Raw genomic sequence first — 57,671 nt, forward strand, 5'->3', positions numbered from 1 at the left:
CGTCGCTCTGCGGAAGCAGCGGCTCAACCCGCGACCACGCAGCGTCCGTTATCTCTCCTCGCCCCACCACAAGATCAATTATGAGACACGGCCTAGGGCGTTTCTTTCCGATCATCGGATCGTTGGTCTGGTCGTGCCGTTGACTGACGTGCAGTGGGCGCGGATAGAGCCGTTGTTGCCGGACCGGACGCCGAGGCGGGGTGGGCGGTGGCGTGATCACCGGGAGGTGATCGACGCGATCGCGTGGAAGTTCCAGACCGGCTCGCAGTGGGTGCACCTGCCCGAGAAGTACGGCTCGTGGAAGGGCGTCTACACCCGGCTGCGGAACTGGGCGATCGACGGCACCTGGGAACGGGTCTTCACCGCCCTGATCGCCCAGGCCGACGCCGAGGGCGACCTGGACTGGGTCGTGGCGGTCGACTCCACGATTGTGCGTGCCCATCAGAATGCGGCCGGGGCCCGTCAAAAGGGGCCCCGGCCGACGAACCCGCCCACCATGCGATCGGACGTTCCCGCGGCGGGCTGACCACCAAGATCCACCTCGCCGCGGACAGCCGCTGCCGCCCGCTGTGCTTCCACCTCACACCCGGCCAGGCCGGCGACGCACCAGCGTTCGAGCACGTCATGGCCACCCTGCGCGTTCCCAGGCCGATCGGGCGGCCGCGCACCCGGCCCCTCGTGGTTCTGGCGGACCGTGCCTACTCGTCGCGGGCCATCCGCGACCACCTGCGCCGGCGCGGGATCCGGGCGGTGATCCCGCAGCCCGTCGACCAGATCGCCAACCGCAAGCGCAAGGGCCGGCAAGGCGGTCGCCCGCCGGCCTTCGACCGCGAGGCCTACAAGCAGCGCAACACCGTCGAGCGCTGCATCAACCGCCTGAAGAACTGGCGCGGCCTGGCCACCCGCTACGAGAAGACCGCCACCGTCTTCCAGGCCGGCCTCCACATCGCGGGCATCTTCATCTGGTCCGCCCGCTGATCCAAAAGAAAGGACCTAGGCGCCGGTTGCCTCCACGCCCACCCGCGCGGTGCGGCTCGACGGACTCCCCCGCCGCGTCGTGGCGCGGCGGACCGGTCAGTGCAGGGCGCTGACCGCGCGGGCGATGACGAGCAGGGACGTGACGAGTGCGGCGATGCTCTCCACGCTCATGAGGACCTTCGCCCGGGCGGAGAGCGGCATGGTGTCGGTCGGGCTGAACGCGGTGGAGTTGGTCACCGACACGTAGAGGTAGTCGACCAGCGTCGGGGCCCAGTCGCAGGAGCGGCTGGAACCGTCGGCGACTTCCTCCACCGCGTCGTGGTTCTCGTCCTGGGAGAAGCGGAAGTCCGCGAGCGGGAGTTCGGCGCGCGGCACCTGGGTGCGGACGACCGGGCCGCCGCGGTCGAGCTCCCAGAACGCGAGGCCGAAGACGATGACGTCGGTGGCCCAGACCTGGAAGGCGGCGATCAGCAGCGAGCCGCCGTCCTTGACGTCCGTGGCCACCAGCGCGTGGACGAGCAGCCCCAGGGCCAGCAGGTTGCTGACGCCGATCAGGCCGACCAGGGCCAGGGACAGGGCTCTGGACAGCCGGTTCTGACGGGTCATCCGGTGCGGGTTCACCGCGACCAGCGGAATCAGGAGCAGCATCTCCAGGGCCGGCAGGACGTAGCGCGGCCCGACGAGCAGGGGCTCCGGCAGGGCGAGGTAGAGCAGGATCGCCACCACGGTGGCCGCCATCGCCGGCAGCCGGGCCTCGCCGCGGCGCTCGTGGCGAGGGTGACGCCGCTGCATGGGCGCCCGGTGGATGTTCGGTGCCCGGTGGGCGTTCGCTGCTTGGTGGGCGTTCGCTGCTTGGCTGTCCGTGGTCATCTCGCGGCTCTCCCGGGTCGGCATGGCTGACCGGCGGTTTCCCCGGCACGCGGCGTCCACTCCCGGGACCGGGGCGCGGACGGACGGAAGGTCGGAATGCACGGAGGAGCGCCGTCGTGGACGGAACGTGCGCAGCCCCGGCGCGCGGCCGAGCAGGCCTGGCGGGAGGGGGTGTCGACGGCCCGGGGCGGGCCGCCGGGCGGGCGGGGGTCGGCGGGCCGGCGCCGCCGCCGACGGCGCAGCACCCCAGCCGGGTAGGCCGTTCAGCGGACCCGCCCGTGCGTCTGCGGCGCGGGCGGCCTTTCCCGGGCGAGGCTTCGCAGCGTGCGAGTACGGACACGAGGATCGAAGGGTTCACCCCGTGAAGTGAGGCCGCCCGGCACCCCGCGTCGGTCCGGTTCCCGGGGCCGGCGGGGTCGTCGATCCGGTCGGCGGCTCGCGCCGTGGCCGCTCCGTCACCGCCCCGCGTCGGGGGTCCGGAGGGTGAACCACGTGGTCTTTCCGTCGTCGGTGAGGCGGACGCCCCAGTTGTCGGCCAGGGTCTCGACGAGCAGAAGACCGCGGCCTGATTCGTCGTCGGGGGCGGCCAGGCGGGGCCGGGGCAGGTGGGGGCTGTGGTCGCTGATCTCGACGGTGAGTTCCCCGGTCGTGCGGCGCAGGTGGAGACCGAGAGGGCCCTGGGCGTGCTGGACGGCGTTGGTGAGGACCTCGGAGACCAGGAGCCGGGCGTCGTCGGCGTGGTGGGCGCAGTCCCAGGAGGCGAGGGTCTTGGTGAGGAACGCGCGTCCGTCGCCGACGGCGGAGGCGAGGGCGGGCAGGTCGATGGTGGCACTGCTCAGCGGGGCGGCGGGAAGCCGGGCCAGGAGCAGGGTCACGTCGTCGTTGTGGCCCTCGACGTCGGGCAGCAGTGCTGCCAGGACGCCGTCGGCAACGGCTTCGAGGTCGCGGGCTTCGGCGAAGACACCGTCGAGGGTTCGGCTGAGCTCGGCGAGCCGGTAGCCGATGTCGCTTTCGGGGGTCTCGATCAGACCGTCGGTGTAGAGCACCAGCGATGTGCCCGGGGAGACGGCGGTCCGGGCCTGCTCGTGCGGGATGCCGCCGACGCCGAGCGGCGCGCTGACGGGGGCCTTGAGCTCCCGTACGCCGCCGGCCGAGTCGGCCAGCAAGGCGGGCAGGTGCCCGGCCGAGCAGACAGTCACCTCGCCGGTGTCCGGGGCCAGGACGAGATAGCAGCAGGTGACCAGTTGGTCGGGCCGGTCGAGGTCGGCGACGATGGCGTCCAAGGCCTGCATCAGCTGGCGGGGCTCCATCCCGGTCTTGGCCAGCGCGTGGGCGGCGGCCCGCAACTGGCCCATCACGGCGGCGGCGTCCAGGCCACGCCCCATCACGTCGCCGATCAGGATGCCGACCCGGCCGGCTCCCAGCGGGATGAGGTCGAACCAGTCGCCCCCCACCCCGGCGCCCTGGGTGGCCGGAAGATAGCGGCTGGCGGTGGCGAGTCCCGGAATGGCCGGCGGGGTGCCCATCAGGCTGCGCTGGAGAGTGAGGGCGATGTGCCGTTGCTGCTCGTACAGGGCCTGGAGCTCGGCCTCGGCCCTCTTGCGGTCGCTGATGTCGCGCACGATCGCGCACGCGCCCTCGACCGTGCCGTCGGAGGCACGGGTGGGCCACAGTGTGACGTCGACGTCCAGCAGCCGCCCGCTACGGGTGACGCGGAGGGCTTCGAAGTGCTCGACCTTCTCCCCGCGGGCCAGCCGCTCCAGCAGCACGCCGATCTCGTGGGTGCGGTCAGGCAGCGCCAGCATGGCCACATTGCGTCCGATCGCCTCCTCGGAGCTGTAGCCGTAGAGCCGTTGGGCGGCGGCGTTCCAGTAGGTGATGTACCCGTCGAGGGTCTTGGCCAGGATCGCGTCCTGGGAGGACTCCACGAGGGCGGCCAGCTGGTTGATGTGCTGTTCGGCGGCTTTGCGGTCGCTGACGTCGCGGACGGCGGCGGACACGAGGAGTCCGTCGGCGGTCTCCAGCGGGCTGAGGCTGATCTCCACGGGGAACTCGGTGCCGTCCTTGCGCAGGCCGTGCAGTTGAAGGCCCGCTCCCATCGGCCGTACCTGCCGCGTCGCCGCGTACGCCTCCCGGTGCCCGGCATGCTGGGCGCGGAAGCGTCCGGGGATCAGCAGTTCCACCGGCCGGCCCAGCAGTTCCGCACGCCCATAGCCGAACAGCGACTCGGTCTGCGCGTTCACGAGCCGGATGCGGCCCGCGTCGTCCACGATCACCATCGCGTCCGGTGCGGCCTCCAAGAGCCCCCGGAACCGCTGTTCGGCGGCTTTGCGGTCGCTGACGTCGCGGACGGCGGCGGACACGAGGAGTCCGTCGGCGGTCTCCAGCGGGCTGAGGCTGATCTCCACGGGGAACTCGGTGCCGTCCTTGCGCAGGCCGTGCAGTTGAAGGCCCGCTCCCATCGGCCGTACCTGCCGCGTCGCCGCGTACGCCTCCCGGTGCCCGGCATGCTGGGCGCGGAAGCGTCCGGGGATCAGCAGTTCCACCGGCCGGCCCAGCAGTTCCGCACGCCCATAGCCGAACAGCGACTCGGTCTGCGCGTTCACGAGCCGGATGCGGCCCGCGTCGTCCACGATCACCATCGCGTCCGGTGCGGCCTCCAAGAGCCCCCGGAACCGCTCCTCCCCGATGTCCGACCGGCTGTTGCGGGATTCGGGGACGCAGTGGCAGGGACGCTGTCCTGACATGAGGGCCCCGCTCCTCGACGCTCTATCGGCCTTGTCGTCCATCCCGACCCCAACCGGCTGGCATATCCCTGGTGAATAATCCGGCCATCACAGCGCACCGGGGCCCGCCGCACTCCCGTATGCCCATTACTGGTCGGGCGCTGGCCGAACCTGTCCGCTTGAGGCCGCACTCGTTTCGCGGGATCGAGGAGGGAGACCGTTCACCGCCGGACCCGCCCGCAGTGCGGCACGCCGGCTCGGGAGGAGCACGGCGGCCGGCGGCCCCGAGGAACAGCGACGGGTGTCGGGCGGAACCCGATCGCGCAGGCGACGAGGACGACGGCCGGGGGGCCGGCGGCGGGCTCTACCGCACGACACGCCGATGCGTCCGATCGGCCGCACCGCCGCCGAGCCTGCCGCAACCGCCGTTCGCGCACATCCGTCAGGCGTTCGGGTGAGGCCGCACTCGACGCACGCGGCGCCGATCCCGGTGCCTGCCAGCCTTTGGGAATGATCACCCGACGGTCCCTCTTCTCCGGACCCAAGTCGATCCCCACCACACCGGCCACCACTGCCCCCAGCCCCGCGCACCGCCGTCGTTCCCGGCCTTGCCGAAGAATAGGCCGGCCCACGTACGGCCTGGCAGAGGGCCCCTCAGCCAAGACCGCCGCGACGCCTGCCGCGGCCGGCTCCGCACCGACCGTCACCACCGCGGACACACCGCACTCGCGGGAAAGCCGCCGGCCGGCCGCGTCCCCGGCCGCACTGGTCGGTACGGCTAGAAGGTGTCGTCCTCCTCGTCGAGTTCCGCCAGCACCCTTCGCTCGACGGCCTCGACCTCGTACCGCGCGTCGGGGTCGCCGCTGCGGGCGCGGACCGCGCCGCGGACCAGCGCAAGGTAGAAGAGCGCGGGCGCGCACGGTGTCCATGACTCGGCGGGCTCGTCGCGGATGAACCGCAGGACCGACTCCGGGGCGGCGTCGACGAAGGCGTGGGCCTCGTGCTCCCACTTGTCGACCACGCCCCGGCTCCAGCGCACCCGCAGGTCCGCTTCGGACAGGTCGGTGAGGACCGCTCGGAAGAAGGCGGCCCACTGGTTGTTGCGCATGTCCAGGCCGAAACCGAGGAGTTCGAGGTCGGCCTCGTCCGAATCCAGCACGGCCAGTTCCTCGCGCAACGCCCGGCGGGCGGCGGCGTACAGGTCGACCCGCCCGTCGGCGGAGAGGTCGTGGTTGCGGGCGAGTCCCTCGTTGGCGGAGGAGTTCCACTTGGACGTGTTGGGGCCGGCGACCCGGGCGCTGCGGCGGGAGAACAGCATCCTGCCGTCCTTGCCGGTCTCGACGGCGACGTTGACACCGAAGCTGCAGAACATGAACGCCGGCACCGCCGTGAGGTCCTTGCCCTCCAGGTGCTGCTGACGCAGGGTCAGGCCGTTCTTCTGCCTGCGGTCCAGATTGATCGACGTGGCGAGGAAGTCGTAGTAGTCGGCGTCGCACAGAGTGAGGGTGGCGACCGGGACTTCGGTCGTGTGGGCGCGGGAGACGACGAGGCGCCGCACCGCGAAGCGCGGATTGTTCCAGCGGTACGGCTCGCCGGCCGCCTCCCTGCGGGCCTCCTCCGCCTCGATCTCGCGCCGCCATTCGGCCACCTCGTAGGGCAGTTCCACATGCTCGGGCACGTACTTCACCCGCATGTTGTCCTCGGTGATCGGACTGGTCCCGTCCCCTTCGAAGACGTGGCAGTCGGTCTGGCGCCCGACCACGGTGAACCTGTCCATGAGGGTCATCAACCCGCCCCTTCCGAGGCCCTGTTCGGCGATTCCGTGACATGCGTCACGTGGATCGACCAGTATAGGTGCGGGAGGGCTGCGGGTTGTCTGCCGATGTCGAGATCAGACGGGACGCGCTGCGGTCGACCGGCCTGGTCGGCTCGGTCGCCATCGCCGAGTACGGCGAGCGCGGCGGGCTGCGTGACCGGCGGCACGTCCTGCGGGCCCGCAGCACGTTCGTGGCGCTGTGCGACCTGCTCGGTTTCGGCCGCGCCGAGAACCTCGAGGGTGACGGCACCCTCCGACAGGTGGACGAGGGGCTCAGGCGGTTCGTCGCCGCCGACGCCGCCCGGAAGATCCTCTACTGGACCGGCCACGGCCACGCCACCGAACACGACGATTACGTCCTCGCCTGCCGCGGCAGCTACGAGCCCGGCCGGCCGCACCCCGTGGCCACCCGGGCGATGCCCTTCACCCGTCTCCTGGAGCGCCTGGCGAAGGTGCGCGGCTCCGACCTGCTGGTGATCATCGACGCCTGCGAGTCGCAGCAGGCCCTCCACGGGACCCGCTGGCTGCACGACGCCCTGCAGCGCCACCAGGACTCCGGGCGTGACCGCGACGGGTTCGTGGTCCTCGCCACTGCGGGCGCCGACCGCCCGGTGGAGGAGAGCCTGTGGGTGGACTGGGTCCAGGACACCCTCGCCGACCGGAGCCTCGAACTGGAGGGCACGGTCCGCCCGTTCGAGCCGACGGCCCCTTTCCTCCTGGTGCCGGACCTGCTGGAGGCCATCGACCGTCGTGCCGTCACCGCCGGCTACGAGGACGCCGCACTGCGGCCCGCGTACGTCGAGGTCCGGTCCCTGAGCCGCAGGTTCCTGCACAACCCGCACTACGACTCCTCCGACGCCGTCTACCGCTCCGCCGACCTACCGCCCGACCGGGAACCCTGGCTCGTGCCGGAGCGGTTCGGGCCGGTCAACGACGGTCTGCTGCCGAACCACTTCTCGGGCCGGGTGCGTCCGCTCAGCCGGCTGGTGACCTGGACGGCCTCCCAGAGCCGGGGCATGCTGGTGGTCACCGGCCCGGCCGGGACCGGCAAGACGGCGCTCCTCGCGCGGCTGGCCCTGCTGTCGGTACGCCGTCGCGTGCGGGCCCTGGAACCGCAGCCGCCCCCGCAGACCGTGCCTCGGCCCGGCTCGATCCACGGGGCGGTCTCCTGCCACGGGATGTCCCTGCACACCCTGGCCCGCTCCCTGCTCGGGGCTCTCGCTCCGCTGGGCGCCGAGACGACGCACGATGCGGGGACCACCGCGCGGGAGGTGGTGGAGCGGATCGGCGCGCTGGTGCAACGCGTCGGCGGCGTCACCCTGCTCGTGGACGGCCTGGACGAGGCCATGCCCGGACAGGCCCACGAGATCGCCCGCAGGCTGCTCAACCCCCTCTCCCGCCGACCCGGCGTGAAGCTGGTCGTCGGCACCCGCGCCCACCCTCGCCGGGCGGTCGACGGCGGGGCACGCGAGTCGCTGATCGACGCCCTCGAGCGCACCTCCCCCGTCCTGGACCTGGACCTGGACCGGGACACCGAGCGCGACGTCGCCGCGCTCGTGTCCACCCTCCTGTCCGACACCCCGGGCTCCCCCTACGCGGGACCGGAGAACGCGGCACCGCGGCGTGAGGCGGCCGCCCTGGTGGCACGGCGCTGCGGCCGCAGGTTCCTCGTCGCCCGCCTGGCGGCCCGCGCACTAGCCCGGCAGTCCGCTCCGCTCTCCGCCGAGGCGCTCGACCTCTTCGTCCGGCGCGGAGGCGGTGAACTGCGCGCGCGCATGACCGACGAGCTCGACGTGCTCGACCCCGGGGACCACGACCGGTTCGCCGAACTGCTGCTGCCACTCGCCGTGGTCCAGGGCCCCGGCCTCGCCGATCCCGACCTCTGGCTCGTCCTGGCCAACAAGCTGCGCCGAAGGCGCACTCCCGAGATCACGCGCGGAATGCTCGACGCCGTGCTCCACCGGCTCAGGGGCGTCCTGATCACCACGGAACACCGGCCGGGCCTGCCTCCGCTGCACCGTCTCGACCACGCCAGTTACGGCACGGCCCTGCTGGAGCGGGCCCGGCTGACCGAGGGGGACGCACACCGCGCGGTCTTCGATGCCCTGTACCGGCCCGCAGGCGACTGGGAGTCGGCTCACGAATACGCCCGGACCTACCTGGGCGCGCATGCCGCCCAGGTGCCGGTGGGTCCTGACGATCCGCCGGACGAGCCGCGCCCCCTGGAGCAGTTGTTCCTGGACCCGGAGTTCCTGGTCCACACGGAGCCGGATGTGATGCTGCCGCTGACCGGGCAGGTGGCCGGCACCTGTGAGGGAGCCGATCTCTACCGGCGGGTCGGCAGCAGGTTCCGGGACCACCCGGGGCCGGCACTGCGCAGAGCGGTGCTCGCCGCCGAGGCGTTCGTCGGCCACCCGGACATCCACGAGGTGCTCGACCGGCTGCCGGGGTTCGCGGAGCGCGGATGGCGGGAAGTGTGGACGGACTCGCCCCCGCGGCCGGCGGAGCTGACGCTGCCCGCCCCGCTCGGCGGTGCCCTGGCCCTGGACTGGAGCCGGACGGGCGGCGGCCTGATCTCTGTCGGCGGGCGGGGTGAGATCGTCGGGCGACGGGCCGGGACGGGCGCCTACGTCCACACCCGGCGGGCCGCGCGGGACCGGGTGCGGGACGCCCCCTTCGTCGCGGTCCGTGAGGCTTCCGTACGGGGACGCCGCATCACCGTCTCGCACGACGGCCGGTCCCTGCACCTGTGGTCGGGGGATGAGAGCCTCCCCCGCCGGACCTACGGCTGGGACGGCGGCATCCGCGCCCTGGACGCCGCCCCCTGCGGCGACGGCGTCCAGGTCGTGGCGGCGGACGGCTACCGGGTGTGGGCGTGGCACGTGGCCGTGGCCCCGGGCGGCGCGTCCGACGACCGGGACGTGCGCCACGACATCCTGCCGGTGCCGGCGGAGCGGGTGGCCCTGCTCGCGTTGCGGGACCGCTGTTTCCTGCTCACCGCCGGCGATTCGCTGGTCCTGCACGAGCTGCACGGCAAACGGTACGGCGACCGGCCCCTGACGCGCGGCGCCTGGGAGATCACCGGCGCGCCGAACCTTCGCCACCACGCCGCCGCAGCCCTCGCCGACGACGCCGACCACGGATTCGTGGCGGTGGCCGGGGCGGGCGCCGACCAGGACGCCGTTGCGGTGTGGCGGGTGTCCGCCCCGGGGCACGGGGCCCCGGAGGTCGTCCGCATGGCGCGGTTCGACTCCCCGGCCCGGCACATCGCCCTCGGGAAGCGGGGTGCCACGCCGCTGCTCGCTCTCCATGAGAGCGGGCGGGTCCGGGTGCGGAGCCTCACCGACGAGACGGTCGACGCGGTGCTGCGGCTGGCCGAGCCCCGCAGCGGCCTGGCGTTCGACCCCACCGGCACCGGACGGCTGGCCGTCGGGGACGGTGACGAGGTCCGGGTGGTCGACACCGCGGCGCTGACCGGCGCCGGTTCGGCCCCGCCGCCGGCGAGGGACGAGTCGTGGCCCCGGATGGCCGTCGCGACGGCGTCCTCGGGGTCGGTGCTGCTGGCGCGGGCGGTCGGCGAGCGGGTGCTGCTCGGTGCGCACACCCCGTTGCGCGGTCAGGCCGGTCCGGGGCTCGGGTTCTCCCAGGGGAAACGGGTCACGGCGGTGTCCGCGCTGTGGCACGACGGCGGGTGGCTCGCGGCGGCTGCGGCCGGGCGCCGCGTGCGGGTGTGGCGGCTGGGCGAGGACCTCGGAGAGTGGGGCGAGGACGACCCGATCGACCTGGACGGCGACGTCAACGAGGTGGTCGGCGGTCTCGCGCTCGTACCCGCCCCCGGAGAAGGGTGCCTGCTGTTCGTCCCCGACGGCCGGCGGGTGGTCCCCTACGGCCGGAAGGGCAGGGCGTGGACCGCGCAGCCCGCCATCGAGGCCGCGCAGGTGAAGGTGTGCGACGTGGCCGCGCACACCGCGGACGGACGGACCTGGGTCGTGGCGGACTGCGGCGACGAGCTGACCCTGTGGCAGAGCACCGCGAGCGGCTTCCGCCGCGTGGAACGACGCACCGCCGCCCCCGACCGGCGGGTGGGCGTCGTCCTGACCACCCGCCTCGACGGCCGTGCGCGAGTGCCCCTGGTGGCCTGGACCGAGGCGGGCACCGTGCGGCTGGCCGAGTACGACGACGGCGCGTGGTCGGCCGGCCGGTTCTCCGCCCCGCACGGCCCGCCCACCGCGCTGGCGTTCGCGGGGACGGCCCGGCAGCCACTGCTGCTGGCGTTCGGCGGAGCCGGGAGCGTCACCGTGCGGGACGCAGCCGCGGACGCCGGGCTCGCTGAGCTGGCGATCCCGTACCGCGGCATGGAGGTGCGGGCAGCGAGCGCCACGTACGGCCCGCGTCACGGACTGACGCTGTTCCTCCAGGGCCGCGACCGCTGCGACCAGGTGAGGATCCCCCAGGACCGGATGGCGGCTGCGCTGCGGCGGGCGTGACCGCGGGCGGGGACGGCGGGCGGGGACCGCGGGCGGGGACGGCGGGCGGGCAGGAAGACGGCGGCACGGAAGAGAGCGGGGAACCACCACATGGACCACGACCTGGTCGTCTTCGTACCGGGCATCATCGGCACGCGCTTGACGCGCGACGGCAAGGACGTCTGGAACCAGTCGAAGCAGGCACTGCTCGGCCTCCGCAAGCCCGGGCGGGCGGTGGAAAGCCTGATGCTGCCGCCGGGCATCGGCGACGAGGCGCCCGAGGGGCCCTGGGCGCTGACGGCCGACCGGCTCCTGAAGAGCCCCGACGCGCTGCCCGGTCTCGTGTCCAGCCTGGGGTACCCCGACGTCCGGGCGGCCCTCGGCTGGAGCGGCGCCGACGGCACGGAGCGGGCACCCCATCCGAAGCAGTTCCTGGTGTTCCCCTACGACTGGCGCCTCTCCAACCGGCTCACCGCGCGGAGGTTGCGGGACCGGGTCGACACGGCCCTGGCCGAGTGGCGGGAACTCGCTCCCGGCGTCCACCCGGAGGCCCACGACGACCCGCCGCAGCTGATCCTCCTGTGCCACTCCATGGGCGGTCTGGTCGCCCGCTACTACCTGGAGTGCCTCGGCGGACGCGAGCACACCCGTGCCCTGGTCACCCTGGGCACACCGTTCCGGGGGGCCGCCAAGGCGGTCCGGGTGCTCACCGGCCACGCCGTGGAGCCGCGGACCATGGCCACGCGGGCGTTCGAGCGCGTCCTGTCGGTCAACGAGAGGCTGGCCCGCCTGGCGCGGTCCTTCCCGTCCGTCGCCCAACTGCTGCCCCGGTACAAGGCCGTGTTCGACGGGGCCGACGACGGGCGGCGCCTGCTGACCCGGGTGCCCGTGCCGGATCTGCCCACCGAGCTGGTGGAAGAGGCGTTCGCGTTCCACCGGGACATCGACGAGGCATGGGAGCGCAACCAAACCGGACTCACCGCCCCGCCCTACCGGGTGCACTGCTTCGCCGGGAGGGCGCACCCCACCGTGCACGGTGTCGTGGTCGGCGCCGACGGGACGCTGGAGTTCGTGACACGCCTGGACAACGACGGGGAGTGGAGCGGTGACGGCACCGTACCCGGCGGGTCGGCCGTGGCCTCCTGGGCGCTGGAGCGCGAGGACGACGCGCTGTGGAACGGCGAACGCCACTCGGGCATGGCCGGCGCCGAGTCCCTGCGGCATCAGCTCCGTGCGATCCGGCGCAGCAGGCCCACCCGCCGGATGCTCGACGGGGACGCCGCCTTCGGCATCGAGGTGCCCGAGTTCGCCTTGGCGGGCGTGCCGTTCACAGTCCGGGCGACCGGGCCGACGGTCGCCGAACGGACGCTCCGGGCCCGTCTGGCCCCTCCTTCCGGACCACTCGACGACGCGGAGCCGGTGACGATGCTGCCGGACGGCGCGGGCGGGGTGGCCGCCGAACTGACGGCCCCGGAGGGGACGTGGGTCCTGCGGGTCGAGGCGGACCGCCCGTACACGGCGTGCCACGAGGTCGTCACGGTGGGCGAGGCCTGAGTGCGGTCGGGGCAGCCGCTCCCGGCTGCCCCGACGTTCCCCGAGGCCGCAGACGGCTCCCGTCTCGCGGTCCGGGCGTCCTTGTCCATGGTCCGGGGGCGGGTGCGCGCGGGGTACGGCTCCCCCGCCCGCCGGGAGGTCCTCCGGCTGCGCACCCGCCCCGTGGTCGCCGACGCGGTCTTCGCCGACCCGCGGGCTACCGGGGCGCGGACTCGCCGGCGCAGGGAGCGCCGGCGGGGCGCTCGCGGGTGACCAGGTCGGTGCGTCCGGCGGTGGCGTCCAGCCACACGACGCGGGTGCCGCGGTCGGCGACGGGCGAGTCCTGGGAGCCGCGGTCGCAGGAGACGCGCTCGGGGGCGCCACCGGTGAGCGGGAGCTGCCACAGCTTGGCGGTCTGGGCGTTGGTCCAGTCGTCGTGGACCCGCCCGGTGCGCGAGACGTAGGTGACCGCGTTCTCGGAGACGGTGAGCTGGTGCGGCTCGGGGGCGGTGGAGTCGGCCGGCAGGAGGTCGGTGACGCCCGAGCCGTCCAGGGCGCCGGAGCGGATCGTGGCGCGCCCGGTGGGCGGGGTCTGGACCCACAGCATGCGGCCGCCGGCCAGGTGGACGGCGTCGGTCAGGTCCTTCGGGTCGGCGGGCACGTACTGGGCGGTGACCTTGCCATCGGCGAGCGAGTACGCGGTCGGCGCGTTGACGTAGTCCTGGCCGGACGTCCAGCTCTCGGTCCAGGCGAGGACGCCGCCGTTCAGGTCGAGGCCGCCCACGCCGTGGCCGGCGGGCAGCGGGATCACCGTCTCCGGGCGGCCGTCGCCGTGGACGACGTGGATGCGGGTGGTGTCGGTGGTGAAGTCCCGGAGCGTGTAGACGATGTCGCCGCCGGCCGTGCGGATGTTCTGCGGCTCCAGCCGGGCGTCGTGGTAGATGCTGCGCACCGGGCCGGCTCCGGTCAGCGGCGCGCTCAGCAGCTCGTAGCCGAAGACGCCCTGGGCGTCCTTGCCGACGGCCTTCCACACCGCGTTCGTGCCGTCGGTGGCCGCCCAGCTGTGGTAGCGGCCGTCGTCGGGGCTCAGTCGCACCGGGGTGGCGCCGCCGGTGACGGTACCGGTGTACAGGGCGGTGCTCTTGCGGGTGGCGTCGGTGTTGGCGAGCATCACCCAGTGACCGTCGGCGACCACCGGGGCGGCCATGTTGTTGGTGATGCCGCTGAGCAGGACATGGCTGTCCAGGCCGAGCTTGCGCTGCCAGCCGGCCTTGATGCCGTGGGCGTCGAACGCGGCGGCGACGGTGCGCAGTTGGGCGTGGGTCAGGCCGCCGGCGCGGCCGGCGGCCAGGACGGCGTTGCGGCCGGCGACGAAGTCGTCGAGCGGGGTCATGTACTCGGTGAGCGCGCGGTAGATCACGCGGTCGGCGACGAGCGGGTCCAGGGTGCGCCGGATGTCCCACAGGGCTCCGCCGAAGATGGTGGAGTTGAGGTGGACGCCGCCGCTGTCGGTGTCCAGGGAGGCGCCGACGTAGTCGTCGACGGTGGTGTGGTGGTCGTCCAGGTGGCGGGTGGCGCAGGCCTGCGGGGTGCCGGTGCGGCACAGGCCCTCGCCCAGCAGCGCGGCTCCGGGGTCGTCCATCGCGATGCCGCGGGTGGTGACCTCGATGGCGTTGCCGAAGTAGTCGGCGAGCGCCTCGTCCATGGCGCCGGACTGGCCGAGGTAGGCGAAGTTGGCGCTGTTGGTGATGACACCGTGGGTCATCTCGTGGGCGGAGACGTCGAGGGCGGCGGCGAACGGGAAGTACGTGTCGTCCCCGCCGCCGTAGATCATCTTGCTGCCGTCCCAGTAGGCGTTGGGGAAGGCGCGGCCGCCGGCGGTGACTCCGGTGACGGAGACGATCGGGCCGTTCTTGCCGTCCAGGCCCGGACGGCCCAGGCGGTCGCGGTAGAAGTCGTAGACGACACCGGCGTTGACGTGCGCGTCGGTGGCGCCGTCGGCGCCGGTGGCGGCGGGGAAGTCGGGGGTCGGGGAGCTCGCGGGGCGGGCGTCGGCGGGGATGCGGTCGAAGTCGCCGACGTCGCGGCCGGCCGCGTCGTAGGTGGTGATCGCGGCGGGACGGGTGAGGTCGGTGAGCTGGTAACTGCCGTCCGCCTGGCGGGCGATGTTGACGTTCACGCTCGTGCCGTGGACGTCGGGGGCGGTGCCGGTGGCGGGGGTGACGGTGGCCGGGGCGGGGCCGGGGGCGGCCGCGGGGGGCGCGACGGCCTCGGGGCGGGCGGCGGTCCTGGACGGGGTGCGGGCGTCGTGGGCGAGGACGACGACGCCGGCGGTGGCGTCCACGTAGACGTCACGGGTCAGCGGGGTGCCGTCGGCGCCGGCGCCGCGCACGGTGTAGTGGCGGGTCAGCTTCCCGGCGCCGTCGGGCAGGATCACCAGGCCGGCGTCATCGGCGGTGGCCTTGGCGCGGGCGGCGTCCGGCAGCGCGCCGAGCGCGGCGGTGCGCAGCAGTTCGCCCGCGACGGTGGGCTCGGTGGGGGCGGTGAGGCCGGTGAAGAACCTGCCGCCGACCGCCTCGACGTGCTGGGCCGCGCCGTCGCCGGCGAGGTGGACGAGGTACTGGCCGCCGAGCACGGGGACGCCGCCCTCGTTCTGCTGGAACCTGACGGTGCGCCGTCCGTCGGGGCCGCTCTCGGTACCGGCTTCGGCGAGCCGGGCGGGGTCGACCCGGTAGCGGTCGCGGTGGGCGGCCAGGTGGGCGCGGGCGGCGGCGGCCGGGTCGCCGGGGGCGGGATCGCTCAGGCCGGTGACCAGCTGCGGGGCGGCGGTGTCCTGCCCGGCGACCACGCCGGGGACGGGGTCGCCGGCGGCCTGCGCGGGCGCGGTGTCGGCGGCGGCGGTCGGGGCGGCCAGGGCGGCCAGGCTCAGGGCGGCGGCTATGCCGGCGCCGAGGGCCTTGGGCGTGCGGGCGTGACGGTGCACTGCGCTCCTCTCACGGAACGGGAACACGGGAATCGGCGGTGGCGCCCTGCCGTCGCCGGTCGGCTGACGGTGCGCCAGGGCCACGTCACGAACATAAGCCATCGCTCGACATATGTCGACCAACTACCTATCGGGCGCTTCGGAGCCCCGATCCTCAGGCGCCTCTCCGCCCGGGGAGGAGGAACGGGAGGGCACGGCCGGCGAGGGCCTCGGCAAGGGGGGCGGACTGGCCGGGGGCCTTGGCAAGGAGGCCTTGGCGAAATGGCCTTGGCGAGGGGGGCTTTGGCGAAATGGCTTTGGCGAGGGGGGCTTTGGCGAAATGGCTTTGGCGAGGAGGGCTTTGGCGAGGGGGCGGGGGGCACTCGTCCGGAGTGGCGACGAGCGCGGCCACCGGCTCGTGTGTGATCGGGACCGGCAGTACCAGCGGGCCCAAGTCCCCTGCCCCCGGCTGTTCTTCGGCCTGCCGTTCCGGGCGGTCTCCCGTTTTCGGGAGCGGCCGATCCGGTCCTCACCGGCCCCGAGGCACTCGGCCACGACGACATCGCCGCGATCATCACCGAGGTCATCACCGAGGTCATCACCGAGGTCACCGGCCGGGCCGTGGTCCACCGCCGACTGTCCTACGAGCAGATGCGCGATCGCCTCACGACGCAAGGTGCCGGTGGAGTTCGCCGCCTTGCCGGCCTGAAACACTCCGCCGGCCTCCGCCGGCCCCGGGGACACCGCCGCCCCGGTCGTTGCGACCACGCCGGCGATCGGCCGCCAAGGGGCCGATCGCCGCCGCCGTCACGGCATGCGCGCGCTGAGGGTGCGGACGACCTGGCGCAGCACCTTGTCGCTCCAGTTCCGGTCCGCCTTCGGGTACTCCCCCACGCCGTGGGCCGTCGAGGTGCCGCTCACCTCGAACCCGTACGGTCCCTGGTGGCAGGTCAGGTTGCCCCGGGCGAGGTCGTCGGCGTAGCAGCCCTGCGGGCCCAGCGACGTGCCGAGGTCCTCGAACTCCTTGTGGTACTTGGTCGCGTCGTCACGGGCGCGGGCCAGGTCGTCGGCGTAGCTCTTCGCGACGAGCGCGGGATCGGCGACGGCGGTGAAGGTGAGCTTGATGCTGCTGTTGCCGGAGCTCTCGTACGTGTCGGGCAGGCCGAAGCTGAACTTACAGCCGCCCTCGGGCACATCGCCCGTCGTGCCCTGGTCCGCCGTGGAGAACGGGTCGAAGTTGATGATGGTGACCTTGACCGGCTGCCGCTTGATGCCGTCGGCCTGCGGCAGGATGGCCTTGATCTCGGCGTCGCTCAGCACCTCGCAGCCGTGCGGCCATTGGGCCAGGGCCAGCGCGCGACCCGAGGGCGGCTGCGCGGCGAGCCGGTTGCCCGACGGCTGGGCGGAGCCGAACGTCAGGGCTGGCGCCTCCTTGCTGCCGCATCCGGCGAGCAGGAGCACCGCGGCCCCGGCCAGGGCCGTGGCAGCGGACAGTGGGGTGGTGCGCGTCGTCATCTTCCCCCCGGAAGTGTGCGTGTGCGTGACTGACAGGTGCGTCAGCGAACAGGACAGGGTCGATCCTTCCATCGGGAATACCCGCGGTCCATCCGGGGCTCCCCGGTCGCCACCACCCGATGCCGGACACCCTCCTGCACGTCCGGAGCAGAACCGGCGAAGCCGGCCGGCTTCGGAACCACTCGTCCAGTGCTTCTAGTGCTTCGCCATGCCCGCGATGAACTCGTCCCAGGTGCCGACGGTTTCGGCGGGGGGCGCTGTGATGGCCGGGACGGCGCCGAAGTCGGAGTACTCCTCGAAGACCTGGGCCTGCCCCTTGCTGCCGGTGGTGACCTGCTGTGACTTCAGGACGAGGTCGTCCTTGCCGACCCACACGTCGAGGACCGCGGAGGTGTCGCCCCGCCGCTTGGCCGACTGGACGTAGTAGTCGCGCACTTCGTCCTTGATGGCGGGCCCGGTGTAGTGGGCCAGCTCCTCGAAGACCACCGTGCCGCGGTAGTGGTCGGCCGCCCGACCGCCCACCTGTTCCTCGCCGACCCACGCGGTGGACGCGGTGGCGGCGAGCGCGCCGGCGACTTCGTTGACCGACCCCGCAGCCCGCGCGTTGGAGGGGCCGCTGTTCGTCGGCGCGTCCATGCGGTACCAGTTCTTGCCCGGTATCCGGTCCGACTTGATGTAGGCCGCGTCGCCCGTGACGATCATCTGGGTGACGCCGGTGGGGTTGTCCGCGGTCTGCTTCACCGTCGACGTGATGGACGAGGCGTACGGCTGCCGCTGGAAGAGCATCTCGGACTTGTCGGAGCCGCCCTCCCCCGTCTGGACGGTCCGGTACGAGGCCTGTTCCGCGGTCTTCTTGGACGCGGCCATCAGCACGGTCGGAGCGTCGGTCCGCTTGTTCGCCGCCTTGTCCCCGGCCGGGCTCGCCCCCGCCGCACTGCTGTGGGGCTCCCCGCCGCAGCCCGCCAGAACCATCGTCAGCGCCGCTCCCGCGGTCGCCACCGCGATGCCCCTCCCCGTCACTCGCACAGCTCCGGCTCCCTTTCAGTTGTTTCACATCGGCGCTGGTCATTATCGTCTGCGCAGGTCAGACCGCCAAATGACGGCGATCGTCCACCTCCCCGAGCACCGCCCGGAGGAACGACGAGCGGACGGCAGCCGAGACAGGCTCGACCCCGGCGCGGCACCGCAGCCCGGCCGAACGGCAGCGGGCCAACGGTCATCACCGGCCGCGGCAGCGGCGGCCGGCGGCAGCGCATCTGACGGCCGGACAGCAGCGGGCGGGCCGGGCCGAACCGGGGCGAGCCGCAGTCGGCCACCGCGCGGCCGGCTGGACACCGAAGGAACAGCAGGCGGAGCGACGGACATCGTCCGCCGCTCCCGGCCGCCGCGGGCCCCCGAGCGAAATCCGGGCGACAGCCACCCGGGGCGCTCTGTTACGGTCGACGGGCCGGCCGCGGGACTCCGGTGCGACTTCCGGAACGTGCCTCTAACGCAATGATTCGCAGCTCGCGCCCCCACTCCCCGGCCGGCATCCCTGTTCGCCGACCGGAAGAGGCCGCATGGAGGGCTACGCGGACCTGATCGCCGCCGAGGACGTCCTGCTCTTCGTCAACGCCGCGATCACCGCCACCGGCCAGCGGGAGTTCCACTCCTCCGCGGCCGAGCAGCAGCTCTCGCTCGGCTTCCTGCACGAGTACGTGCTCGGCAACTACCGCGAGCCGTACGCCGCCGCGCTCGCCCTCGACATCAACGACCACAACGCCGCGCTGATCGTCCGCCGGCTGCTGGAGACCGCCGCCGACGCCACCCCGGAGCAGCGCCGCACCGAGGGCCGGCTGATCGCCCGCCGTCTGCGACTCCTGCCGCCGCAGCGGGTCTACCGGCTCTTCGGCGCCCTGCGCCGGGCCCGCGTGAACAACCGCCGCACCCGCGCCGTCCTGCGCGAGTGGCTGGCCGCCCGGCCCGATGCCGCGCTCGACGCCGTGAAGTACCGCGGCGGCCTCAAGCGTGCCCTGCGCCACGCCCACCTCCGGCCCGCCGCCCCGGAATTGGGCGAGTTCCTGTTCGGCGCCGGCCCGCGCGGCCGCTACACGACCCCGCTGCTCGACAGCTGGCAGCGCGCTCACTACACCAAGGCCGCGCTCTACGAGCTGCCCTACACCGTTGCCGAGGGCTTCGCCCGCAGCCACCGCATCCCGCGCGCCGAGTTCCTGGAGAGGATCGCGCCCAACCTCACCCGCCTCGAGCGCCTGCGCCTCCAGGAGAACGCGCAGCAGCTCGGCGCCGGCGCCGTCCGCAGCGACCGCACCGACCTCGGCCGGATGCCGCTCACCCGGCTCGCCCTCTACGTGCTCGCCCTGCCGCCCACGCAGCGCGCCGAACGCCGCACCGAGCTCACCGCCGCCCTGCGCGCCGCCGCCCGCCGCACCGCCGGTTCCGAGGCCGGCACCTGGGGCGCCGTCGCCGCCGTCCTCGACGACAGCTACTCGGCGACCGGCTCCGGCACCAAGCGCCGCCGCCCGCTCGCGGTCGCCCTCGCCTGCCACTACCTGCTCGAAGCCCTCGCCGAGCGCTACACCCCGCTGTGGACCTCCGGCCGCACCGACGCCCTGCTGGCCCGCCCGCACGGCGCCACCCCGCTCGGCCACCGGATCATCGACGCCCTGGACACCGCCCCGGCCCGGCTGATCATCGTCTCCGACGGCTGGGACAACGCCCCGCCCGGGCTGGCCGCCGAGGTCCTGCGGGTCTGGCGCACCCGCCTCGATCCGGACCGCCGCACCTCGGTCGTCCACCTCAACCCGGTCTACGACGCCGACGGCTTCGACGTCCGCCGGCTCGCCCCGACCGTGCCCACCGCGGGCCTGCGCGACGCCGAGGACCTGCCCGCCCTGGTCGAGTTCGCCCGCTTCGCCGACGGCCGTACCGACCTCGACGAGCTCACCGCCCACCTCGCCACCCGCACCGCCCGCTTCCTCGCCACCGCCCCGCCCGAGGACCCCCGGTGAACGACCCCCGCGCCCGCCTCGACCTCACCGGCCTCAGCACCGGCCCCGCCCAGGTCTGGGGCGGCATCCGCCTCGTCCCGCTGCTGCGCGGCGAACCCGTCACCGACCTGCGCCTGCACCAGCAGCTGTACGAGGGCGAGTACGGGTCCGTCCGGATCCACCGCGACATCCACTACACCTCGTACGTCCCGCACGGCTTCGTCGCGCACTGGACCGGTGACGGCAGCCCGGCCGCCGCGTACGGCACCCAGCTCGGCGACCCGCCCCCCGAGCGGATGCGGCTGCCCCGCCTACGGCTCGCCAAGCGCCTCGGCACCGACCGGCTGCGCTTCCTCCCGCTCCACCTCGCCCTGGAGGGCTACCTGGCCCTCCACTTCGGCGGCCCCACCATCGCCTGGGAGCACTGGTCCGCGCAGGCGCTGCGCCGCGGCCTGTCCCCGCGCGAGGAGGAGGCGTACGCGGGCACCCGGGTCCGCGGACTCGCCGACGCGCTCCGGGTGTTCGAGATCCATCCCGGCCAGTGCGGCGTCCTGCTGTACACCGCGGACGTGCTCGCCGCCGCCTTCGTCGTGCCCCACCCCGACGACTACCGCGCCCTGCACCCGAGCCTGCTGCTCGACCTGTACGGCGAACTCGTCCACCACTACGCGCTGCTGTCCGCCCCCGTGGCCGACTTCCGCGCGGACCTGGGCGGTTCCGGGATCCGCACCCTCGCCGACCTGCGCGCCGCCGCCGACCGCGCCGACTGCGAGTGGGCCGCGTTCCACGACAGCGCCATGGCCCGCGACCTCGTCACCGCGGAGTACCGGCTGCGGACCGTCCACCGGATGGGCCGCTTCACCCTCGGCCGCTTCCTGCCCGACTTCCGTCCCAAGCAGGAGAACCACCTCGGCGAGACCATCACCGACGCCGACGGCCGGGTGCTCTACCTGAAGACCTTCCGCCTCTCCGAGGCCCAGGTCCGCCGCGGCCACCTGCTGGACCGCCTCGCCGCCCACGACTGGCACCTGCCCACGGCCGCCACCGCCCTCGGCCTGACCGAGGCCGCCCTGGGCCTGCGCCTGGAGAACGCCGGCTTCGGCCACCTCCTCCGCCAGGACATCCTCGACCGCTACCGCAGCCAGGCCCGCCGCCGCGGCGAGGGCACCGCTCCCGAGCCCTCCGGCCGGTCGTCCCCGGGACGCCCCGGTGGACTTCCCCGAGCCGCGGGGTAGGGAGGCAGGGCGGACCGGCCGGCCGCCCGACGGCGCACCCGGCTGCGGACGTCACCGAGCAGCCCGCGCTTCGGACCGTCGTCCTGGTCGTCGTCCTGTCCGTCGTCCTGGTCCGGGGCGGGGTGTCGGGCGAGCGCGGCGCACAACGTCGAGCCGGCGGGCCACCACCCCGGACGGGCGTCGAGTGGGGCCGGTACCCGGCCCGGCCCGGTGCCCGTCGCGGCGCAGTACGTGCTGGAGGTCTGTGTCCTCAGCCCCACGTCGTGCGCCGTCGGGTGCACGCCCGAGGGGGCGTGCACCCGACGGCGCACGAGGCTCGGACAGGGCGGCTAGGAACGGCGGCCCGCCACGAGGCGATAGACGGTCAGGACGACCAGCGACCCGACGATCGCGGCGATCCAGGTCGACAGGTGGAAGAACCCGTTGATCGAGTGCACACCGAAGACGACCTTGCCGAGCCAGCCGCCCAGCAGACCGCCGACGATGCCGATCAGCATGGTGACCACGACGCCGCCCGGGTCACGTCCGGGCATGATGGCCTTGGCGATGGCTCCCGCGAGCAGGCCGAGCAGAATCCACGCGATGATGCCCATGGGTGGGGTGCCCCCCCTTCAGATGGTCCGATTCACGATGTCCGGTAACTCCTGCCGCCTCTTCTACTCCGGCCGCCGATTCGCAAACCTCCCGCCCGGGCGTCGAAGGCCGGGGACGGGTCCGGACGACCGGGCCGGGCGTACGAACGGGCACTGGCGAGCGTTCACGCCACTGCCGGGGGGTCCTGGTCGGCACCGCGGCCGCCGGGCTGCGTGGCACGGTTGAGGCAGGGCGGTACGAGCGGTTCCCGTGCGGGTCAGCGGGCCTTGGGCCAGACCTCCTGCGCGAAGAGCCGAAGGTTGCGCTCCATGGGCTCCGCATCCCGCCCACCGACGTCGATCTGTCGGAGCATCGTGTCCGGCGACAGGGCATCGGGGCCCTCGCGCGCAGGTCTCGTCCGCGGGCAGCAGGTCCGCGTCGGCTGCGGTGTGCCACCCGTCAGGTCAGGGCCAGGAGCGGGGCCAGTACCCGGCCTCGATAGGTTCTGCGCGTGACCGCCACCGATGATCGACGCTTCCCCTCCCCGCTGGCCGCCGCTCTGGCGGTGCCGTTCGACTACGACGACGGCGAGGGCATCGACTTCGAGCCCTTCGACGCCTTCCTCCCTGCCGGGGACACCACCGACTGGCTCCGCCTCTGGACCGGCAACGACGAGCTGACCGGCGACGAGTTCCGGATCTTCGGGAGGCACGGCGCCGGCGGGTACGCGGCGTTCTGGCTGGCCCGCCCCGACCTCCCGCTCACCGACCAGCCCGTGGTCGTCCTCGGCTCCGAGGGCGAGACCGGCGTCGTCGCGGCCGATCTCGCCGATTTCCTCTGGGTACTCGCCGCCGGCATCGGCCCCTTCGAGGCCACCGTCGACAACGACCCCGACCGGACACCGCGCCCCAGCCCGGAGCGGACTGCTGTCGCGGAACGCTTCGCCCCGCAACGGCGCCGCCGGGCCGAGGCCGTCATCGAGCACGCGGGCCGGGCGTACCCCGACTTCGACGACATCGTCTTCGAGCTCTGCCGCTAGCCGGCGACCGCCGAACCGAACGGCCGTGCCGAGCCGGGCGCCGGCCCGGGCCGGCAGGGCCGGCCACAGTCCTGCCACGCGCAGCGCCGCGTCGGCCGCGCGGGCCGCCACCGGTTGTTCATCGGCCTGCCGCTGCGGGCGGTCTCCCGTGTTCGGGGGCGGTCACGCTCGTTCGGGCGTCACGCGGCCGCGTCACGCAGTCGCTTTGCCGCAGAACTCCGCCTCCAGTTCCTGGGTGAAGACCGAGATCGGGCCCCACTGCCGGCCGTCGGCCCAGTCGCCGTTGACCGAGGTGGAGAGCATGTGCCGGCCGTCGCGGGTGCCGAAGGTGGAGAACCAGGAGCCGTTGATCGCGCCGCGCCGGCCGGGCGCCGGCCCTCTCGCCGGCCAGCCCCGGCGCGTCCGGCACGGAGACAGCTCGGCGTCGGCCGCGGCCCGCCTGCCGGGCAGTCACCTCCCTGCCCGGCTACGGATGACCGCCCCCCGAGCCGGTGTCACCTGCCGTCGAGCACCGGCTCAGGCCGCCGTGGCGGCGGAGCGCAGCCGGGCGGCGGAGCGGGCGAGGCGGAACAGCGCGACGAGTGTCGGGCAGAACCCGATCGCGCAGGCGACGAGGACGCCGGCCGGGGTGAGGCCGGCGGAGGAGGCGACGGCGACGGCTGCCAGGGGGGTGAGCAGGACCGGGCTGAGCAGGAGCAGCGTCGCCTGCTTCTTCTCCCGCCCGGTCCACTGGGGGGACTTGGTGACCCGGAGGGCCGCGGCGACGGCGCTGGCCAGCGCGAGGACGGGTCCGAACACGGGGACGAGGAGCAGCGGCAAGGCCAGGGCGGCCAGGAGCAGGGTCGTCGTGGTGCGGCGGCCGGTCTCCGGCTCGGGCCGGGCGCGGCCCTCCTCGGCGAGCGCGGCGTCGGCGATCGTTCGGGGGCTGCCGAGCTGTCGGAGGACCTGCCGGACGGCGTGGTCGTCGGCGGCGTCGCTGTCGGCGAGCGCGACCTCGACGTGCTCGCGCAGGTCGGCGAGCAGTTCGTGACGGCGTTCGGCGGTCAGTGGTGCGGTGTACCGCTCGACGGCGTCGAGGTGGGCTCGGACCAAGGGGTGTTCGGCGGCGTTGTTCATGGTGTGTCTCCCGGAGCGAGTACGTGGTCGACGGTTTCACGGAAGGCCGGCCACAGCGTGGCGAACTCCTGCAGGGCGCCGCGTCCGGCATCGGTGAGGGTGTAGTAGCGGCGGGCCGGTCCGCTGGCCGAGTCGCGCAGGAAGGTCTCGGCGAGCCCGGCCCGCCGCAGCCGTGAGAGCAGGGGGTAGATCGTGCCCTGACTGGTCGCCAGGGCCGGCAGACGCCCGAGTTCCTGCAGCAACTCGACGCCGTACCGCGGCTGGTCGCGCAGGAGCGCGAGCACGCAGTACTCCAACACGCCCTTGCGCAGCTGCGTCGCCACCGGCCCGTCCACGCCCCCGTCGGCGTTCTCGTGGTTTGCGATGGCAGGTACCATGCATCGCAAGATAGCATGCGGAGCAAGCAAGGGCGAGAGCGCCTGGCGGTGCACGGCGAGGTCGCCGGCCGGTACGAACCACCGCCGCCCGGGGGCACCCGCCGGTGCCCGCACCGGCGGCCGGCGGTCATCCGGCGGGGCTTGAGCCGGTTCCTGTCGGCAGGGTGAGGCTGAACCGGGCACCCGTGGTGCCGGCGGCGGGATCGGTGGCGACGAGGGTTCCCCGGTGCGCGTTCGCGATGCGGCGGGCGATGGCGAGTCCGAGGCCGGTGCCTCCGCACTGGCGGGTGCGGGCGTCGTCGAGCCGGGTGAAGCGCTCGAAGATCCGGTCTCGGTCACCGGCGGGGATGCCGGGTCCGTCGTCTTGTACGTCCAGGACCGAGCGGGCGGCCTGGGGTTCGGTGGTGAGTTTGACGGTGATGGTGCCGGCGGCGTGGCGCGCGGCATTGTCGAGGAGGTTGCCCAGGAGCCGGGCCAGCAGCGCGTAGTGGCCGTGGACCGGCACCGCGTCGGGAGGGAGGTCGACCGTGAGGCGGAGCCGGCCGGGGAGATCGCGCCGACCGGTCTCCGAGCGGACGAGTTCCGTGAGGTCGACGGTCTCTGCGCCGGTCAGTTCCCCGGAGGCGCCGAGGCGGGCGAGCAGGAGCAGATCGGCGCTCAGGCGCTGGAGGCGTTCTGCGTCTCCGAGGGCGTTCTCCACGACCAGCGGCCAGTGGGCTTGCTCGGGGTGGGCAAGGGCGATCTCGAGTTCGGCACGCAGCGCGGCGAGCGGGCTGCGCAGTTCGTGGGAGGCGTCGGCGACGAAGCGTTGCTGTTGTTCGACGCCGGTCTGAAGGCGGTCGAGGGTGGTGTTCATGGTGCGGGCAAGGCGTGCGACCTCGTCGTCGGTGGCGGGTTCCGGGACACGCTGATCGAGGTGGTGGGCGCTGAGGTCGGCGAAGTGGAGGCGGATGACCTCCACCGGGCGCAGCGCCCGTCCGGCCACCAGCCAGCACGTGGCGGTGACCATCAGGGTGAGGAAGAGCACCACGAAGGTGAGGATCATCACCATGCCGTTGAGACCGCTCTGTTCGGCCGCCATCGAGTTGGAGACGATCAGGAGGGGGGAATCCGGTGTGCGGTGGATGGTGAAGGCCGTCACGGCCGGGGGGACGGTCTCGGGGTCGGTGAACGGCCACAGCGAGAGGCGTGGTGGCTGCAACTCCCGGACGCCGTCGGGGTCATGGTGCGCAGTCGTCGGTGGTCGCCCGGATGGCGCCGGGCTCGCGCCGGGAGGCGGCATGGAGACGGAGGCGTGCAGGCGGGGGTCGGCGCGCAGGGGTCCGGGGATCCGCGTGGGGTCCTTGGAGATCTGCTCGATGTCGTCCTTCAGGGCCAGCGCCGTGGTGACCGTGACGTAGGTGTGGGCTTCACTCACGACGTAGGTGCGGAAGGTGCCGGCCGCCAGCCGGCCGCCTGCCGTGAGCGCGAGCAGACTCGCCGCCGCGGCCAGCAGCGTCAGGCGTCCGCGCATCGAGATCGGCAACGGCAGGCACCGGCGAAGGAGGCGAAGGAGGCGCCTCATCGTGCGGTCCTTTCCGGGGCGAGGCGGTATCCGACCCCGCGGACCGTGTGGATGAGACGCCGGGAGAACGGTGCGTCGATCTTGCGGCGGAGGGCGCTGATGTGCACCTCGACGACGTTGGTGTCGCCTTCGAAGTGCGCGTCCCACACGTGGGTGAGGATTTCGCGTTTGGTCACCACCTCGCCGCTCCGCCGTGCCAGGTACTCCAGGACGGCGAACTCGCGTGCGGTGAGGCCGATGTCGGCGTTCGCCCGGGTGCAGGTGCGGCGGGCGGGGTCCAGGTGCAGGTCGTCGATGCGCAGTTGTGCGGGCCGTTCCGGTCGGCCGCGACGGATCAGGGCGCGCAGGCGTGCTACGAGGGCGACGTAGGAGAAGGGTTTGGTGACGTAGTCGTCGGCGCCGAGGTCCAGCCCTTCGGCCTCGTCGTACTCGCCGTCCTTCGCCGTCAGCATCAGCACCGGTGTCCACACTCCCGACTCCCGCAGTCGGGAGCACAGCTGATAGCCGTTCAGGGTAGGCAGCATCACGTCGAGCACGATCGCGTCGTGTCGTTCCTCCAGGGCCAGGCGCAGGCCCTCCAGTCCGTCCTGCTCGCACTCGACGGTGAACCCCTCGGCCACCAGCCCCCGTCGCAGCAGTTCCGCGAGCCGGGGATCGTCCTCCACTACCAATATGTGCATCGCACCATCTTGATCGCGGCCGAGCGAAACGACGAGCTCCGACCGCCCTCCGCTCGACCCGCACGTGCGCTTCCTGAGGGCTCTTCAGTGGGCTTCAGGTGTTCTTCAGGAAGCTTCAGACTCCCTTCACGGCCCGGATGCCAAGATCGCACCGTCTCCGGGCCTTCCACCGGTGCGCGGGCGCAGGATCGCGCCCGGAGAGGTCGGCCGCGGCGACGGACGGACGAGCGGGCCTGGCGACGCGGCCGGGTCGTCCGGCGCCGCAACATCGGCTGGCGCCGCAACGTCGTCCGGCGCCGCAACGTCGGCCGAGTCGACCGCGTGCCTGTCGGCCTCGCACGACTGCTACAGCAAAGGAAGCCGATGGATCCGGACCAGCTATTCGCGTTCTGTGCGGCCGACCCGGTGTTCTTCGACGTCCCGCAGCGCGTGGAGGATGAGGACTCCCGCTGGGTGCCGCCTCCGGTCGGTGCGGGCACCCGCGAGGCCGGCGACGGCGACCTGTGGGTGCGGGTGGCCTACGGACGTCGGCTGCCCCGGCAGGGATGGAAGATCCACGTGTCCGCCACGGTCCCCGACGCCCAGGACGTCCTCGACCGCGCTGCCGCCGTCTGCGCCCGCCACCGCACCGCCTTCACGTATCTCCGCAGTGCCCGGATCCTGACGGTGTTCGGCTCCAAGTCCGCCCCCCGCGGCTCCTCGGGGACGTTCATCACCGTCTACCCCTGCGACGACTCCGAACTCCGGGTCCTGCTGGAGGAACTGAGCGCGGCCTTGGAGGGCCGCCAGGGCCCCTACATCCTCTCCGGCCTGAGGTGGAACGACACCAGCCCGGTGTTCGTCCGCTACGGGGCGTTCGCCGCAGGCCGGGCCCACGTCGGCGGGGACGCCCCGGTGCTCGCCCTTGCCGGTCCCGGCGGCACCCCGGTCGCCGATCCACGCACCGCCGCCTTCACCCCGCCCGCCTGGGCGGCGGTCCCGGCCTTCCTCCAGGAACGCCTCGGACGCTTCGCCGAACTCAGCCGAGTCGACCTGCCCTACGAGATCGTCCTCCCGCTCCGCCTCTCCAACGGCGGGGGCGTCCACCTGGCCAAGGATCCCGGCAGCGGAGACCTCGTCGTCCTGAAGGAAGCCCGCCCGCACGCCGGCATCGACAGCCGGGGCCTCGACGCCGTCGCCCGCCTCCGGCACGAATACCGCATGCTCACCGCCCTGGCCCACACCGGGCTGGTGCCGCGGCCGCTGGGATACGAGACCCACTGGGAACACCACTTCCTCATCCAGGAGTACATCGACGGAATGCCGCTGGCCAAGGCCGGCGTGCTGCGCATGCCGCCGACCGACTCCCGGACCACGCCCCAGGACCACGAGGCGTACACACGCTGGGCCCTCACCGTCCTCGACAGGGTCGCCGCGGGCGCGGCGGTCATCCACCGGGACGGCATCGTCCTCGGCGACCTGAACCCGGACGACATCATCGTCCGCCCCGACGACACCATCGCCTTCGTCGACCTGGAGGCCGCCCACCCTGTCGGCGACCCGCGCACCGGGCTCCCGGGCACCCCGGGCTTCGCCGCGCCGGCCGGTGCCACCGGCACCGACATCGACACCTACAGCCTGGCCGCACTACGCCTGGGCCAGTTCACCTCCCTGAGCGCCCTCGTGGCACTCGACCCAGCCAAGCCCCACCAGCTCGCGCGGTGGGCCGACGAGCGCTTCCCCCTGCCGGCGGGCTACGCCCGCGACGCCGCGGAGACGATGACCGGCCGCAGGCCGAACCCCGCTGCGCCACCGGGGTGCGCGGACCCGCGCACGGCGGGGTGGGAGCACAACCGGCGGCAACTGATCACCGCCCTCACCTCTTCGGCCACCCCCGAGCGCTGGGATCGTCTCTTCCCCAACGACCCGGACGGTGCGCGGGAAGGCGGAGGCACGAACCTGGCGCACGGCGCCGCGGGTGTCCTCTACGCCCTGCACGCCGCCCGCCACAGCATCGACCCCCTGTGGGTCGACTGGCTCGCCACCGCGGCCCGGCGCGGCTTCGCCGACGCGCCGGTCGGCCTGTTCGACGGCGCCGGCGGTGTCGCCACCGTCCTCGACCTCCTCGGCCGGCACGACGACGCCGCCGAACTCATGACCGGCGCCCTCGCGCGCACGGCCGGGACGACCGGCCTCGGCCTGCTGACAGGACTGCCGGGCCTGGGCCTGAGCGCTCTCGGCTTCCACGTCCGCGGCGGCGGTCCCCGCTACCTCGACCACGCGTACCGCATGGCCGACCGCATCCACGCCGTGCTGAGCCGAACCGCCGGTCCGAGCACCGGCGCGGGCCTGACGTCCGGCTCCGCCGGTGCCGCCCTGTTCCTGACCCGCCTGTACGGACACTCCGGTGACGACCTCCACCTCGACCTCGCCGAACAGGCGCTGCGCGCCGACCTGTCCCGCTGCGTGGAGGTCAACGGCACCCTTCAGGTCGGCGACGGACGCTCCCCGGCCTCCCTCGGGGGCGGCTCGGCCGGCGTCGGGCTCGCTCTGTCCGCGTTCCTCGAACAGCGGGAGCATCCCGGGTACGCCGACGCCCTCCGGCGCATCCGGGCGGCGGCGCGCTGCCCGCTCGCCGTCCCGCCGAGCCTCCTCGACGGCCGTGCCGGACTGCTGTACTTCCTCGCCGCCACCGGATCGGACAGCACCGACGACGCCCTCCAGGAGCATCTGGACGATGTGTGGTGCCACGCGGTCCCGTACGGCCGGGGCCTCGCCTTCCCCGGCTCCCGCCTGGTGCGGTTGTCCATGGACCTCGCCACGGGATCGGCCGGCGTCCTGCTCGCTCTGGAATGCGCCCACCGCAGGGCCGACCTGCTCGCGCCCCTGCTCGGCGCTCCGGTCCGCCCCCTCCCCCAGCCCTGCGCGCCGAACCCGGGACGGTGACACACCCCTCCGCCGAAAGGAGGTGACGACGATGTCGCTCCCCGACCTCCAGCAGCGCGCCCCCGCCGAAGGCGACCGGCTCCCGGACAGCGCCGTCGGCTTCGCGTGGGCCGCACCGGCACCGGGATCCGGCCCTCCGGCGGGTCCGCCACCGGCGTGGACGGACGGCCCGCCAGCCGGTGCTCCCCGCCTCGGCGCCCTCGGCGGCCGCAGCGCCGGCACCTCCGCGTGCCCGGCGTCGAGGCCGGTCAGTGGCGGTTGCCGAGGGCGAACAGCAGGATGACGAAGCCGGCGAACACATGGGTGCCGGCGACGTGGACCGAGGCTCGGATGAGCATGGCCTTGCGGCGGTCCTTCTCGTCACGGCCTGCTTCGCTCATCGGGGCTCCTCGGCTGTCGTCGGCGCGCCGGCGACCGGTGGACGGCGGCGGATGTGAAGGCGTCGGCCGGTCGTGGCAACGCGGTCGACGTGCTCGCGCGGGGTGGCTGCGCCGCCGACCGACACCTAGAGGTGATGAGCAGACTTTTCCCCCGATTGGGCGGCTCGGTTACGCCGTACGGGTTAAGGGCTGCAGGGGTGGTCGCGGCGCGTGGCTTGGATGGCTGCATGATCATTTCAGCGACTGCAGAGATGGGGCCGGGTACGCGATCCGGGCGTACCGAGCCGCTGCCCGTGCACCGGGCATTAGCGGCCGTCGCCCGGCACCGGCCGGACGCGACCGCCGTGGTGGAGGAGACCGGCCGGCGCTGGTCGTACCGTGAACTCTCGTGCTGGGCGGGCGCGTTGGCGTCCAGGCTGGGTGCGGCGGGGGTGGGCCCGGGCAGGACGGTCGCGTTACGGCTGCCGCGTTCGGGGCGGCTGGTGGCAGCGCTGCTGGCGGTCTTCGAGACCGGCGCGGCCGCGGTGGTGCTGGACCCGCGCACTCCTGCCGACCGGCTGGCGGCCGTCGAGGTCGATGCCGGGTGCACGGCCCTGATCGTCCCGGCCGAGGAACCGGCCGCCGCTGACGGCTCATCAGGGCCGGTGCCCGTCCCGGTGGACGCCTGTCCCGACGTGTTCGGCGCGGAGTTGCCCCTGGCCGGTCCGGCCGGCGAGTGCGACCGCGTCGCCTGCGTCTTCTACACCTCGGGTTCGACCGGCCGGCCCAAGGGCGTGCAGGTCACCCACCGCAACCTCGGGCGCTTCGCCGCCGATCCGCACTGGGACGGACCCGGCCACCGCGTCACCGCGCTGGTCTCGGCGCTGGGGTTCGACGCCCTCAGCCACGACCTGTGGGTGCCGCTCACCCGCGGCGGCACCGTGGTCGTCCCCGCCGAGGACCGGGTGGACGCGCACCGGCTGGCCGCACTGGTCGCCGCCCATGGCGTCACCGGAGTCTTCCTCACCACCGCCTGGTTCGGCCAGATCGCCGCGGACGCCCCGAGCACGCTGCGCGGGCTGCACACGGTGCTCACCGGCGGCGAGGCCGCCGACCCGCAGGCCTTCGCCCGCATCCGCGCCGCCTGCCCCCGGCTGGTGCTGGGCCACGTCTACGGGCCGACCGAGTGCACCACCTTCACGACCCGCCACCTCCTGGTCCCCGGTGAGCCGCTTCCCGGCGGCCGGATCCCGATCGGCACCGGTCTGCCCGGCGTCGAGGTGCGGCTGCTCGGCCCCGACCTGGCCGAGGTCGCCGACGGTGAGCCCGGCGAGGTCTACGTCGCCGGCGAGCAGGTCGCCCGGGGGTACCTGAACCAGCCGGCCAGGACCGCCGAACGCTTCGTCGCCGACCCGTACGGCCCGGCCGGCGCGCGGATGTACCGCACCGGCGACCTCGCCGTGCGGGGGCCCGGCGGCGCCCTCGCGTACCTGCGCCGGGACGACGACCAGGTCAAGATCCGCGGCCACCGGGTCGAGCCGGGCGAGGCGCGGGCCGCGCTGGCCGCCCTGCCCGGCGTGGCGCAGGCCGCCGTGGTGGTCCGGGACGGACGCCTGGTCGGCTACGCCGTCCCCGAACCCGGCCGGGCCGGCGTCCGGGCGCAGGAACTGCGCGCCGCGCTGGCCCGGGTCCTGCCCGACTACCTGGTGCCTTCGGCGGTGGTCCTGCTGGACGCGCTGCCGCTGAGCGTGAACGGCAAGCTGGACCGCGCGGCGCTGCCCGCACCCGCCGCCGTGCGCTCCGGCGCGGGCGTGCCGGGCACGCCCGCCGAGAAGGCGCTGTGCGCCGCTTTCGCCGAGCTGCTGGGCCTGCCGGCCGTCGGCACCGAGGACGACTTCTTCGCCCTCGGCGGCGACAGCATCATCGCGATGCGGCTGGTCAGCCGGGTGCGCCGGGAGAACGTGGCGATCGGTTCGCAGGACGTGTTCCGGCTGCGCACCCCCGGGGCGCTGGCCGCTGCCGCGCAGGCCTCGACCCCGGCCGCGGACCTGCTGCACCAGTCGGCCACCGGACGGCTCGACCTGCCGCCGATCGCGCTGTGGCTGCGCGAACAGGGCGAAGGGACGGACGAGTTCGTCCAGTCGAGTCTGCTGGAGACGCCCCCGGGCCTGGAGCGGCAGGCGCTCGTCACGGCCCTGCAGACCGTGCTCGACCGGCACGACGCGCTGCGCACCCGGCTGCCCGACCCCTCCCACGAGGCGGTGTGGCAGCCCGAGGTCCTGGCACCGGGCGAGGTGGACGCGGCAGGGCTGCTGGACACGGTGGACCTGCGGGAGCGCCTCGACGGCCCCACCCCGGCCGACGTCCAGGCGCACGTCGAGCGCGCGATGCGATCGCTGGACCTGCCCGGCGGCCGGCTGCTGCGCGCCGTGTGGTGGGACCGCGGCCCCGGGCGAGCGGGCCGGCTGCTGCTGGCCGTGCACCACCTCGTGGTCGACGGTGTCTCGTGGCAGGTGCTCCTGGCGGACCTGGCCAGGGCCGCCGAGGCCCCGCAGGCACTCGGCGCGTGGGGAGCGGGCACTCCCTACCGGCAGTGGGTGCGCCGGCACAACGCCCGGGCGACGAGCCCCGAGGTGCTGGCGACGCTGCCGCACTGGCGGGCCGCCGTCGCCGCGGCGCCCGCTGCGTGGCCGGCCGGCGGGCCGCTGTCCGCGGAACTGGACACCGTCGCCACCTCCCGGACCCTGGAGTCCGTGCTGCCGGCCGAGATCGGCCACGCCCTGCTGACCGGCGCGCCGGCGCAGTTCGGCGCCACCACGCAGGAGCTCCTGCTGGCCGCGCTCGCCGTCGCCTCGGCCCGGTGCGGCACCTCCCGCACGCTGGTGCTGGACACCGAGGGGCACGGCCGGGACGCGACCGGTCCGGACACCGACGTGTCCGCCACGGTCGGCTGGTTCACCTGCCTGTTCCCGGTCCGGCTGGAGTGCCCCGAGCGGGCCGCCCTGCGCGCGGCGGATCCCGTCGAGGAGGAAGCGGCGCTGGCCGCGGCCGTGCGCGCGATCCGCTCGCAGTGGGGGCAGGTGCCGCAGGATCGTTCGTCCTACGGCCTGCTGCGCCACCTGCACCCGCAGGCCGCCGGGCTGCTGGCCGCCGCCCCGGCCCGGCCGCTGCTGTTCAACTACCTGGGCCGGTACGGGGCTCCGGGGCGCGACCCGTGGCCGTACGCCGCCGAGGCGCCCGTCCTCGGCATCCACCGGGCCGCACGCCAACCGCTGTCGCACCCGCTGGAGGTCAACGCGGTCATCGACGAACGGGCCGGGGAGCCCCGCCTCACGGCCCTGTGGCGGTGGTCGGCGCGGCTGGTCGGCGACGACGACGTGGCGGCCCTGGCACGGGAGTGGGCCGACGTGTGCTGACCGCCCTCGCCCGCACCGCCGACCGGCACGAGCAGGCCGGACCGCCGGCCGTCCCCGCCCAGCGCCAGGAGGAGCGGTGGCCCTGCTCGCCGCTCCAGGAGGGGCTGCTCTACCACGCCCACCGGGCGGACGGCTCCCCCGACCCGTACCACGTCCAGACCCTCCTGGACCTCGACGGGCCGGTGGACGCGCGCGCACTGCGCGCCGCGCTGGCCGCGCTCACCACCCAGCACCCGGCGCTGCGCGCCGGGTTCCGCTGGAACAGCCGCGGACACGCCGCGCAGACCGTGCCCGCGACGGTCCGGGTCCCGCTGCGGGAGGTGGACCTCACCCGGCTCCCACGGACCGACCGCGAGCGGGCCGCCGAACAGGAGGCCCGCCGGGACCGGGACGAGCCCTTCGACCTGGCCTCGCCCCCGCTGCTGCGGGCCGTCCTGCTGCGCCTCGGCCCGGTGTCCTCCCGGCTGCTGCTGAGCTACCACCACATCCTCATGGACGGCTGGTCGATGCAGGTCGCGCTGGCCGATCTGGCCGAGCTGTACGGCCAGGCCGCCTCCGGCGCCGCGCCGCACCCGGCCCCGCGGCCGTCCGCGCTCGCCTACCTGCGCCACGTCCGCGACCAGGACGAGGACCTGGCCGGCAAGAAGTGGCGGGAGCTGCTGGCCGGCGTGACCGAGCCGACCCTGCTGACCTCCCCCGGCACGGACCGGCCCGGCCGTCCCCGCACGGTACGGCTGGAGCTGTCGTCCGAACGCACGGCGGCCCTGAGGGCCCGGGCCCGCGAGCGGGCGCTCTCGCTCAACACCGTGATCCTGGGCGCCTGGGGACTCGTGCTGGCCCAGCTGACCGGCCGCAGCGACGTGGTCTTCGGCACGGTCGTCGCCGACCGTCCGCCCCACCTGCCCGGGGTCGAATCCATGGTCGGCCTGATGAACAACGCGGTGCCGGTGCGCGTGGACACCGCCGCAAGCGGCGACCGCGGCGAGCTGCTGACGGCCTTGCAGGAGCAGCGGACGGCGATGATGCCCCACCAGCACCTGGGTCTGGCGCAGATCACCCGCGCCACCGGACTGCGCGAACTGTTCGACACCGTCGCCGTGCTGGAGACCTACACCGACGCCTTCGCCACCCGGTGGGGCGCCGGCCTGCGGGTCGCCTCCAGCCGGGTGGAGAACGGCACCCACTACCCCTTGTGCCTGCTGGTCTCGCCCGGCGAGACGATCACCGTGCGCGTCCAGTACCAGCCGGGGCGGCTGACCGAGGCCGGCGCGCACGAGGTCGGCGCCCGGCTGCTGGAGGCGCTGGGCGCGCTCACGGCGGACCTGTCGGCGCCGGCCGCGCTGCCCGTCAACGCGGTCCGTCCCGCTGCCGCCCCCGCCCCCGCGGAGCCGACCGGCGAGGCGGTGCCCGTCCCGGTGCTGGAGCGGTTCGCGGCGCAGGTGCGCACGGCACCCGCGCGGGCGGCCGTGCTGGACTCCGCCGGGGTGCTGGACTACCGGGGCCTCGACCTGGCCTCCGACCGGCTGGCCGAAGAACTGGCCGGGCGGGGTGTGGGGCCGGAGGACGTGGTGGCCCTGTGCCTGCGACGCGGGCGGGACGCGATCGCGGCGATGCTCGGGGTCCTGAAGGCCGGCGCCGCCTACCTGTGGCTGGACCCGCGCCACCCCGCCCCGCGGGTCGCGGCGCTGGCCGCCGAGGGCCGTCCGGCGCTGCTGCTGTGGCAGGCCGAGTTCGCCGACGCGCTGGCGCTGGTCCCCGCGCCGACGCCCCGGATGCTGCTGGAGCCGCGCCACGTAGCGCCCGAGCCGTCGCCCCGTGCCGGCCGCCCGCACACCCGTCCGCCGCGCCTGCCCGGCCACCCCGCTTACGTGGTGCACACCTCCGGGACGCAGGGCGTACCGAAGGCGGTGGTCATGCCGGGCGGCGCCCTGGACCGGCTGGTGGACTGGCACGAGCGGCGCTTCCCGGCCGAACCGGGCGCCGTGACGGCCCAGTTCACCTCCATGGCCTTCGACGTCGCCACCCAGGAAGTCCTCACCGCGCTGTGCACCGGCCGGACCCTCGCGGTACCGGACGCCGACACCCGCGCCGACGCCGCCGCGTGGACCGCCTGGCTGCGCACCCACCGGGTGACCGAACTGTTCGCCCCCACGCCCGTGCTGGCCGCCCTGTGCGAGTTCGCCGACGGCGAGCGGGAGTCGCTGCCCGACCTGCGGCACCTCGTCCAGGCCGGCGAGGCGCTGGTGGTCGGCCCGCAGCTGCGCGCCCTCTGCGCCCGGGGCGGCAAGCGCCTGCACAACCACTACGGCCCGGCCGAGACCCACGTCGTGACCGCCGCCGAGGTCCCCGGTCGGCCCGCCGACTGGCCGGCCCGGCCCGGCATCGGCCGTCCGGTGCCCGGCACCCGGGTGATGCTGCTCGACGCGGGGCTGCGCCCGGTCCCCGACGGGCTGACCGGTGAGCTCTACCTGGCCGGGGACCAGCTGGCCCGCGGCTACCTGGGCCGCCCCGGGCTGACCTCCGCGCGCTTCGTCGCCGACCCCTGGGGACCGCCCGGCCGACGGATGTACCGCACCGGCGATCTCGCCCGCCGGCTCCCGGACGGCACGATCGAGTTCACCGGCCGCAACGACGACCAGGTCAAGATCCGCGGTCACCGGATCGAGCCGGACGAGGTGCGCGCCGCCCTGGCCGCCCTGCCCGGCGTCGTCCAGGCAGCCGTCGTCGCCCGCCCGGACGGACGCGGCGGCAAGGAGCTGACCGCCTACGCGGCCGGCGGCGCCGGTGCGCGCACGCCCCTGGACGGGACCGCGCTGCGCCGGGAACTCGCCCGTGTCCTGCCGGACTTCATGCTGCCCACCCAGGTCGTGGTACTCGACCGCATGCCGCTGACCGTCAACGGCAAGGTCGACCGCCGGGCCCTGCCCGAGCCGGAACGCCGACCGGCGGTGCTGCGCGGGCCGCGCACGCCCGCCGAGCGGGCGGTCGCCGACGCGTTCGCCGACGTGCTCGGCCTGGACCACGTCGGCGTGGACGACGACTTCTTCGCGCTCGGCGGGCACTCCCTGCTCGCCGCCCGGTTGCTCCAGCGGCTGCGCGAGCACCTGAACCCGGCAGCCACCCTGGCCCAGGTGATGCGGCGCGCGACGCCCGCCGCCCTGGCGGCGGCCCTCGCGCCGACGCCCGACGCGGCGCCGGCGGGCTCCGCCACCGGCACCGCACCCGCGGCCACCGGGAGCTGACCGCGGCTCCCCGGCCACCGACGTGGCCGGGGACCGACCCTCCCCCACCCGACCACCGGAATCCCCTCGCCCGACCGCCTCCGGCACGCCCCGCGCCGGCAGGCCGTCCGGCGTGCCCCGATCACCCGAGGAGACCCATGAACCCCTTCGACGACCCCGACGGCACCTTCGTCGTGCTGGCCAACGACGAGGACCAGCACAGCCTCTGGCCCGCTCACCTCGCCGTCCCCGACGGCTGGCACCAGGTACACCCCCGGGCCGACCGCACCACCTGCCTCGCCTGGATCGAGACCACCTGGACCGACCTGCGACCGCGCTCCCTGCGCACCGCCACCGGGGCCGCCCGATGACCGCCCCGGCAGCCGCGCCCGCCCGGACCGCCGCACCGGACACCCCTCCGCTGAGGATCGCGGTCGTGGCGGCCCTGCCGCAGACCGCGCCCCCGCTCGTCGAGGCGCTCCGGGCGTTAGGGCACCACGTACGGGTGGTGATCGGCTTCCGCCGCCCCGCCGACTGGCCCGGGCACGTCCTCGGCGAACACGACCTCCCGGACGGAGTGGACCTGGCGGTCCCCTCCCGGCCGGAGCGGATCGCCGAGCTGCTGCGCGCCTACGACCTGGACGCGGCGGTGAGCTACGGCTACCCGAGGAGGCTTCCCGCCGCCGCGGTCACCGCGCCCCGGCTGGGAACGGTCAACTGCCACCCCTCCGACCTGCCCGCCTACCGGGGCCCCAACCCCGTCGGCTGGGCCGTGCGCAGAGGCGAGCGCGAGATCGGCGTGACCTGGCACCGGATGGACGCCGGACTCGACACCGGCGCCGTGCTCGCCAGGACACGGATCCCGCTCGACGCCTCCGTGTGGTCGTTCACCGGCGTCAACTCCCTGGTCCTGGAAGCGGCTTCCTCGATGCTGCCGCGGGTGCTCGGCCGGCTGGCCCGCGGCGAGGCCGGCGAGCCGCAATCGGGGCACACCGGCAGCTGGGCCGGCTTCTTCGGCGAGGACTACGCCACCGTCGACTGGTCGGCCCCGGCCGCCCACATCCACACCCAGGTGCGGGCCTGGAACATCGCCGGCCACCACCCCCGGTGCGAGGGCCCGATCGCCCTGATCGACGGAACACGCTGGCGCCTGCGCCGCACCACACTGGAGCAACCCCCCTCGGGCACCGGCCGCAGGATCGCCTGCGGCACCGGCGACCTGTGGGTCCTGGCAGCCGACCCGCTCGGCTGACCCCCGCCACACCCGGGGCCCACGCCGTACCGCTCCGGCCGCGCGCCCCTGGGGCGCAGACGCACGCCCGGGCCGGGGCGGCCCGCCGGTAGCCCGCCGCCGATCGCGGGGGCGTCGCGCCGTCGGGGCCGGAGCACCGCGGGCGGCCCGTCAGGATGCGGCACGACGGGCCGCCCCGCGCAGGGCTTCGGGCAGGCGGTGGTTGCTTCTTCCTGCGGAGGGCGCTTCGCGTTGATCCGGCCACTCGACCGGCGCTTCCACCCCCTCCCCCGGCGGCTGCCCCTCCTCTCCTGCCCCGGAGGCCACGCCCCCGGGGCAGGAGAGGCCCTCGACCGCGGTGCGGTCGCTGACGGCTGGGGGGAGGGACGGACGGTAGGCGCGGTTCCGCGCCCGGTCCGACTCGGGGGAATCGGATGACGGGGCGGCCCCCGGGTGATTCGATCAGGTCCGAACACTCATGACGTCGGCCGCTCGGACGGCCGGGGGCTGATCCCGGGGGGTGTCGTGCTCTACCTCGACATGGACCGCGCCGTACTGGCGAACACCCGGTTCGCGATCTCGCCGCTGAGCACCGCGATCGGCGCGCTGCGTCTCCTGCGCGGCAACGGGCGGCCGTACGGCGGCGGTTGGCGCGGCAGGGTCCAGGAGACCGTCCGTGACCGCGAGCTCGTGCTGCTGGGCGCGCTGTTCAGCGGTTCGTGGGACTACGTGCCGGACTTCCTGACACCGCACCCGCAGGCCCCGGAGACCGGGCTGGAGGAGGAGCTGCACGCGGTCGCCACCGCGGATCGCGCCCGTCTGGGCTGGGAGTTGCGGCTCATGGCCGACGGGGTCGACGAGGAGCGCCTGGCGGGGCGGCCGGTCCCCGTCGTCCTGCGCGACGCGCTGGAGCGGGGCGAGCAGGACTTCGCCGAGCGGGTGGCGGCGGAGTTGCAGCGGCTGTGGGAGGGGGCCGTCGCCCCGCGGTGGACGGCGCTGCGCGCCCGCATGGAGGAGGACATCGACCGCCGGGCGCGCACCGCCGCCCGCCACGGCCTGTCCGGCATGCTGGCCGCCCTGCATCCCAAGGTGCTGTGGAGCGACGACCGGCTGAGTCTGGTCAGCCGGCTTCAGGCCCGGGTCGGCGGCAGTGCGGGCCTGGTCCTGACGCCTTCGGTGTTCACCACGGACCTGCGGGTGGTCATCGACTCGGTACCGGGGCCCGCCCCGCGCGAGCCCATGTTCGCCTACCCCTGCGGACCCGGACCGCAGACGCGCTCCGGGCCGTCGGTCCACGCGCTGCTCGGGGTGACCCGGGCGCGCCTGCTCTCCGACCTGCACACCGCCCGCACCACCGGGGAGTTGGGCGAGCGGCACTTCCTCGCCACCAGCACCGTCTCCTACCACCTGGGCATCCTGCACCGCAGCGGACTGGTCACCCGCACCCGCATCGGACAGCACGTCCTCTACCAGCAGACCCACCGCGCCACCGATCTCCTGGCCACCCCCCGCCCCCGTTGACGCCGCGGCGGCGGGCCGGACGTCGAGCCGCGCGTCGCGCTCCGCGGGTGCGGTTCGGCGCGCCGGCCTGCGCGGTGCGGTGGGGCGACCCGGCGCGATGCGCCCCGGCCGGGCGCGGCGGCACCCCCACACGCCCTGTGCGCGGACACGCGACGCGCTGCCGGGACCGTCCATCGCCCCACGACAGCAGCCGCGACGGGCCCCGCCCTACCCGTGGGTCGTCGACCGGTACTCGGTCTGCGCGCGCGTCAGAACGGGTCGTGCGGGTCGTAGAAGCCGGTCCGTTCGCGCTTCCCGGTGCCGGAGGAGAAGCGACGGGGGCATTCGCAGAGCTTGTACCCGCACCGGCGACAGGGCGGCCACGCCCGGCACACGGCCACGACCCCGACCGCACACAGGACGACGATCACGATCCCGACCGTGCCGATGATGCTGTAGGCGCTCATCCAGGGCCCCTTCCGTACTCCCGTGGGGTCGACGCGCGGGCGCCGGGTCCTGGTTCCGCCCCGACCGGCCGGCGCGCCGACGCCGCCGACGCCGCCGACGCGCCGCGGGTCGGACCGTCGACGGCCAGGTCCCGGGAGCGGCTTGCGGTGCGGCGGCTCACGACAGGCTAGTTTGGGGCATCCCAGAACGGAGGAGCGCCCCATGGGCAAGGTGGTCATGTACGCCTCGGTGTCGGCGGACGGCTTCATCGCGGACGAGAACGACCTGCCAGGACCGCTGTTCGACTGGTTGACCAGCGGTGACGTCCCGTTGGACGAGAGCGGCGCGCTGAAGGTGTCGCAGGCGTCCTACGACTACACCCGGCCGTACTGGGACCGGATCGGGGCGACGATCGTCGGCCGCCACGTCTTCGACATGACGGACGGCTGGGACGGGAAGCCTCCGAGCGGGATCGACCACGTGGTCGTCGTGACGCACCGGCCGGCGCCCGACGGTTGGGATCCCGAGGCGCCGTTCCACTTCGTCGACGGCGTCGAGGCGGCCGTGGCGAAGGCGAAGGGGCTCGCGGGTGACCGCACGGTCGAGGTCGCCGCCGGCGACGTCGGTGGCCAGGTGCTGGCCGCCGGCCTGGTCGACGAGGTGCGCATGGACGTCGTGCCCGTCGTGTTCGGCTCCGGCAAGCGCTACTTCGGGTCGGTCCACGCGCAGCACCTGTTGGGGGATCCCGAGGTGGTGATCCAGGGCGACCGGGTGCTTCACCTGCGCTACCCGGTGCCCCGCTGACCGCTCCCCGGCCCTCCGGGCACCGCAGGCCACACCCGCCCCAGCGCCCCCCAGCGCCCCGGGGCCGGCCGGCGTCTCACGCCGGGCGACGACGGGCCGTATACGATGCGGAGCCGTGCTACTACTCTCTGAGAGCGTCGATGGGTGAGGTCGTCGGCTTCGGCGTGGTGCGTCAGGCGGTGATCCTGGCCGGTGGCGCCGGGAGCCGGATGCGGCCGCTCACGCTGACCAGACCGAAGCCGATGGTCGAGGTGCGCGGCACGCCGATCCTGCGTCACCAACTCGACTGGTTCGCCGAGTCAGGGGTGGAGCGGGTCGTCATCTCCGCGGGGCACCGGGCCCAGGTGATCAGTGACTACCTCCTCGCCTGCCCGGCGCCCGTTCGGACGGAAGTGGTGGTCGAGACACGGCCGTTGGGCCGGGGCGGAGGACTGAAACTGGCCGCCGCCGCACTGGAGCGCTCCGGCGAACCGTGGCTGGCGGTGTACGGGGACATCTGGACCCGCTTCCCGCTCATTGCCATGTTCGCCCATCACCGGCGACACGCCACGCTGGCCACGCTCGCCCTTCCCCGCCCCTGGCTGCCCAGGGGAAGCGTCGACTACGACGAACGCGGCCGGGTGACCGCACTCGCCTCACAGGCGCCCGCTCCCCTGCGGGTCAACGGCGGCGTCTTCGTCTTCGAACCCCGGGTGAGGGAGCTGCTGCCGGACGAGGGCGACCACGAGCGCACCACTCTCCCCCGGCTCGTCCGCGCCCGGCAGCTGACGGGCTATCCGGTGGACGGCCCGTGGCGGGCTCTCAACACGCCACGCGATGTGCACGACCTCGAACGCGAGATCGCCGCCCAGGGTGGCACGGAGGCGGGAGCCCCCGGCGGACCGGGCAGGCCCGGTACGGCTCCGGGGAGCAGCGGGAGCGGCTGCGAGGAACAGCGGGAGCGGCCCCCACGTCGGGTGGCCACTCCTCCCCGCCGGCGCCCGTCGCCCTGAACCTCGTCGGCACCAGCACCAGCACCCGCCCCCGCGCGGCCAGCCGCCGGGCGCAGCCGGCCGCGATCAGGGTCTTGCCGGAGCCGGTCGCCGCGACGACGGTGGCGCGGCCGCCGTCCTTCACCTCGCGCACCGCGGCCGCGACGGCGTCCTTCTGGAACCGGTGCAGCGGCAGCGGGTTCACCGCCGTGCCGGACGGCTGCGCCGGGAGCGGCGGCACGGCCTGGGCGCGCCGCCCGGCCGGCACGTCCCGCTGGGCGCGGGCGGCGGTGGTCTCCACGCGGGGCTTCTCCTTCCGGGGCCGGGCCGGTGGCGCGGCGGGGGTGGTCAGTCCGGGTAGGCGTAGACGTTGAGGGCGTCGATCAGACTCTCGACCAGGTCGCCGAACGGCGTGATCTCCCAGTCGGCGTCGAAGCAGTCCCCGGTGAGCAGCACGTCGGCGAGCTCGTCCGTCAGCTCTTGGGCGTCCGTCTCGCCCGGGGGGGTGTCCGGGTCGAGGATCACGCCGCGGGCCTCGGCGGCGCGGAGCAGCACGGCGAGCTTCTCGTCGGAGCCGGTGAACCAGGAGGGTCCGTCGGCGTGGCGGGTGTTCACCGCTGCTCCTCGGGGATCCAGCCGCGGACTTCGAGGTACTGGATGTCGGCGTCCTCGACGGCGCGGCCGGTCTCCACCAGCCAGGCCTTCATGGCGGCGGTGACGTCGCCGTGGTGGCCGGCGACGCGTCGGGACCATTCGGCGGCGTCGAACCCGCCGGTGCCGGCGGAGCCGTAGGTGCGTTCCTCGGTGCCGTCGGCGCGGGGGACGAAGCCTCGGCGCAGGCCCGGGGAGTCCTGGGTGGAGCCGGCCGGCAGGGTGTACTGGTCGGCTTTCATGCGGACGGTGAAGGCGAGGCGGCCGCCGGCCTGGCCGGTGGCGTGGACGACCGGGGCGAGGTGGGAGGCGCCGGACTTGATGGCCTGCTTCCCGGCGCGGCCGGCCATCGACCCGCCGGCTGTGCCGACGACGTCCTTGGCGCGTACCCGGGCCTTCTGCCCGGTCTTGGTGCGGCGGCGCTCCACGTTCTCCCGGGCGATGCCGGACAGCGTCTCGGTGTCGCGTTCGCCGCCGCGGACCGCGCGCAGGACCTGGCGCAGCGCGTTGACGAACGCCGTGCCCTTGCCCTTGGTGAAGAACTGGGAGACGAGGGAGGCGTCGCGGCCGAGGATCGTGGCGACCTGGCGCTTGGTGTAGCCCTGGTCCAGCAGCTCCTGGGTCAGGCGGGCGGCCTCGTTCGGCTGGTGCGGGCCGGCCGGGCTCACTGGTCGGCCCCCTTCTCGGCGGCGGCGAGTTCGGCGCGGCCCAGGGCACGCAGCTTGAGGTACTGCTCCTGGCCGGCCGGGTGCTCGACGGGGCCGGTGAGGTGGCCCTTGAGGAGGTAGTCGCCCACCTCGCCGCGGTAGGGCCAGGGCTGGCGCTCGGTCAGGGCGATGCCGTCCGTGCCGAAGTACACGACCGTGCCGGGCTTCGCGTGCAGGGCGCCGGCGTGGCCGATGACCTCCTTGCCCTGGCGGTACTTCATGTCCAGCAGCGCCGCCCGGGCGCCGGACCACACGTAGGCGGCCCACTCGGGGTGGGCGTACGGGTCGCGGGAGAAGCCGGCCTGCCGCTGCCAGGTCACCACCTGGTCGTCCTGGCCGAGGATCTCAACCCCGGCCGGGAGCGCCTCGCCGAGCGGGGTGGTGCCGGAGACCAGGCGCGGGCGCTGCGCGAACCCGCCGAGGCCGAACAGCAGCACGGAGCGGACGGCGCGGGAGGCGAGGTACGCGGCGGTGCGCCGGCGCTCGTCGCCGTGCAGCGTGGAGAGGTTGGTCAGGTCCGCCCAGGCCGACTTGAGGCGCTTGCCCCACTCGTCGAGCGGCTTGCCGTCCTCGAAGAGCAGGCCGCCGAGGATCTCGACCTTCCACGGCGCGAGGTGGTTGGACAGCGCGAGGTGGACCTCGGCGCCGCCCGCCCAGGTGGTGAAGGTGGCGCCGGGCTCGGACGGGTAGACCCAGGCCCGGTCACCGGTCACCGGGGCCGGGAGGAGACCGACGTGGTTCCAGCCGGCCGGGACGGTCACCTTGATGTTCCAGTGCGAGCAGGACATCAGGGCCTTGACCTGCTCGGCCTCGGTCATCGCGGCGAACGCGGCGGCGGTGATCCGGCGCGGGGTGCCGACCGGGGACTTCCACAGGTGCTTGGCGTAGGCGAAGGTGCGGTCGTACTCGACCAGCGCGGGCAGCTGCTCCGGGACGCGGGGCGGCAGGATCAGCTCGGTGCGGCCCTGGCCGCCGGTGGCGTGCAGCAGGCCCCGCAGTTCCTCGCTGAGGACCGGGTAGCCCCCGGCCCACTTGCCGGTCGTGGGGATGGTGCGCGACCACAGGTCCCGGCCCGTCTGCGACGGCGAACCCATCAGCACGGCGTCGTCCCAGTGCCGGCGCAGCGCCTGCCACAGCAGCGTGAACGCCTGACGGCAGGTCACGACGTCCGCGCCGTCCGGGTCGAACCACTCCCCCATCGACCGGATCTCCGTGCTGCCGCCGTCGGGAGCGGCGGCGGGGGCGTAGCGGCCGACGGGCTGGCGGTGGTGGACGAAGTGGCCGGCGAGCTTGTCGCGGCCGGCGCCGACGGCGGTGGTCCAGCGCTCGGACGGGGTGTTCAGCCACGCGGCGACGGCGTCCTTGAGGGTGCTGTAGCGCTCGGCGCCGTCGTGCCAGGGGGCGCCGGCGGTGATGTAGACCCGCTCGGTGCCGGGGGCGGCGGCCAGCACCGCGTCGAGGATCTCGCCCGGGGTGCGGGCGCCGAGGTCCAGGCGCACGACGCGGTCGCGCACCGCGAGGTCGCCGGTCGCGGCGTCCAGGAACACGGTGGCGCGGGCCTGTTGGGTGAAGTTCGGGCGCTTGGAGACCAGGCCGGTGGTCACCGCCTCGAACCGGGCAGAGGCCGGGCCTTCGGGGAGGGCGGGCAGCTCGCGCGGACCGGCCTCGGCCGCCGGGCGCGGCGCGGGTGCGGCGGCCGGGGCGGGAGCGGCCGGGGCGGGAGCGGCCGGGGCGGGCGGGATGACCGGCGCGGGAGCGGCGGCAGCGGCCGGGGCGGGCTGCTCGGCGGCGACGGGGTCCTCGACGTCGACCTCAACCGGGGCCGGGGCCGGGGCCGGCTGCTCGACCACGGGGGCGGCGCGGGTCAACGCCGGGGCGAGGGCGACGGGGGGCTCGGCGACCGGCGCGGCGGCCTCCGGGGCCGGGGCGGCCGCGGCGGCCTGGTCGTCGGTCGTGGCGGCGCGGACGGCGGCCGGGGTCGGGTCCAGCAGCGGGGCGATCCGCACCACGTCGCCGACCGACAGGCCGGAGGCCTTCGCGACGGCCGGGGCCTGGGCACCCTCGTACCCAGCGAGCCCGGCCACCCGGCGGGCCCGCTGGGCGGTGAGCCTGTCCAGCTCCTTCCGCGCGGCCGCGACGGCCTTCTCGGCGGCCGCGATCTCGGTGCGCAGCTCGCGCAGGGCGGCGAGCCCGGCGGTGTAGGTCTGGCGGTCCATCAGCGGTCACTCCCCCTCGGCCACGGCGGCGGTCGGGCGGGTGGTGACGTAGGCGAGCGGCCCGCCGGACACCGACGGCAGGCGGGTGCCGAGCAGCAGGCCGGCCAGACGGGCGTCCTCCGGGTCGGCGGGGTCGGCGGCGTTGGCGGGGGCGGTGAGGTCGGTCAGGTAGCCGGCCAGGCGCGCCTGCGGGAAGCGGAAACGCCCCGCGGTGCCGGCCGCGCCGTCGGACTCCCACCCGGCCAGGCCGGTCAGTACGGCGACGACGAACCCGGCCACCGTCACCGGCAGGACCCCGCCGGCCGCGACCCGGGCCGGATCGCACCGCCACCAGCCGGACAGCGCGGCCAGCAGCTGCGCCTGGTCCAGAGCGGTGCCGAAGCCGATCCACTCCCGGTCCGGCTCGTCCACCTTCGCGGGAGCGTCCGAGCGCAGCACCGCGACCTCGGCCGTGCCGAGCACGGACAGGTCGACGGCGGGACGGGCCTGCAGCTGCTGGAGCGCGGCCAGCGGGAACACCTGACGGCCCGTCTCGCGCACACCCGGCACCACGCCGGTGGCCATCAGCTTCCGCACCGTCGGGATCGAGCACCCCAGCGCCGCCCCGGCCTGCCCGGTCGTCACGAACACACCCACACCCTCCACGCCTATCCATCTACCTTGAAGCGCTAGGCGACTCTATGCCCTCCCGCCGACACTTCCCCCCATGCCTTGTCAGTACGTCGCCCCAGCATGCCGTGGCCGGTGCCCCGCAGACGGTCCCTCCGGGCGACGGCCGCCCCGCGCACGGTCCTGCGCACCTCCGGTCCCGCGGCCACGCCTTCGCTCCGCTCCCCCGCCGCTGACCGGCCGGTCGGGCCGTACCTCTCCCCGGTCGAAGTTCTTACACCTCTTTGCCGTCGCTCTGCCGGACCCCTGACCGGCGCACGGCAAGGTCGTCCTCACCACCGGGAGCGACACGGAAGGAACAACGATGACGAGGAACGGGACGACCACGGCGCGCACGATCCGCCGGACCGGGGCGGTCGCCGCAGCGGCGGCGGTCCTGCTCGCCGCCCTGCCGGCCGCGACCGCGACCGCCTCCGCGGCGCGGGCGGCGGACCGCTCCGGGCGACCGGCCTGGTGCCCCGCGGTGGAGGGGCACCGGGTCGACTGCGGCACCGTCGGCCGGCCGGTGGTGACCGGTAAGCCGTGGCTGGGCAGCGTCCCGGTCGCGTACGCGGTGGTCCGCCACCGTGAGGCGGGGCCGGCGCGGGGAACCGTCGCGATCAACCCCGGCGGGCCCGGCGAGACCGCCGTCGACCGGGCCGAGGTCTTCGCCGCCGGGCTCCACGGCGTGCTCGCCACCCACGACGTCCTGCTCGTCGACCCGCGCGGCACCGGCCGCTCCGGCCGCATCCCGTGCGGCGTCAGCGACGCCGAGTACCGCTTCGCCGACCGCGCCGGGCAGCGCGACGCGATCGCCCGGTGCGCCGCCGGCCTCGGCCCCAGGGCCGAGGGTTACACCAGCGCCGCGACCGCCGACGACCTCGACGCCGTACGGGCCCGGATCGGCGCCGAGTCCCTGCTGCTGTACGGGCTCTCCTACGGCACCTACCTGATGCCGGTGTACGCCGCCCGCCACCCCGGGCGGGTCGACGCGATGGTGCTGTCCGGTGCCTTCCCGCTCGACGTCGACCCGCTGGCCCGGCCGAGCGCCGACGCCGTCTCCCTGGCCCTGAAGCGGGTGTGCGAGCGCAGCGGCGCCTGCGACGGGGACACCGCCGTCGCGGACCTCCGCACGGTCGCCGGGCAGCTGCGCGAGCGGCCGCCCACGCTGCGCATCGACGCCGCCGGCGCGACCCGCACCCTGCGGTTCACCGAGGACAAGCTCGCCAACCTCCTGTACGAGGCCGCCAGTCGCGGCGCCGGGCAGAGCCCGTCCGAGCACTCCCTGCTCGGCGACCTGCCGGCCGCGCTGCACGACGCCGCCGGCGGCGACGACCGCGCGCTGCGGGCCCTGGTCCGGGCCGACTACCGCGAGGCCACCCGCGAGGACCAGGCGTCCTTCCTGGCCGTGGTGTGCAACGACTACCCGCGCGCCTGGTCGGTGGACTCCCCGCTCCCGGCCCGCTGGCGCGAGTACCGGGCCGCGCTGTCGGCGGCGGACCCGGCCCGGTTCGGGGCGTTCAGCGTCGAGGGCTTCACCGAGGGCCAGACCGACGGCGCGGACGCCTGCATCCAGTGGCCGCGCCGCGGCACCGCCCGCCCGCAGCCGGTGGACGGCGCGCAACCGGACGTGCCCGTGCTGCTGCTCGCCGGCGACCTGGACTCCAACACGGCCGAGAGCGCCACCCGCCGGGCGGCGACGCAGTTCCGGCGCGCCACCGTCGTCACCGTGCCCAACGTGGGGCACGTGGCGGAGCTGGAGTCCACGCACTGCGCGCTCGCGATCGTCGACGGGTTCGTCCGCACCGGCCGGCCCGGCGACACCTCCTGCGTGAACGCCGTGCCGCCGATCGCCGTCACCCCGGTACGCCGCTGACGCCCGCCGGCGCAACGGTGACCGCCGGCGCCACGGGTGACCGTCGACGCAACGGGTGACCGCCGGCGCCCGGCGACCGCCGAGGCCGGGGACCGCCCGCCGGCCCCATCCACCCTCCCCACCAGCGAGAATGACGCCATGACAGACGCAACCGCCGACCCCGGCCGTACCGTGCTCGTCGTCGAGGACGACCCCGGTGTCCGCACCACCCTGGACCAGCTGCTGCGGTTCGAGGGCTACCGGGTCCTGACCGCCGGCGACGGGCAGGAGGCCCTGGAGCTGCTGGAGCACCGGCGCCCCGACCTCGCCGTCGTGGACGTGGTCATGCCCCGCCTGGACGGCCTGGCCCTGTGCCGGATGCTGCGCCGGCGGGGCGACCGGCTGCCGGTCCTGGTCCTCACCGCCCGGCACCAGCTCGGCGACCGGGTCGCCGGGCTGGACGCCGGGGCCGACGACTACCTGGCCAAGCCCTTCGCCACCGAGGAACTGCTGGCCCGGATCCGCGCCCTGCTGCGGCGCGCCACGACGCCGCCCGAGCCGGGCCTGCTGGCCTGCGAGGACCTCGTGCTGGATCCCGCCCCCCGCCGCGCCCACCGCGGCGGGCGGCCGCTCGACCTCACCAAGACCGAGTTCGACCTGCTGGAACTGCTGCTGCGCAACCAGGGCGTGGTCCTGACCCGCCCGCAGATATACGAGCGGATCTGGGGCTACGACTTCGACACCGACTCACGTTCGCTCGACGTCTACATCGGCTACCTGCGCCGCAAGACCGAGGAGTGCGGGGAGCCGCGGCTGATCCGGACCATCCGCAACGTCGGCTACCTCATGGCGGCCGCGTAGTGCTGCGCACCAGGATCACCCTCGTGGTGGTGGCCGCCACCCTGCTGGCCATCGCCGTCACCGTCGTCACCTCCTACCGCGGCGTCACCGGGATGGTCGCCGACCGGTTCGACCGGGCGCTCGTGGACCGCGCGGACGCCGTCACCGCCGTCCTCGACGCCGGCCGGGTGCCCGGGGAGCGTCCCGACACCACCGAACAGCTGCTCCTTCCGGACGGTACGGTCCGCCCGCTCTCGCCCGGCCGCGCGACCCTGCCCGCCCCGCCCGGCGCCCTCGCCGTGGCGCGCACCGGGGAAGGCGTGCGAACGGACGAGATCACCGTCGGGGACACCGCCTACGGCGTGCTCACCCGCGGCCGGGGCCCGGGCCAGGGCGCCCTGATGGTCGGCCAGGACTACGCGGATCCCGAGCGCGTGGACCACGCGTTCCTGCGGCAGATCGGCTGGACCACCGCCGCCGCGGCCGCCGCCTGCGCGGCCCTCAGCTGGCTGCTGATCGGCCGGATCCTGCGCCCGATGCGGCGGCTGGCCCGCGCCACCGAGCGGATCAGCTCCACCCAGGACCTCGCCACCCCGCTGCCGTCGGCCGGCCGGGACGAGGTCGGGCGGCTGACCCGGGCGTTCGAGGTCATGCTCGACGCGCTGCGCCGCTCCCGGGAGGCGCAGCAGCGGCTGGTCCAGAACGCGAGCCACGAGCTGCGCACACCGCTCACCTCGGTGCGCGGGAGCGCGGAGCTGTTGCAGCGGGCCCGGGGCAGGCTCGCGCCCGAGGACGAGGAGAAGATCCTGGCCACGCTGGTCGCGGAGAGCGTCGCGCTGGACGACCTGGTGCGCGAGCTGGTCGAGCTGGCCACCGACCGGCAGGCCGACGAGGATCCGGTCCTGCTCGACCTGGCGGCGGCGGCCGAGGACTGCGCCGACCGGTTCCGGCGCCGCACCGGGCGGGTCATCACCGTGACCGCCGGGGGCACGGAGCCGGGCGGCGGCGGAGGCGAGAACGGGGGCAGGGACGAGGGCAGGGACGAGGGCGGGGGCGTCGCCGTGCTGGCCCGGCCGCGCGCGCTGCACCGCTGCATCGACAACCTGCTGGCCAACGCGGTCAAGTTCAGCCCCGGGGACACGCCCGTCACCGTAGCGGTCCGGGTCGAGGTGCGGGGCTCCGGGCGGGCGGCCGTCCGTCGGGCCAGGCTGTCGGTGCGCGACCGCGGGCCGGGCATCGGCCCGGACGAGCAGCACGCCGTCTTCGACCGCTTCTACCGCGGCGCCGGCACCCAGTCCGTCCCGGGTTCCGGACTGGGGCTGGCGATCGTCCACGACCTGGTCACCGCCGACCGCGGCACCGTCTTCGCGGGCACCGCGCCGGGCGGCGGCGCCGAGATCGGCTTCACCCTGCCCGCCGCGCGGCGACCCGGGGCCTGACCGCCCGGGGTACCGGGGCGGCGGCGCGGGCCGCCTCGGTGCGTGGCGGCATCGGAGCGGTTGCGATCGGGGGCGTGTCCCGGGCCCGGGTGCCGCCCGGCGCCGAGGAGACGGGCCCGGCCGGCGAGCGTCCCGTCCGGGCTCAGACGGCGGCGGGGCGGCCCGTGACGCCCCAGCGGGCGAGGGCCGCGTGCAGGCCGTGGCGGTCCTCGGCGCTGTCGCCGCCGGCCCAGGCGAGGTGGCCGTCGGGACGGACGAGCACCGAGGGCGCGCCCAGGAGGTCCTCGCGGTCGTCGGCGGCCAGGGTGACCACGCGCAGGTGCCGGCCGGCGGGCGTGTCCGCCAGGGGTGAGTCGGCGGCGGTCAGGAGCAGGAAGTTGCCGTCGCGCAGCAGCGGGAAGGCGCGGTGCTCCTCCAGCGGGGCGCCGTTCTCGCGGGGGGCGGGCAGGCGGAGGTCGGGCAGGCGGTGTCCGACCCGCGGATGCGCGCCCTCGTCGGCGGGGTAGTGGATGCCGATGCCGGACTCCATGGCGGCGATGTGTGCGGCGACTGCGGGGATCGGCAGGATCTCGGCGGCCAGGTACTGCTTGGTGGCGGCGAGCGGGTCGTCGCCGAAGGCCATGATCAGGGGCACCTGGGCGCGGGTGTTGGCGAGCAACTGCTGCCCGACCGGGTGGCGTTCGGCGTGGTAGGTGTCGAGCAGGGCGGGGTTCGCGCGGCCCCCGGCGACGGCGGCGAGCTTCCAGCCGAGGTTGAAGGCGTCCTGGATGCCGGTGTTCATGCCCTGGCCTCCGGCCGGGTAGTGCATGTGGGCGGCGTCGCCGGCGAACAGGACGCGGTGGTGGCGGTACTGCTCGATCTGGCGGGAGGCGTCGCCGAAGCGGGCCAGCAGCAGCGGTTCGGTGATGCCGTGGTCGGTGCCGGCGATGTCGCGCATGGAGGACCGCAGTTCGTCCAGGGTGGCGGGCTCGTCGACCGGGATCCGGTTGCGGCGCGAGTCGGTGCAGATGACCTTGTGGTAGCCGTCGCCGAGCGGGGCGATGTTGACCTTGCCGAGAGCTCCGCTCGTCACGCTGACGCCGGCCGGCGGGTCGGTGAGCCGGGCCTCGGCGGCGATGCTGGTCCACTGGTCGTCCTGGCCGGGGAAGGCGACGCCCAGCAGCTCGCGCACGGTGCTGCGGGAGCCGTCCGCGGCGACGAGGTAGTCGGCCCTCAGGCGCAGCCGCCCGCCGTCGTGGTCGGCGGTGACGGTGACCGCGTGCTCGTCCTGGTCGAGACCGGTGACCCGGTGCCCGCGCAGGACGGTGACGCCCAGGGCGGCGGCGCGCTGCTCCAGTAGCAGCTCGGTGCGGTGCTGGGGGATCACCAGCAGGTGGTTGTAGCGGGAGGGCAGGTGGTCGAGCGGCAACGGCAGGCCGCCGAAGTGGCCCTTGCCCCACGGCATTCCGGAGGCCAGGAAGGGCTGGACGGCGTCGCGCATGTCCAGCAGTTCCAGCACCCGGGCCTGCATGGCGGTCGCCTTGCTGCCCAGGGGCCGCTCGCTCCGGCGCTCCAGCACGGTGACGGCGGTGCCGGCCAGCGCCAGCTCGCTCGCGACGGCCAGCCCGGTCGGGCCGGCGCCCACCACGATCACGGATCCGGTCATGGTCTTCCCCATCTCTTCGCGCACGACTGCGCCGCATGGCCGACCCGCCGGACACGCCGGACCGGATCAGCAAGTGAAAGCTTGCTCTCACTTTCTAGGGCATCCGGTAAGTGAATGCAAGCTCTCACTTGTCGTAGGATCGGGCCATGAGCCCCTCGCCCCCCGCCCCCCGCCCGCGCCCCCTGCGCGCCGACGCCCTGCGCAACCAGCAGCGCATCCTCACCGCCGCCCGCACCGCGTTCGCCGAGGACGGCCTCGACGTCCCGCTCGAGGAGATCGCCCGGCGCGCCGGCGTCGCCCCGGCCACGCTCTACCGCCGCTTCCCCAGCCGCGACGACCTGCTCGTCGCCATCTGGGAACAGCGCTTCCAGGAGGAACTCGACCCCGCCCTCACCGCCGCGGCCGCCCACCCCGACCCCTGGGCCGCCTTCGTCGACGTGGTGGCCTCCGCCATGCGCATGTGGTCCGTCGAACAGGACTCGCTCGAAGCACTGCGCCGCAAGGGCACCCTGATGCAGACCTCCGGCGCCAGGCTCTTCGAGACGCTCGGCCGGCTGCTGGAACGCTGCCAGCAGTCCGGACGGATGCGCACGGACCTCACCCCGGACGACCTGCCCGTCCTCCTGCGCATGGCCAGCGTCGCCGTCGCCCCCGGCCGCAGCGAGACCCAGTGGCGCCGCTACCTCGCCCTGCTCCTGGACGCACTCAGAGCACCCGCCGACCGCCCCGGCCCCCGGTGACCCGGCCCCGCCGCGCGCGGCCACCCCGACGGGGCGGACCACCGGACACCCGTGGGCGTGGGCGGCGGCGTACGCGGGCCGCGGCAGCCCGGGCGACGGACCCTCCTCCGATGCCACCGCGCGCCGCCGCCGTCGGCTGGGGCGGCGGCGGGCAGCGAGCGCGGGCCGGCGGGCGGTCTGCCGGGGGGTCTAGACGTTGGCTCCGGCGTGGGCGCGGCGTCCTTCGGTGGTGGGGCCGTGCCAGTCCAGGCACATCACGGTGGCGTCGTCCTGGAGCCTGCCGTCGCAGGCTGCGGTGACGGCCGCGACCAGGGCGCGGACCACCTCGCGCGGGTGCTCGGTGGCGGTGGCGGCCACGAGGGCGGGCAGGTCGACGGATTCCGCGCGGCGTTCCTGCATCCCGTCGGTGTAGAGCACCAGCCGGTCACCGGGCCGCAGGTCGATGTCCTGCACCCGGTACCGGCCCTGCGCTTCGATGCCGAAGGGCATGTCGGCGCGCAGGAACACCTCTTCGACGGCGCCCTTGCGCAGCCTCAGCGGGTGCGGGTGGCCGGCGTTGACGAACTGCGCCGCGGTTCCGTCCAGGGCGACCCGCAGGAGCTGGCCGGTGGCCAGGACGCCGGGTTTGTGTTCCATCAGGGACCGGTGGGCGTGGTCGGCCTGCTCGGCCAGGGGCGCCGCGACGCGGCGGGCGCCCCGGGAGGCGTTGACGAGGATGGTGGCGATGAGTGCGGCGTTGAGGTCGTGGCCCATCGCGTCGGTCAGGGACAGGTGCAGGGTCTCGCGGTCCAGGGCGTAGTCGTACGTGTCGCCGGCGACGCTCTCGGCGGGCACCAGGGCGCAGGCCAGGGTGAACTGGGCGGCCTCGCAGCAGGGTGCGGTCGGCAGGAGCTGGCGCTGGACCTCGGCGGCCAGGCTGACCGGGGCGGTGCGCTGGGCCCAGTGGTAGAGGTCGGTGAAGCGGCGGTCGGTGACCACGATGTAGGCGAGGGCGTGGGCCGCCTGCTCGACCTGTTCCAGGGTGTCGTCGCCGATCTCGGCAGCTCCGGGGGCTTCGGGGGCTTCGGGGGCTTCGGGCAGGAAGAGTTCCAGGAAGCCGATGGCGTCGCCGCGGTTGGTGACGGGGGCGATCACGCGGTGCCCGTGCCCGCCGGCGTCGTCCGGGGCGTGGACCGGTTCCTGGGTGCGCAGGACCTGCTCGTACAGGCTGCCGGTGAGCTGGATCCGCTCGCTGCCGCGCCCCTGCAGGGTGGTGGCGTCCTCGGCGACCCGCACCACGCTCTGGCCGACCAGGTCGAGGAACAGGAAGGAGACGTACCGCGCGCCGAACCGCGCGCGCAGGTCGCGCGCCACCACGTCCAGGGAGTCCACCGGCGCCGCCGCCTCGGCCGCCGCCAGCACCTCCCCCAGCACCATCCGCTCCCGCGCCACGTCGGCCTCCTCGAACCATCCGGGGCTTTCACCTTCCCGCGATGACCCGAGGGATGCCAGCATCTGGTCACCCGTCCAACGGTCGGAGCGGTCGGGCGCGCGCTCAGGGGCTGGTATGACTGGGGCATGCAGGAAGAGACGGCACGATCCGCGATCGACACGTTCATCTCAGCGTTCAACGCCTCGGACGACAGCTATGTGACGGCCCTGCTCCCCCAGGCCCTGACCTCGGACGTGGTCTTCTGGGGGCCCTTGGGCCGCAGCGAAGGAATCGCGGCGGTCGAGCGGTTCGTGCTGGACATCCGGCGCCACCCGGCGGGGGCCGGCACGATGGCACGCTGCTCGGCGGTGGACATGCCCGACGAGTGGGCCCGGTACCAGTGGGCCTTCACCACGCCGGACGGAGGCCTCCGCCTGACGGGGACGGACGTCGTCCATCTCCGGCGGAACCTCATCGACCAGATCATCGTCTTCGCGGGCGAGATCGCGCCGTCCGCCTCCTGAGCCGCCCCTCCGCCGCTGTCCCTTCTCGCGGGGCGGCGGCAGACGCGCCGCGGACGGCGGCGCAGCGGGCCGCAACGACCGGGACGGCGGGAGAGGCCGCGAGGGAGGCGGCGGGAAGGAGCCGGGCGGGCGGCAGCCGTCGGAAGGCGGCGGTTGACGGACGTCGAACCGCCGCGGAACAGCAGGACCGGATCCGGCGCAGGGCCGTGACCCGGTGGGCGATCGGCGTGGCAGGCTCCCTGGGCCCGGGCCGGTGCCCGCTGCTCGACCTCGGCTCCGGCGCCGGACCGGCCGTCGTGCCGGGGGTCACCGTCGGGCCCAGGCCGGGCAGGCGGGCTCGTGCCAGGTGGTGCGGACGACCACCTGGCCGCGGGTCAGGTGCTCGCTGGACCAGGTCCGGCAGCACCCGGTGCCGCCCGGTCTCACCGGGGCCGGCGGCCATCCGGCGCGGGCCGGGGAGGCGGGAGCGGACGCGGTGGACGGGGCCGGGCTGCGGCGACGGCGGCGCCTGGGGAGGGGTGTCGTCATGTCGCAGGCTCTGCCCATCTCGCCGTCCCGCCGAACCCCGCCGTCACCCGGGCGGCGTATCGCAGGGCGTTCCCACCGGCCGCTGACCTGCGGTGGCGGCACCCGGAACCCGCCGGGTCCGAGGCGGGACCGCCCGCCGCAGGTCGCCGGGGGTGTGCGCGGAGCGCGGGTGCGGGTCGGCGGCCCGCACCGGGGACGGAGCCGGGTCCTGGACCGGCGCCCGGCGGGCCGCGCCGCTCGCCGCCGCACCGCCGCACCGCCGCACCGCCGCACCGCCGCACCGCCGCACCGGGACGATCCCGCTCCCCGGCACTGCGCCGTCCCTCGGGACCGGACTATCGTTCGGGCGGTGACGTGGAGTGAAACCGAGTACCTCGACTGCCTGCGGGCGGAGCGGCGCGGCTACGCGTGGGTCATGCGGCACCACGGGGGCCTGTCTCCGGAAGAGGCCGCGCAAGCCGCCCTGGAGCGGTACCCGTACGAGTCGGCCGACGCCCCGTTGCGCGGGCTGGTCCTTCACGACGAAGCCTGGCACTGGGCGATGCTGGCGATCCACGGCGACCGCTATCCGGTGGAGCGCCCGGAGCTCATCCATCCGACGTCCGACTACCGGGCCCTGGCGTAGGTGTCGGCGGGCACGACCGGAGCGGCCGGTCCTGCGGGGCGCCGGGCCCGGTGGTCACGGAGCGTCGCAGCCCCGTGATCGCCGGGCCCGGCGCCGCTCCTCCTCGCGCGGTGCCCTCCCCGGAGGGGCCCGTACCGGGGTCAGGACCCCGGTACGGGCCGCTCCGGGGCCAGGGAGTTGCCGGCCGGGATGCGGCCGCAGTCGGAGGGGGCGGGGCGGTCGGCGAAGCGGTCGTTCAGCCAGGCGAGGGCCTGCGGGGCCCAGACGGCGGGGACACCGAAGTGGCTGAGGGCGTCGTACTGCTGGTAGGCGACCGCCGCGGTGCCGGTCGCGCAGTACTGGCGGGCGAGTGCCCGGACGTCGCCGGCGACCATCACGCCGTCGCCCGTGCCGACGCCGGGAGGGTTGGCGAAGGTGCCTTCGAGGACGCCGGCGTTGCCCTGGGCGAGGTAGCCGGGCACGGTCGGGGTCGGCGCCGAACCGAGGTTGGTCCGGTTGACGCCCGTGACGAAGGGCTCCACCGAGTTCGGGTCGGCGTACTGGGGCTTGGCCATCGCCTGCCAGCTCAGCCCGGGGTAGTGGCCCAGGGCGTCGGTGAGCGAGGCGTGCTCCAGCTGCCGGTAGACCGACCGGCCGTAGTCGTTCAGGTAGGGCATGACGTCGATGCCGTACGAGCGCGAGACCCCGATCAGCGCCATCGGGATGATCCCGCTCCACACCAGGGAGCCGTCCATGTACCGGACGTTGTGGGCCGGGTCCACCAGCAGCCCGCCCTCGGCGTAGCCGACCAGCCTGGCGTTCACCTCGGGCGCGTAGCCGGGCGCGAGCGCGGCCGCCCAGGCGGAGGCGACGGCCCCGCCGGAGTACCCCATCAGCCCGACACGGGTGTCCGGGGTCAGGCCGGTCGCCGGGGACCGGGTCGCGGCCCGGATCGAGTCCAGGGTGGTGGTGGCGTACTCCGGCCCGGCTCCGAAGTCGGCGTTCTGGCCCTCGGTGTCCGGGAGCACCACGGTGTAGCCCTGGGCGAGCAGCGGCACCAGGAAGATCGCCTCGACGCTCGGGATCGCGCCGCCCAGGCTGAGGTTCCCGGCCACCGCCCGGGAGGGGCCGTCCGCCGGGTCGAGCGAGTCGTAGAAGGACTGGTACGAGACGGCCCTGCCGCTGTCCCCGGTCGGGCTGCGCAGCACGGTGGTGACGTTGGCGGCCGGGCGCCCCTGGGCGTCGGTGGTGCGGTAGAACAGCTGGACCGCCGTCACCGGGGTGGGCAGCCCCAGCACGTGGTACGGCAGGGTCCGCGTGGCGAGCACGGTGCCGGGCGCGAGCGAGGCCAGCGGGGTGCCGCCGTCGTAGGAGTAGAAGGGGTCGCTCGCGGCGGCGGTGGAGCGCGCCGTCGCCGAGGCGGGGCCGGCCGTGGCGGCCGTGGCGGTTGCGGTCAGGGCGGCGGTGACCGCGGCGGCGAGCAGCCTGGACGTGCGCTTGCGCATGACTCCCCCGAGTGGCTGGGTTTCCTGATGGCCTGTCACGGGACGCGGGCGAGCACGCCGCGTGTTACCGACGCGTAGCCGGCGTCCCGGGGACCATCATGGCGACGGCCGGGCGCGCTGTCTGCGGGTCGGCCGCGGAAATCCCCCACGGAGATCCCCGGTCTGGTCCGGGGCCGGTCACGCCGCCGGCCTCGGCTCCGGGGGTTCCGATCACGCGCCCGCCGGATCGGGCAGGATGTGCTCGAACGTTCGAGGGGCACACGAGGTGACGGGGGTTGCGTGAGGGGGTCCGTAACCGGGGAGGGGCGCGCCCCGGGAAGGCGCACGAGGCCGCCCCCTGCGGACGGCGGCCTCCCGCTGCCCCGCCGGCCGCACATAACTGCGGCCGTCACGGGCACGCGCGGGGTATGAGCACACAGCACCGGGAGACCGAGCGGAAGTACGACGGCTCCGCGCTTCCGCAGCGGCTCGATGGGGTGCCCGGGGTCGCGGCCGTACGGAGGGCCGAACCCCAGGACCTCGACGCCGTCTACTACGACAGCCGGGACCTGCGCCTCCTGCGGCGCCGGATCACAGTACGCCGCCGCACCGGCGGGAGCGATGCCGGCTGGCACCTCAAGCTGCCGCGCGGCGGCGACGTGCGCCAGGAGGTCCAACTGCCGGCGGAGGCCGGCGCCCCCGGCGAGGTCCCGACCGAGTTCTCGCACCTCGTCGCGGCCTTCACCCGCGGCGCCCCGCTCGTGCCGGTGGCGCACCTGCGCACCCGCCGCGCGCAGCTGCTGCTGTGCGACGAGCGGGGGCGGACGCTCGCGCAGATCACCGAGGACCGGGTCGCGGCCCAGGTCCTCGATGCCGGGCACCTCTCCCCCGTCCCGTCGGACGGCCGGCCGGCGGCCCCCGGGACGGACGGGAAGGCCCGGCCCGAGGACGCGGACGGGGCCGGCCCCGCGGACGGGACCAGCACCGAGGTCCGCGGCTGGACCGAGTTCGAAGTCGAGCTGACGCACGGCTCGCCGGCCCTGCTGGACCACGTCGAAGCGGTGTTCG

General features: G+C 74.8%; 41 protein-coding genes and 2 pseudogenes (1 of these 43 running past the window's edge). 22 read left to right on the forward strand and 21 right to left on the reverse strand.

Annotated features, from left to right (window positions below; genetic code table 11):
- The first annotated feature begins 127 nt into the window (after positions 1-127).
- A protein-coding gene (locus ACZ6Y7_RS33005) for an IS5 family transposase (protein WP_465761717.1) occupies positions 128-978 on the forward strand; the annotation gives its coding sequence in 2 pieces (ribosomal slippage) (positions 128-464 and positions 464-978; 852 coding nt in all).
- Positions 979-1,074: 96 nt separating this feature from the next.
- Here the strand turns inward: ACZ6Y7_RS33005 and ACZ6Y7_RS33010 are convergent.
- The 3 genes from ACZ6Y7_RS33010 to ACZ6Y7_RS33020 form a co-directional block, all read right to left on the reverse strand.
- A complete protein-coding gene (locus ACZ6Y7_RS33010) occupies positions 1,075-1,770 on the reverse strand; it encodes a hypothetical protein (protein ID WP_465761622.1) in 696 nt (231 codons plus the stop codon).
- A 533-nt stretch (positions 1,771-2,303) separates the two neighbouring features.
- Positions 2,304-4,595 (reverse strand): PAS domain S-box protein, encoded by a 2,292-nt coding sequence (locus ACZ6Y7_RS33015; RefSeq protein ID WP_465761623.1) that lies wholly within the window; start codon positions 4,593-4,595, stop codon positions 2,304-2,306.
- Positions 4,596-5,352: 757 nt separating this feature from the next.
- Positions 5,353-6,360, reverse strand: coding sequence for a translation initiation factor 2 (locus ACZ6Y7_RS33020; RefSeq protein WP_465761624.1), 1,008 nt, complete (start codon positions 6,358-6,360; stop codon positions 5,353-5,355).
- An 86-nt stretch (positions 6,361-6,446) separates the two neighbouring features.
- Between ACZ6Y7_RS33020 and ACZ6Y7_RS33025 the strand changes: the two genes are divergently transcribed.
- Together ACZ6Y7_RS33025 and ACZ6Y7_RS33030 are read left to right on the forward strand one after the other, a co-directional pair.
- The gene (locus ACZ6Y7_RS33025; protein ID WP_465761625.1) at positions 6,447-10,877 is read left to right on the forward strand and encodes an AAA family ATPase; all 4,431 of its coding nucleotides are present in this window, start codon (positions 6,447-6,449) and stop codon (positions 10,875-10,877) included.
- Positions 10,878-10,967: 90 nt separating this feature from the next.
- Positions 10,968-12,410, forward strand: coding sequence for an alpha/beta hydrolase (locus ACZ6Y7_RS33030; RefSeq protein WP_465761626.1), 1,443 nt, complete (start codon positions 10,968-10,970; stop codon positions 12,408-12,410).
- 196 nt (positions 12,411-12,606) lie between these two features.
- On the opposite strand, the gene ACZ6Y7_RS33035 is transcribed toward ACZ6Y7_RS33030, so the two are convergent.
- Entirely contained in the window at positions 12,607-15,372 is a 2,766-nt protein-coding gene (locus ACZ6Y7_RS33035; RefSeq protein WP_465761627.1) for a M4 family metallopeptidase, read from the reverse strand.
- Positions 15,373-15,870: 498 nt separating this feature from the next.
- Between ACZ6Y7_RS33035 and ACZ6Y7_RS33040 the strand changes: the two are divergent.
- A pseudogene (locus ACZ6Y7_RS33040) lies at positions 15,871-16,057 on the forward strand (hypothetical protein); the annotation flags it as partial.
- A gap of 101 nt (positions 16,058-16,158) precedes the next feature.
- On the opposite strand, the gene ACZ6Y7_RS33045 reads toward ACZ6Y7_RS33040, so the two are convergent.
- Together ACZ6Y7_RS33045 and ACZ6Y7_RS33050 are read right to left on the reverse strand one after the other, a co-directional pair.
- Positions 16,159-16,866 (reverse strand): hypothetical protein, encoded by a 708-nt coding sequence (locus ACZ6Y7_RS33045; protein WP_465761628.1) that lies wholly within the window; start codon positions 16,864-16,866, stop codon positions 16,159-16,161.
- Between the two features lie 195 nt (positions 16,867-17,061).
- Complete coding sequence (locus ACZ6Y7_RS33050) at positions 17,062-17,865, reverse strand: SCO4651 family lipoprotein (protein WP_465761629.1); 804 nt, start codon at positions 17,863-17,865, stop codon at positions 17,062-17,064.
- Between the two features lie 560 nt (positions 17,866-18,425).
- On the opposite strand from ACZ6Y7_RS33050, the gene ACZ6Y7_RS33055 reads away from it, so the two are divergent.
- Complete coding sequence (locus ACZ6Y7_RS33055; RefSeq protein WP_465761630.1) at positions 18,426-19,874, forward strand: hypothetical protein; 1,449 nt, start codon at positions 18,426-18,428, stop codon at positions 19,872-19,874.
- Positions 19,871-21,088: an ARPP-2 domain-containing protein gene (locus tag ACZ6Y7_RS33060; RefSeq protein ID WP_465761631.1), complete on the forward strand. Its 1,218-nt coding sequence runs from the start codon at positions 19,871-19,873 to the stop codon at positions 21,086-21,088. The genes ACZ6Y7_RS33055 and ACZ6Y7_RS33060 overlap by 4 nt, the downstream gene beginning before the upstream one ends.
- Positions 21,089-21,417: 329 nt before the next feature.
- Here ACZ6Y7_RS33060 and ACZ6Y7_RS33065 read toward each other — a convergent pair whose 3' ends face one another.
- The gene (locus tag ACZ6Y7_RS33065; protein WP_465761632.1) at positions 21,418-21,681 is read right to left on the reverse strand and encodes a GlsB/YeaQ/YmgE family stress response membrane protein; all 264 of its coding nucleotides are present in this window, start codon (positions 21,679-21,681) and stop codon (positions 21,418-21,420) included.
- A gap of 491 nt (positions 21,682-22,172) precedes the next feature.
- Between ACZ6Y7_RS33065 and ACZ6Y7_RS33070 the strand changes: the two genes are divergently transcribed.
- Positions 22,173-22,700, forward strand: a complete 528-nt coding sequence (locus ACZ6Y7_RS33070) for an SMI1/KNR4 family protein (RefSeq protein WP_465761633.1) — start codon at positions 22,173-22,175, stop codon at positions 22,698-22,700.
- 516 nt (positions 22,701-23,216) lie between these two features.
- Here the strand turns inward: ACZ6Y7_RS33070 and ACZ6Y7_RS33075 are convergent.
- The 4 genes from ACZ6Y7_RS33075 to ACZ6Y7_RS33090 all read right to left on the reverse strand — a co-directional run bounded on the left by ACZ6Y7_RS33075 (position 23,217) and on the right by ACZ6Y7_RS33090 (position 26,437).
- A complete protein-coding gene (locus tag ACZ6Y7_RS33075) occupies positions 23,217-23,816 on the reverse strand; it encodes an HAAS signaling domain-containing protein (RefSeq protein WP_465761634.1) in 600 nt (199 codons plus the stop codon).
- On the reverse strand, positions 23,813-24,193 hold the full coding sequence (locus ACZ6Y7_RS33080) for a PadR family transcriptional regulator (RefSeq protein WP_465761635.1): 381 nt from the start codon (positions 24,191-24,193) through the stop codon (positions 23,813-23,815). Before ACZ6Y7_RS33080 ends, ACZ6Y7_RS33075 begins: the two co-directional genes overlap by 4 nt.
- Before the next feature lie 127 nt (positions 24,194-24,320).
- Positions 24,321-25,757 (reverse strand): sensor histidine kinase, encoded by a 1,437-nt coding sequence (locus ACZ6Y7_RS33085; protein WP_465761636.1) that lies wholly within the window; start codon positions 25,755-25,757, stop codon positions 24,321-24,323.
- Positions 25,754-26,437, reverse strand: coding sequence for a winged helix-turn-helix domain-containing protein (locus ACZ6Y7_RS33090; protein WP_465761637.1), 684 nt, complete (start codon positions 26,435-26,437; stop codon positions 25,754-25,756). Before ACZ6Y7_RS33090 ends, ACZ6Y7_RS33085 begins: the two co-directional genes overlap by 4 nt.
- 363 nt (positions 26,438-26,800) lie before the next feature.
- Between ACZ6Y7_RS33090 and lanKC the strand changes: the two genes are divergently transcribed.
- The gene (gene lanKC / locus ACZ6Y7_RS33095) at positions 26,801-29,362 is read left to right on the forward strand and encodes a class III lanthionine synthetase LanKC (RefSeq protein ID WP_465761638.1); all 2,562 of its coding nucleotides are present in this window, start codon (positions 26,801-26,803) and stop codon (positions 29,360-29,362) included.
- A gap of 248 nt (positions 29,363-29,610) precedes the next feature.
- On the opposite strand, the gene ACZ6Y7_RS33100 is transcribed toward lanKC, so the two are convergent.
- On the reverse strand, positions 29,611-29,742 hold the full coding sequence (locus ACZ6Y7_RS33100; protein ID WP_465761639.1) for a DUF6126 family protein: 132 nt from the start codon (positions 29,740-29,742) through the stop codon (positions 29,611-29,613).
- A gap of 293 nt (positions 29,743-30,035) precedes the next feature.
- Between ACZ6Y7_RS33100 and ACZ6Y7_RS33105 the strand changes: the two genes are divergently transcribed.
- The 5 genes from ACZ6Y7_RS33105 (at position 30,036) to ACZ6Y7_RS33125 (ending at position 39,110) form a co-directional block, all read left to right on the forward strand.
- Positions 30,036-33,137 carry an amino acid adenylation domain-containing protein gene (locus ACZ6Y7_RS33105; protein WP_465761640.1) on the forward strand — a complete coding sequence of 1,034 codons (3,102 nt, stop codon included), beginning with the start codon at positions 30,036-30,038 and terminating at the stop codon, positions 33,135-33,137.
- Positions 33,131-36,379, forward strand: a complete 3,249-nt coding sequence (locus ACZ6Y7_RS33110) for a non-ribosomal peptide synthetase (protein WP_465761641.1) — start codon at positions 33,131-33,133, stop codon at positions 36,377-36,379. Before ACZ6Y7_RS33105 ends, ACZ6Y7_RS33110 begins: the two co-directional genes overlap by 7 nt.
- Before the next feature lie 137 nt (positions 36,380-36,516).
- Positions 36,517-36,729 carry an MbtH family protein gene (locus ACZ6Y7_RS33115; protein ID WP_465761642.1) on the forward strand — a complete coding sequence of 71 codons (213 nt, stop codon included), beginning with the start codon at positions 36,517-36,519 and terminating at the stop codon, positions 36,727-36,729.
- A complete protein-coding gene (locus ACZ6Y7_RS33120; RefSeq protein WP_465761643.1) occupies positions 36,726-37,610 on the forward strand; it encodes a methionyl-tRNA formyltransferase in 885 nt (294 codons plus the stop codon). The genes ACZ6Y7_RS33115 and ACZ6Y7_RS33120 overlap by 4 nt, the downstream gene beginning before the upstream one ends.
- Before the next feature lie 504 nt (positions 37,611-38,114).
- Positions 38,115-39,110, forward strand: a complete 996-nt coding sequence (locus ACZ6Y7_RS33125) for an ArsR/SmtB family transcription factor (RefSeq protein ID WP_465761644.1) — start codon at positions 38,115-38,117, stop codon at positions 39,108-39,110.
- A gap of 248 nt (positions 39,111-39,358) precedes the next feature.
- On the opposite strand, the gene ACZ6Y7_RS33130 is transcribed toward ACZ6Y7_RS33125, so the two are convergent.
- Positions 39,359-39,556: a hypothetical protein gene (locus tag ACZ6Y7_RS33130; RefSeq protein ID WP_465761645.1), complete on the reverse strand. Its 198-nt coding sequence runs from the start codon at positions 39,554-39,556 to the stop codon at positions 39,359-39,361.
- A gap of 202 nt (positions 39,557-39,758) precedes the next feature.
- Between ACZ6Y7_RS33130 and ACZ6Y7_RS33135 the strand changes: the two genes are divergently transcribed.
- Both ACZ6Y7_RS33135 and ACZ6Y7_RS33140 read left to right on the forward strand, forming a co-directional pair.
- The gene (locus ACZ6Y7_RS33135) at positions 39,759-40,340 is read left to right on the forward strand and encodes a dihydrofolate reductase family protein (RefSeq protein ID WP_465761646.1); all 582 of its coding nucleotides are present in this window, start codon (positions 39,759-39,761) and stop codon (positions 40,338-40,340) included.
- Positions 40,341-40,480: 140 nt separating this feature from the next.
- On the forward strand, positions 40,481-41,332 hold the full coding sequence (locus ACZ6Y7_RS33140; protein ID WP_465761647.1) for a nucleotidyltransferase family protein: 852 nt from the start codon (positions 40,481-40,483) through the stop codon (positions 41,330-41,332).
- Between the two features lie 16 nt (positions 41,333-41,348).
- Here ACZ6Y7_RS33140 and ACZ6Y7_RS33145 read toward each other — a convergent pair.
- The 5 genes and pseudogenes from ACZ6Y7_RS33145 to ACZ6Y7_RS33165 all read right to left on the reverse strand — a co-directional run.
- A pseudogene (locus ACZ6Y7_RS33145) lies at positions 41,349-41,612 on the reverse strand (DEAD/DEAH box helicase family protein); the annotation flags it as partial.
- 47 nt (positions 41,613-41,659) lie between these two features.
- Complete coding sequence (locus ACZ6Y7_RS33150) at positions 41,660-41,926, reverse strand: hypothetical protein (RefSeq protein WP_465761648.1); 267 nt, start codon at positions 41,924-41,926, stop codon at positions 41,660-41,662.
- Positions 41,923-42,630, reverse strand: a complete 708-nt coding sequence (locus ACZ6Y7_RS33155; protein WP_465761649.1) for a helix-turn-helix domain containing protein — start codon at positions 42,628-42,630, stop codon at positions 41,923-41,925. Before ACZ6Y7_RS33155 ends, ACZ6Y7_RS33150 begins: the two co-directional genes overlap by 4 nt.
- The gene (locus ACZ6Y7_RS33160; protein WP_465761650.1) at positions 42,627-44,885 is read right to left on the reverse strand and encodes a hypothetical protein; all 2,259 of its coding nucleotides are present in this window, start codon (positions 44,883-44,885) and stop codon (positions 42,627-42,629) included. Before ACZ6Y7_RS33160 ends, ACZ6Y7_RS33155 begins: the two co-directional genes overlap by 4 nt.
- A 6-nt stretch (positions 44,886-44,891) precedes the next feature.
- Positions 44,892-45,515: a MerR family transcriptional regulator gene (locus ACZ6Y7_RS33165; protein WP_465761651.1), complete on the reverse strand. Its 624-nt coding sequence runs from the start codon at positions 45,513-45,515 to the stop codon at positions 44,892-44,894.
- Positions 45,516-45,858: 343 nt separating this feature from the next.
- Here ACZ6Y7_RS33165 and ACZ6Y7_RS33170 point away from each other — a divergent pair, with 343 nt between their 5' ends.
- The 3 genes from ACZ6Y7_RS33170 to ACZ6Y7_RS33180 all read left to right on the forward strand — a co-directional run bounded on the left by ACZ6Y7_RS33170 (position 45,859) and on the right by ACZ6Y7_RS33180 (position 49,667).
- The gene (locus ACZ6Y7_RS33170; RefSeq protein ID WP_465761652.1) at positions 45,859-47,409 is read left to right on the forward strand and encodes an alpha/beta fold hydrolase; all 1,551 of its coding nucleotides are present in this window, start codon (positions 45,859-45,861) and stop codon (positions 47,407-47,409) included.
- A gap of 138 nt (positions 47,410-47,547) precedes the next feature.
- On the forward strand, positions 47,548-48,249 hold the full coding sequence (locus tag ACZ6Y7_RS33175; RefSeq protein ID WP_465761653.1) for a response regulator transcription factor: 702 nt from the start codon (positions 47,548-47,550) through the stop codon (positions 48,247-48,249).
- A complete protein-coding gene (locus ACZ6Y7_RS33180; RefSeq protein ID WP_465761654.1) occupies positions 48,249-49,667 on the forward strand; it encodes a HAMP domain-containing sensor histidine kinase in 1,419 nt (472 codons plus the stop codon). Before ACZ6Y7_RS33175 ends, ACZ6Y7_RS33180 begins: the two co-directional genes overlap by 1 nt.
- Before the next feature lie 142 nt (positions 49,668-49,809).
- Here the strand turns inward: ACZ6Y7_RS33180 and ACZ6Y7_RS33185 are convergent, their stop codons facing one another.
- Positions 49,810-51,312 carry an FAD-dependent monooxygenase gene (locus tag ACZ6Y7_RS33185; RefSeq protein ID WP_465761655.1) on the reverse strand — a complete coding sequence of 501 codons (1,503 nt, stop codon included), beginning with the start codon at positions 51,310-51,312 and terminating at the stop codon, positions 49,810-49,812.
- A 146-nt stretch (positions 51,313-51,458) separates the two neighbouring features.
- Between ACZ6Y7_RS33185 and ACZ6Y7_RS33190 the strand changes: the two genes are divergently transcribed.
- Complete coding sequence (locus ACZ6Y7_RS33190) at positions 51,459-52,052, forward strand: TetR/AcrR family transcriptional regulator (RefSeq protein ID WP_465761656.1); 594 nt, start codon at positions 51,459-51,461, stop codon at positions 52,050-52,052.
- A gap of 189 nt (positions 52,053-52,241) precedes the next feature.
- Here the strand turns inward: ACZ6Y7_RS33190 and ACZ6Y7_RS33195 are convergent, their stop codons facing one another.
- Positions 52,242-53,483: a PP2C family protein-serine/threonine phosphatase gene (locus ACZ6Y7_RS33195; RefSeq protein ID WP_465761657.1), complete on the reverse strand. Its 1,242-nt coding sequence runs from the start codon at positions 53,481-53,483 to the stop codon at positions 52,242-52,244.
- 126 nt (positions 53,484-53,609) lie between these two features.
- Here ACZ6Y7_RS33195 and ACZ6Y7_RS33200 point away from each other — a divergent pair, with 126 nt between their 5' ends.
- Both ACZ6Y7_RS33200 and ACZ6Y7_RS33205 read left to right on the forward strand, forming a co-directional pair.
- Positions 53,610-53,987: a nuclear transport factor 2 family protein gene (locus ACZ6Y7_RS33200; RefSeq protein ID WP_465761658.1), complete on the forward strand. Its 378-nt coding sequence runs from the start codon at positions 53,610-53,612 to the stop codon at positions 53,985-53,987.
- Positions 53,988-54,864: 877 nt separating this feature from the next.
- On the forward strand, positions 54,865-55,140 hold the full coding sequence (locus tag ACZ6Y7_RS33205; RefSeq protein WP_465761659.1) for a hypothetical protein: 276 nt from the start codon (positions 54,865-54,867) through the stop codon (positions 55,138-55,140).
- 140 nt (positions 55,141-55,280) lie between these two features.
- On the opposite strand, the gene ACZ6Y7_RS33210 is transcribed toward ACZ6Y7_RS33205, so the two are convergent.
- On the reverse strand, positions 55,281-56,624 hold the full coding sequence (locus ACZ6Y7_RS33210; RefSeq protein WP_465761660.1) for a lipase family protein: 1,344 nt from the start codon (positions 56,622-56,624) through the stop codon (positions 55,281-55,283).
- A gap of 407 nt (positions 56,625-57,031) precedes the next feature.
- On the opposite strand from ACZ6Y7_RS33210, the gene ACZ6Y7_RS33215 reads away from it, so the two are divergent.
- Positions 57,032-57,671: the start of a CYTH and CHAD domain-containing protein gene (locus tag ACZ6Y7_RS33215; RefSeq protein WP_465761661.1), read on the forward strand. Its footprint extends 1,019 nt past the window's final position; the window shows 640 of its 1,659 coding nt (coding positions 1-640); it begins with the start codon at positions 57,032-57,034; its stop codon lies off the right edge, out of view.

The organism is Kitasatospora sp. NPDC053308 (assembly GCF_055585785.1).

Coding starts and splice junctions, on each gene's coding strand:
- ACZ6Y7_RS33175 (WP_465761653.1), top strand. CDS start 47,548: ATGACAGACGCAACCGCCGACCCCGGCCGTACCGTGCTCGTCGTCGAG.
- ACZ6Y7_RS33130 (WP_465761645.1), bottom strand. CDS start 39,556: ATGAGCGCCTACAGCATCATCGGCACGGTCGGGATCGTGATCGTCGTC.
- ACZ6Y7_RS33045 (WP_465761628.1), bottom strand. CDS start 16,866: ATGACGACGCGCACCACCCCACTGTCCGCTGCCACGGCCCTGGCCGGG.
- ACZ6Y7_RS33185 (WP_465761655.1), bottom strand. CDS start 51,312: ATGACCGGATCCGTGATCGTGGTGGGCGCCGGCCCGACCGGGCTGGCC.
- ACZ6Y7_RS33100 (WP_465761639.1), bottom strand. CDS start 29,742: ATGAGCGAAGCAGGCCGTGACGAGAAGGACCGCCGCAAGGCCATGCTC.
- ACZ6Y7_RS33210 (WP_465761660.1), bottom strand. CDS start 56,624: ATGCGCAAGCGCACGTCCAGGCTGCTCGCCGCCGCGGTCACCGCCGCC.
- ACZ6Y7_RS33135 (WP_465761646.1), top strand. CDS start 39,759: ATGGGCAAGGTGGTCATGTACGCCTCGGTGTCGGCGGACGGCTTCATC.
- ACZ6Y7_RS33075 (WP_465761634.1), bottom strand. CDS start 23,816: ATGAACAACGCCGCCGAACACCCCTTGGTCCGAGCCCACCTCGACGCC.
- ACZ6Y7_RS33120 (WP_465761643.1), top strand. CDS start 36,726: ATGACCGCCCCGGCAGCCGCGCCCGCCCGGACCGCCGCACCGGACACC.
- ACZ6Y7_RS33030 (WP_465761626.1), top strand. CDS start 10,968: ATGGACCACGACCTGGTCGTCTTCGTACCGGGCATCATCGGCACGCGC.
- ACZ6Y7_RS33140 (WP_465761647.1), top strand. CDS start 40,481: ATGGGTGAGGTCGTCGGCTTCGGCGTGGTGCGTCAGGCGGTGATCCTG.
- ACZ6Y7_RS33065 (WP_465761632.1), bottom strand. CDS start 21,681: ATGGGCATCATCGCGTGGATTCTGCTCGGCCTGCTCGCGGGAGCCATC.
- ACZ6Y7_RS33020 (WP_465761624.1), bottom strand. CDS start 6,360: ATGACCCTCATGGACAGGTTCACCGTGGTCGGGCGCCAGACCGACTGC.
- ACZ6Y7_RS33090 (WP_465761637.1), bottom strand. CDS start 26,437: ATGCACATATTGGTAGTGGAGGACGATCCCCGGCTCGCGGAACTGCTG.
- ACZ6Y7_RS33080 (WP_465761635.1), bottom strand. CDS start 24,193: ATGGTACCTGCCATCGCAAACCACGAGAACGCCGACGGGGGCGTGGAC.
- ACZ6Y7_RS33015 (WP_465761623.1), bottom strand. CDS start 4,595: ATGTCAGGACAGCGTCCCTGCCACTGCGTCCCCGAATCCCGCAACAGC.
- ACZ6Y7_RS33055 (WP_465761630.1), top strand. CDS start 18,426: ATGGAGGGCTACGCGGACCTGATCGCCGCCGAGGACGTCCTGCTCTTC.
- ACZ6Y7_RS33190 (WP_465761656.1), top strand. CDS start 51,459: ATGAGCCCCTCGCCCCCCGCCCCCCGCCCGCGCCCCCTGCGCGCCGAC.
- ACZ6Y7_RS33085 (WP_465761636.1), bottom strand. CDS start 25,757: ATGAGGCGCCTCCTTCGCCTCCTTCGCCGGTGCCTGCCGTTGCCGATC.
- ACZ6Y7_RS33200 (WP_465761658.1), top strand. CDS start 53,610: ATGCAGGAAGAGACGGCACGATCCGCGATCGACACGTTCATCTCAGCG.
- ACZ6Y7_RS33160 (WP_465761650.1), bottom strand. CDS start 44,885: ATGGACCGCCAGACCTACACCGCCGGGCTCGCCGCCCTGCGCGAGCTG.
- lanKC (WP_465761638.1), top strand. CDS start 26,801: ATGGATCCGGACCAGCTATTCGCGTTCTGTGCGGCCGACCCGGTGTTC.
- ACZ6Y7_RS33170 (WP_465761652.1), top strand. CDS start 45,859: ATGACGAGGAACGGGACGACCACGGCGCGCACGATCCGCCGGACCGGG.
- ACZ6Y7_RS33115 (WP_465761642.1), top strand. CDS start 36,517: ATGAACCCCTTCGACGACCCCGACGGCACCTTCGTCGTGCTGGCCAAC.
- ACZ6Y7_RS33010 (WP_465761622.1), bottom strand. CDS start 1,770: ATGCAGCGGCGTCACCCTCGCCACGAGCGCCGCGGCGAGGCCCGGCTG.